Genomic DNA, 56,487 nt, shown 5'->3' with positions numbered 1-56,487 from the left:
AAAAATGGTCTCTGCGGCGGCGGAAGCCAGCGATGAACTGATGGACAAATACCTGGAAACCGGCGACCTGACAGAAGCGGAAATCATCAAAGGGCTGCGTATTCGCACCATCTCGGGTGAAATTCAGCCGATGCTGTGCGGCAGCGCGTTCAAGAATAAAGGCGTGCAGCGCATGCTCGATGCGGTCATTGAGCTTATGCCGTCGCCGCTGGACGTGCCGGCCATTGATGGCGTGGATGAAAAAGGGCAGCACGCGGAGCGTCATCCAAGCGATGATGAACCGTTCTCGGCCCTGGCGTTCAAGCTGATGAGCGATCCGTACGTCGGGCAACTGACCTTTATCCGCGTGTACTCTGGCGTGCTGCGCAAAGGCGACGCGGTGTACAACCCGGTGAAAGGGAAGAAAGAGCGCATCGGGCGTATCGTGCTGATGCATGCCAACGATCGCCACGAGGTGGACGAACTGCGTGCCGGGGACATCGCGGCCTGCGTCGGGCTGAAGGATGTGACCACCGGCGACACGCTCACCGATCCGAACGCCGTCATTACGCTTGAACGCATGGAGTTCCCGGACCCGGTTATCTCGCTGGCGATCGAGCCGAAAACTAAGGCCGATCAGGAGAAAATGGGGATCGCGCTGCAGCGTCTGGCGGCGGAAGATCCGTCGTTTCGCCTGCATACTGACGAAGAGTCCGGCCAGACCATTATCTCCGGGATGGGTGAGCTACACCTTGAGATCATCGTCGACCGCATGAAGCGTGAGTTTGGCGTCGAGGCGAACATTGGCCGCCCACAGGTAACCTACCGTGAAACCCTGCGTAAAACGGTGAAGGATATCGAAGGCAAATTTGTCCGTCAGTCCGGTGGTAAAGGCCAGTACGGCCATGTGGTGCTGAGCCTGGAGCCGCTGGAGCCCGGAAGTGGCTTTAAATTTGAAGATGCCACCAAGGGCGGCGTGGTGCCGCGCGAGTATATTCCGTCCGTTGAGAAAGGGCTGCGGGAAGCGATGAACAGCGGCGTGCTGGCGGGCTATCCGGTTGTCGATGTCAAAGCGACGCTGACGTTTGGCTCATATCACGACGTCGACTCCTCGGAGATGGCGTTCCGCATGGCGGCGATCCTCGGCTTTAAAGAGGGGGCCCGCAGGGCGGATCCGGCGATCCTTGAGCCGATCATGCACGTGGAGGTGGAAACGCCGGAAGAGTACGCCGGTAACATCATGGGCGATCTCTCTTCCCGCCGCGGCATGGTGCAGGGGATGGCGGAGCAGTACGGAAGCCAGATTATTCGCGCTGACGTGCCGCTGGCAGAGATGTTTGGTTATGCCACGACATTGCGCTCGATGTCCCAGGGACGCGCGACGTATACGATGGAGTTCCATCATTTTGCGGAAGCCCCGCGGAATGTTGCGGATGAGATTATTTCACGACGTGCGAAGTAATACGGTTACCCTCTCCCTGTAGGGGGAGGGTTTTCTCAATCCAGCGCCTTCACCATTTTTCCGCTCGCCACAAACGTCCCGGCGCCAAGATGATGCAGCGTATTCAGCTTATCCCCGTCAAACTGCCAGCGCCCGTCGATAAACGCGCGTTCATCGGCTGCCGCTGAAACCACTTCCCCAAACAGCGTATCGTATTTTTCTGCCGCGGCTGTCACCGGAAGTAACCGGCACTCCATCCACGCCAGGCATTTTTCCTCAATCACCGGCAGGCCAAGCTCAGGACCGTTCACGACCGGGATCCCGTAGCAGTTAAATTTGTCTTCATCGCGTCCGCTGACGCTACCGACCGCGTATGTCCAGTTGGCCGCCGCCACGCCGGGGATGACGATGCCAAACTTCCCGCTGCGCTCAATCAGTTCACGCGACCAGGTGCTTTTATCCACGACTATCGCGATGCGCGGCGGTTCAAACTCAACGGGCATTGACCATGCGGCGGCCATCACGTTGCGTCTGTCCAGGCTTTCATCCCGACTGGTGATAAGCACAGTAGGGCCGTGGTTCAGCAGACGGCTGGCATGACGTAATTCAACAGGGCGAAAGTGGCTCATAGGATCTCCTCATCTACACCGATGAGTATGACGAAAAAGCACGGAAATCAAAGTGAGTGCGTAAAATTAGTTTATAAACAGAACATCACAATCAAAGGAAACTGATGCATGTCCCCATTCCTGACCGCCTATTTCGCCCGCATCGGCTGGACGCAGCCGACGCGGGTGGATATCGATACCCTGCGCGCGCTGCATTTACATCACAACTGTGCGATCCCTTTTGAGAATATTGATGTCGTTCTGCCGCGCGAAATCCAGCTTGACGATCGATGCCTGGTCGACAAGCTGGTCACCGCACGTCGCGGAGGGTACTGCTTTGAGCAAAACGGCCTGTTCGAGCGCGTATTGCGCGAGGTCGGGTTTACGGTGCGTAGCGTGCTGGGACGGGTGGTATTAGCGAATCCGCCGCAAATGCCGCCGCGCACGCACCGTCTGCTGCTGGTTGAGCTTAACGGTGAGCGCTGGATAGCCGATGTGGGGTTTGGCGGCCAGACGCTGACGGCGCCGATTCGACTGCTCGCTAATGAAGAACAGGAGACGCCGCACGGGCTGTATCGTCTGCTGAGCGAGGGGAACGACTGGGTGCTGCAGTTCCGGCACCACGAGCACTGGCAGTCGATGTACCAGTTTGACCTGACGACGCAGTATTTTAGCGATTACGTAATGGGGAATTTCTGGTCGGCGCACTGGCCGCAGTCGCATTTCCGTCATCATCTGTTGATGTGTCGCCATCTGCCGGACGGCGGCAAGCTTACGCTAACCAACTTCAACTTTACCCACTGGCGGAACGGCCATGTGGAGGAGCAGATCCATTTACCGGATGCGGAGGCGCTTTACCAGCTGATGCAGGAACGCTTTGGGCTGGGCGTTGAGGATGCAAAACACGGATTTTCGCTGGCGGAGCTGACGGCGGTAATGGCGGGCTTTGAAACACATCCTCAGGCCGGGAAATAATACGCAAAGGGGCACAGGCCCCTTTACCGTTCCAGAATTTATAGCTGAGTAAACTTGCCGATCCAGGGGCTGCTGTTTTCGCCTGACCACAGATGTAAAATCAGCTCCCGGAATTTTTCCGCCGCCGGACTCAGGGTCGTTTCGCGCCGCTGCACGAGGCCCAGCGTACGCCTTATCACGGGTTCAATCAGTGGACGGCTGACAAGGACATGATGTTCGTCGGTCGGCATCGCCAGGCTGGGAACGACAGACACGCCAAGACCCGCTTCCACCATCCCCAGCGACGTTGACAGGTGACGTACTTCATAAAACCAGTTCGGTTTCCATGCCATCTTCTCGAACGCCTGATCGATAAGCGATCGGTTCCCGCTGGAGCGCCTTACCCCAATCAGCTTCATCCCTGCCAGATCGTCCCATGTCACCAGCGGTTTTTTCGCCAGCTCGTTGTCCCGTCGGCATGCCAGAACAAAGGGTTCGTTAACCAGCGGCGCAAAATCGATATTAGGATGTGTGACGTTTATCATATTTATGCCGAAATCTGCGTCGCCATTTAACACCGCTTCGAGACAATCGCTGGCACTGTGCTCAAGTATGCGGATACGGATGTTTGGGTAGTCATTGTTATAATCTCGTATCACTGAAGGCAGAAAATAGAAAGCAGCAGTGGGGATACAGGAAACGGTAATAACCCCTGCCTGATGCGTCGCCATCTCTTTAATACTCAGGACCGCGCTTTCATAAAAATCGATTAAATTCTTTGCCTTAGGTAAAAATTCTCTTCCCACGGTTGTGAGCTTGACGCTGCGCGTGGACCGTTCAAACAGCGTGGTCCCCAGGCTCTCTTCGAGCTTCTGAATTCTGCGTGTTAAAGCCGGTTGTGAAATGTGAAGAAATTGCGATGTTTTTGTAAAGCATCCGATTTCTGCAATTTTTACAAACGCTTGTATTCCCTGTAATTCATGCTGCATATCCGCACCTGATTATGGCTTGCCTATACCCACGGTAACGCAAGGGCTATTAATACGCAAAGCGTATTAATCCTGCTTTTTTTGACATTAGAGTTATCAACGGGAGTGTGAAAACCTTATTGCGTTCCTGATAAACGCGAAATGAGAAAAAAGACATGTTAAAGATCCCTTGCGTATTAATGCGTGGCGGTACCTCAAAAGGTCCGGTCATTCTGGCCAGCGATCTGCCAGAGGAAACCGAAGCGCGTGATGCAGTTTTACTCAGCCTGATGGGCGCGGGGCATGAACTCGAAATTGACGGTATTGGCGGGGGAAGTCCGCAAACCAGTAAGGTGGCGATCGTCAGTCTGTCCGACAGTCCGGACGCGGATGTGGATTATCTGTTCGCACAAGTGATGGTGAACGAACGTCGCGTTGATACCACGCCTAACTGCGGCAATATGCTCTGTGCCGTGGGGCCCTTTGCCATTGAAAAGGGGCTGGTCAAGGCGCAAAGCCCGGTGACGACGGTGCGTATTCGCAATCTGAACACCGGAACACTGGTCGACGCGGAAGTGCAAACACCTGACTATCGGGTCGAATATGAAGGCGATACCCAGATCGATGGTGTGCCGGGTACAGCGGCACCGATTGGCTTAACCTTCCTGAATTCTGCGGGGTCGAAAACCGGAAAACTGCTGCCAACGGACAGCGTAACAAACGTGTTCGACGGGATTGAAGTTACCTGTATAGATATGGCGATGCCGATGGTCCTGATTGACGCCTCGGCGTTGGGCAAAACAGGCGGGGAGTCACCGGCAGAATTAGATGGCGACAGGGCGTTTAAAGAAAGGCTTGAGAACCTGCGTCGTCAGGCTGGCGCGGCGATGGGCTTAGGGGACGTGTCCAACAAAGTGATCCCTAAACCGGTTCTTCTTAGCCGGGCGCGTAACGGCGGCACGCTTCAGGTGCGCTATTTCATGCCGCATACTTGCCATAAATCGCTGGCGATTACCGGCTCGATTGGTATCTCAACCGCGACGATTATTGAAGGCTCCGTCGCCGCTAAAATTGTTGCCGATCGTCCAAAGGAACGCTTTACCAACATTATTGATATTGAACACCCCAGTGGAAAAATATCCGTATCGTTGCTGAGGAACGGAAATAATATCGAAAATACCCGGGCTGCGGTTATTCGTACGTCGCGCAAATTATTTGAAGGCGTTGTTTGCGTGCCAGAAAAACTGCTCTCTGAAGTTGATTAAGTAAAGTCGTAACTAAAAAGCTAACCATCTTACAAAAATACACCCTGTACCTTAACTATAATACTGAGGTTATTATGGCGTTAACGCATGCTAACAATACCCTGAAAGCTCCCGACCCGGTAAAAGCCAGCGCGCATATTCGCGTCATTCTGGCGCTGGCCTTATCCGGGCTTGCGGAACTTGCTTCGTTGTTTTTTATTCAGCCACTGCTCCCGACACTTGCTGTGGAATATAATGTTCCGGTCAGCCAGGTGAGTATTATCTTATCCGCAGAAACAGCGTTGCTGGCAATTGGGCTGCTGTTTACCGGAACGTTATCCGATCGCTATGGCAGGAAGCGGTTAATTATCGTCTCTCTCCTGCTGGGCGGCATTCTGACGCTGCTCTGCCCGCTGGTAGAATCCTGGGCAATGCTGGTGGCGCTACGTGCGGTGATTGGTCTGGCGCTGAGCGGCATCGCGGCGGCGGCAACCGCCTACATCAGTGAAGAGGTCGCCCCGGTGGCGGCAGGTATTGTGACGGGATATTTCGTCTTCGGTAATTCGATGGGCGGAATGTCCGGGCGTATTGTTGCCAGCCAGCTGATCGATCACGTTTCCATCAATGTCATCTTTTACGGGTTTGCGGTCAGCCTGATTGCGGTTGCCATTCTGGTGAAGTTCCTGCTGCCAGAATCGAAGAACTTCACGCCTACGCAGAATCTTAATGTAATGCGCATGGTGAAAGGGGCGGCATCGCATTTCAAAAACAAAAATCTGGCGCTGGCGTTTGTTATCAGCTTCATTATTTTTGGCGCATTTACCTCACTTTATAACTATCTGGCCTTCTTCCTGAAAGGCGAGCCGTTCCATATTTCACCGGCAAACGCGGGTCTGCTCTCCTTTAGCTTCGCCCTGAGTTTCTTTACCGCTCCACAGGCAGGTCGCTTATCGGCGAAATATGGCGCCATGAAAGTCCTGCGCGTGCTGTTCCTGATAATGGCCTTAGGGATGCTGCTGACGCTGACGTCAAATGTCGTCACCTTTATTGTTGGCGCTGTGATTTTTACCGGCTGTTTCTTCGGCTGCCACTCTATCGGTTTAAGCTGGGTCAGTAAAAATGCAACGCATGCAAGAGGCCAGGCCGTCGCGCTCTATTTATTCTTCTACTACATGGGCGGTTCGGTTATTGGTTTTATCAACGGTTTTGTCTTCCACTCAATGGGCTGGCAGGGGATGACCGGATTTATTCTGGCATTACTGGGCGTGGGCGTTGTGGTGGCAACGTATCTGGCATCCGGTAATAAACAGGTACTGGTTCCAGCGCAGTCAGCTGAATAAATAGCATGGCAATGTGTTCACGCCTCCGGGCGTGAACACAGAATGAGCACGTATATCAAGCAGGTATTATTATGAAATTAGCAAGCTATATTCATCAGGGCCGTAAAAGTTACGGAATTTATACACAGTCCGGCATTATCGATCTGGGTAATAAAATCGGCCATCACTATGCGACATTAAAAGACCTTCTGCAATGGGATGCGGTTGACGTCGCCAGGCAATATCACGATTGCCCTGTGGATATGATGCCTGAAGACATTACCTTCCTGCCCGTGATAGAAGAACCGGGAAAGATATTCTGCGTTGGGATGAATTACGCTGAAAAAAGAAAAGAATTTGCCGAGACGAATAATGCTCCCACGCTGTTTATTCGCTTTCCTGATTCCCAAACCGGACATGCGCGGCCGGTTTTAAAACCGGTTCTCTCCAGCGAGTTTGATTACGAAGGCGAGCTGGCCGTAATCATCGGTAAACCCGGCTCCCGAATTGACGTCAATACCGCGCTCAGCCACGTGGCAGGCTACAGCTGCTACATGGATGGTTCCGTCCGCGACTGGCAGCACGCCTGGTTCACCGCTGGTAAAAACTGGAAGCAAACCGGTGCCTTTGGCCCGTATATGACCACGGCGGATGAGATCCCCGATCCTCACGCGTTGACCATTCACACCTGGCTGAACGGCATGCTGGTTCAGAATGACTCCACCGGCAGCATGATCCACAAAGTGGCGGATCTTATTGCCTACATCAGCACGTTCACCTCCCTCAGCGCCGGGGACGTCATCATTACCGGCTCGCCCGGCGGCGTCGGGAAAAAACGTAATCCGCCTCTGTTTATGCGCGATGGCGATCGCGTCGAAGTCGAAATTGAAAACATTGGCCGCCTGATGAACACCATCGTGGAAGCGCAACCCCAGCAGCAAGAATTAACCGTCTAGACGCTCAGGAGAGAGACGATGTACACCGCCATCACGCCAGAATTTGAGGTGATTAAAGCCGGTAACGCTCTGGCCAGAGAGGAGGTAGCCCGCTTCCTGGCCCGCAACGGTTTAGGCATTGATAACGATATTGAGCAATTTATCGCTGCGCGCTATCAGCGCCAGCTTGTCGCCTGCACCGGCATTGCGGGTAACACGCTGAAATGCATCGCCGTGGATGCCGGGTGGCGGGGCACGTCGTTAAGCCTGACGTTAATTCATGAAGCCGAGCTGCTGGCGGCACAAAACGGCGAACATCAGCTCTTTCTTTTTACCCGCCCGGATAACGTAAAGTCATTTCGCGGATGCGGGTTTTATCCCCTGGTGACGATCGAGAACTGTGCGGCGTTAATGGAGAATACGCCGGTTGGTATTCATCGTTACTGCAGCCAGCTGCGTCGTCATCATTTCGTGCCGGGGCAAAACACTGGCGCGATTGTGATGAACGCGAATCCGTTCACCCTGGGCCATCAATATCTTATCGAGCATGCGGCCAGCCGGTGCGACTGGCTGCATGTTTTCGTAGTGCAGGAAGATGTCTCCGCTTTTTCTTTTAAGGAACGGTTTGCGATGGTCAAAGACGGATCGCGGCATCTGCAAAATGTCACTGTGCATCCGGGATCGGCATATATTATTTCTCGCGGCACATTCCCGGGCTATTTCCTTAAGGAAAAGCAGGTCATCGATAAAGCCTATGCCGCCATTGACCTCATGCTGTTCAGAAGTTTTATCGCCCCCGCGCTGAATATTAATCATCGTTTTGTCGGTACCGAGCCGTTCTGCCCGTTAACCGCGGAATATAACCGGGCGATGCACCGCTGGCTGGAAGACGAAGCGTGTTCAGCGGCGCGAATCAGCGTACACGAAATAGAAAGAAGAACGGATGGCAATAATGTGCCGGTCTCAGCTTCAGCCGTTCGTCGTTTATTAGATGAAAACAAACTCACTGCTGCCAGCCGCATGGTGCCAGCCACCACGCGCGCGTTTTTGAATAAAGAGGTACAGCATCAGCCTTGTTTTTCTGAACCGATGTCGGCAGCGGTTTAACCGCGTTATCACAGGAAAAATGATATGAAAATTGTGCAAGCCGCAATGGCGGGAACGCTGGAGTCCAGCGACCTGATGGTCAAGGTCAGTCCCGTCGAGAGCGGGCTGGATGTGGTCATCCAGAGCGAAGTGTATAAGCAATTTGGCGACCGAATTACTGAGGTTGTCAATGAAACCCTGGCCACGTTCAACATTGAGCAAGGGCTTGTCGTTATTGATGATAAAGGTGCGCTGGACTGCGTGATCCGCGCCCGCGTGCAGGCTGCTCTGCTCAGAGGAATGGCCCGGGAAGACATTGCATGGGAAACGTTATAATGAAAAAGTTACGCCGCAGTATGTTATTTATTCCCGGTTCGAGTGCCGCCATGCTATCAACGGCATTTATCTACAAGCCTGATTCCATAATGTTTGATCTGGAAGATGCCGTTGCGCTAAAAGAAAAAGACAGCGCCCGCCTTCTGGTATTTCACGCCCTGCAACACCCGATGTACAACGATATTGAAACCGTTGTCAGAATTAATCCGCTGAATACGCCTTTTGGATTAAAAGATCTGGAAGCTGCCGTCAGGGCGGGCGTCGATGTCATTCGTTTACCCAAAACCGATTCCCCGGAAGATATTCATCAGCTCGAACGTGAAATCGTCCGCATTGAAGAAACCTGCGGACGTCCCGTTGGCTCAACGAAATTAATGGCGGCGATAGAATCTGCGGTTGGCGTGATTAACGCTGTCGCCATTGCGAAATCCTCCGACCGCCTGATGGGTATTGCGCTGGCCGCCTTTGACTACGTGATGGATATGCAAACCGAGCGGGGCGACGGGACAGAGCTGTTCTATGCCCGCTGCGCCGTATTACATGCCGCGCGCGGAGCCGGTATTGACGCCTTCGACGTGGTGTACGCCGATGTGAACGACGAGGCCGGTTTCCTGAAAGAAGTGGATCTCATCCGCCGGATGGGCTTCAACGGAAAATCGCTGATTAACCCACGACAAATTGAAATTCTTCATAACGCCTACGCGCCAACGCAGGAAGAGGTGGATTATGCAGAGCGCGTGCTTGCCGCCGCAGAGGAGGGTGAACGCAACGGACTGGGGGTGATTTCGCTGAACGGAAAAATGATCGATGCGCCAATCATCAACCATGCCCGCGTCGTGATCGAACGTAAAAATGCCTCCGGCATTCGTCAGTAATCCCCTTTATCGCAAGCGACAGGATGAAAAATGAAAAACCAAACTGAAACCCTGCACCACATTCCTGGCTCTCGCCGTGAGTACGTCGCCTTCAGCGGCGCTAACGCGACGACGCCTTATCTTGCTGACAGCCAGCAAAAGTATCAGCGCAAACTCTTTGCCAGCGTGGACGATGTGCTGGCCCGCTGCGATTTGCATGACGGCATGACCGTCTCTTTTCATCACGCCTTTCGTGAAGGGGATAAGGTCATCAATTACGTGATGGATAAGCTGGCCCAGCGCGGCTTAAAGGGGATCACGCTCGCGTCCAGCTCGCTGATGTCGTGCAATTCGCCACTTATCGCGCACATTCGCAACGGCGTGATCGGCAAAATCTACACCTCCGGGATGCGCGGCGAACTGGCGGATGCGATTTCGCACGGGCTGATGGACGAGCCGGTGCAGATCCACTCCCACGGCGGGCGGGTGAATTTGATTCAGCAGGGCGAAATTGCCATTGATGTCGCGTTTCTGGCGGTCTCATGCAGCGACGAATACGGCAATGCCAGCGGCAACGGCGGCACTTCGCAGTGCGGCTCTCTCGGCTATGCGATGGTTGACGCGAAATATGCCAGAAAGGTGGTCTTGCTCGCCGAAACCCTGAAGCCGTTCCCCAACCTGCCAGCCAGTATCGTTCAGGATCAGGTTGACTATGTTGTGCAGATTGAGAGCGTCGGCGACCCGGCAAAAATCAGCGTCGGCGCCGCCAGGGTGACCAGTAATCCGCGCGAGCTGATGATTGCCCGCTCTGCGGCCGACGTTATCGAACACTCCGGCTACTTCCGCCACGGCTTTTCCATTCAGACCGGTTCAGGGGCGGCGTCAACCGCCTGCACGCGGTTTATGGAAACCCGCATGCGCAAGCACAATATTGTCGCCCGCTTCGCGCTCGGCGGGATCACCGGCAGCATTGTCGATCTGCATCAGAAAGGGTTAATTGAAAAGATTCTCGATACGCAAAGCTTTGACGGCGCGGCAGCAGCCTCCATGGCCATCAATCCCGACCACGTGGAGATCTCCACCAACGTGTATGCGAACCCGGCCGCAAAAGCCGCCTGCTGCGACAGGGTGGACGTGGTCATCCTCAGCGCGCTGGAGGTGGACACCCACTTCAACGTTAACGTCCTGACCGGCTCCGACGGCGTGATGCGCGGCGCGTCGGGCGGACACTGCGACGTCGCCGCGGCGGCAAATCTCACCATCGTGGTTGCGCCGCTGATCCGCAGCCGCATTCCTACCGTCGTCAGGCAGGTCACCACCCTGGTGACGCCGGGCGAAAGTATCGACGTTTTGGTTACCGATCACGGTATTGCCGTTAACCCGGCGCGCCCGGAAATTCGCGAACGCCTGATTAACGCCGGGCTGGCCGTTGTCGACATCGACGCGTTGTATCAAAAGGCGCTGCTCATCTCGGGTGAACCTAAGTCTGTTGAGTTCACTGACCGCATCGTCGGCGTGGTGCGCTACCGCGACGGCAGCGTGATTGACGTGGTTCGTCAGGTGAAGGAGTAATCGTCATGACGGATAAAGCCTCGAACGCGAAAGTCTCTCTGGAACAGGTGTTAAGCGCCAGAGAGCAGCGAGCCCGTCGCCAGCAGGCGTGGCTGTTTCAGTCGGAACATACGGTTGTATCCGTCACGCTGGTCTGGCCGGGGGAGGTGAAGGATACCGACCTGGCCAGACGGGTGATGGCCGCCGCGGATCAGGCGCTCGGCGAAGTATTCCGCACCCATCAGTGGACGGTGTGCCGGCATCAGATCCTGCAGCCGGTCTCCGGCCCCGAAGCGCTCTGGTCGGTGTCGGCACCCGCGTGGATGATAAAACACGTCACGGCGCATCTGGAAGATAACCATCCTCTGGGGCGCCTGTGGGACATCGACGTGCTTTGTCCGAAAAAGGGGCTGCTGAAAAGAAACGCCATCCAGCAGCCGATGCGCAGTTGCTTTATCTGTCATGAACCGGCCCACGTTTGCTCTCGTGCGCGGCGTCATTCGCAGGCCGAACTCGCGCGCATAATCGAGGAGTTAACCGATGACTACTTCGCTTGCCAGATGTAAAGCGCCAGACGTTCAGCGCACCTTCGCTGAGCTGGCTGCCGAGGCAATGTATCGGGAAATTCGCTTAACCCCGAAGCCGGGTCTGGTGGATTGCGTAAACAGCGGGGCGCATAGCGACATGGATTTTGCGCTGTTCATGACCAGCATTGCGGCGATTGCGCCCTGGTTCTCAACGTTCTTTAACGTTGGCAGAGAGACGGCTCGTCTTGCTGGCCCGCAAACGCTGCGAGCCATAAGACCGACCGGCCTGGCCTGCGAGCAGGCGATGTTTAACGCGACCGGCGGGGTGAATACCCATAAAGGCGGGATCTTCTCGCTGGGGCTGCTGTGCGCCGCGGCGGGACGTCTGACGCAAAGGGATGAAACGCTCACGCAGCGCAGTTTATGCCGCGAGACCCGCATTATCTGTACCGGCATCGTTGAGCAGGAGCTGAAAACCACTGGCATCGCCAGAACGAAGGGCGAGCAGCAGTTCCAGACATACGGATTTACCGGGGCGAGAGGGGAAGCGGCAAGCGGTTTTATGACCGTTCGCCAGGCGGGTCTCCCGCACCTGCACACCGCGTTAGGTCAGGGCGAATTCGAAGACGTGGCGCTCTTAAGAATGCTGCTGGGTTTGATGGCGGCGAATCCGGATACCAATCTGGTTTCCCGTGGGGGAATAAAAGGTCTGAGCTACGCCAGACGCTATTCGAGGCGGTTATTAAAAATAAAACGTCTCCCGGCGGATAAATTGGTTAACGCGCTGCTCAGAATGGACGCGGAATTTATTAAACGCAATTTAAGCCCCGGCGGTAGCGCCGATCTTATTTCCGTTGGCTGGCTATTGTCGCAGTTGCCACCCGAATAATCGCGAATAGCGTAACAGGAAAACCTCATGATCGAACAACGTCTGCAGCAGCTCAGTAAGGTGTACACCCTTGTTCTGGTCCCGGGTCTCAGAGACAGCGATGAACATCACTGGCAAAGCTGCTGGGGGCGGCGTTTTCCCTTCTGGAAACGGATCCAGCAGAAAAACTGGTTAGAGCCCGATATCGAAAATTGGGTTTCGGCCATTACCCGCGAGCTGGCAATGTGCCCGCTGCCCGCCATTCTCGTCGGCCACAGCTTTGGCGCGCTGGCGTCCTGTCGGCTGCTGCAAACGCGGCGGATAAACGTAGCCGGGGTGGTGATGGTCGCACCGGCAGAGCCTGCTTTTTTCGGACTTGAAGAGGCCATTCAGCCTACGCCATTACCCGTCCCCTGCATGGTATTTGCCAGCCGAAACGATCCTCTGATGCCTTTTGCGCGCGCTCACTTTTGGGCTACGCGCTGGCGCGGCCATCTCATCGATATCGGTGAGGCCGGGCACATTAATTCTGAGTCCGGTTTTGGCGAATGGCCATACGGACTCGAACGATTAACAGAATTTTGCGAACAACTTTAGCTTTAACAGGAGAACCTATGTTAGATGATTATCATCAGCACCAGAAAGCGCGCGCTGAGTCAGGCATTCCGGCGAAACCGTTAACGGCGGAACAAACCGATGCACTTATTCATTGTTTAATAAATGATGCGTCCGCATATCATCCGCAATTATTGGATTTATTAACCCACAGCGTTCCGCCGGGCGTTGATCTCGCTGCAAAGCTAAAAGCCGATTTTTTATTTAAGGTGGCATTGCAGGAATACCGTGTAAACGGGCTTTCTCCCGACGCGGCCACAACGCTGCTGGGGTCTATGCAGGGTGGCTATAACGTCCAGCCGCTGATTGAGCTTCTTGATCATCCGAACCTCGCGCCGCTGGCCGCCGAGCAGCTCTCTTCTACCATCCTGATCTTTGAAAAATTCAGCCTGGTGGAAGCCAAAGCGAAGAGCGGCAACGTCCGGGCAAAAGAGGTGCTTCACTCCTGGGCAAATGCCGATTGGTTCACGCTCCGTCCGGCCATGCCTGAAAAAATTACCCTGAAGGTGTTTAAGGTTCCCGGCGAGACCAATACCGACGATTTGTCTCCGGCACCGGAGGCGTGGTCACGTCCGGATATTCCGCTGCACGCGCTCTCCATGCTCAGTAACGTCAGGGAAGGGGTTACGCCTGATGAGCCCGGCGTGCGTGGCCCTTTGCGCCAGCTGGCAGAACTGAAAGCGTCGGGCCGGCCGCTGGCGTACGTCGGTGACGTCGTGGGGACCGGCTCCTCACGTAAATCCGCCACCAACTCCATTCTGTGGCACATCGGGAACGACATTCAGTACGTGCCGAATAAACGTAACGGCGGGTTTGTGTTTGGCGGCAAAATCGCGCCTATTTTCTTCAACACCCTGGAAGATTCCGGCGCGCTGCCGGTAGAGATGGATGTCTCCGCGCTGACGACCGGGATGCTGATCGATCTTTACCCGTACAAGGGCGAAATTCGTGAGACAGAAAGCCAGCGGCTGGTGACGACTTTTACCCTGAAAACCGAGGTGCTGCTGGACGAAGTGCGCGCCGGCGGGCGGATCCCGTTAATTATCGGACGCAGCCTGACGGCGAAAGCGCGGGAATCACTGAAGCTTGAGCCTTCAGCGGTATTCCGCACGCCCGCTTCACCTGCGCCATCCGCAACCGGCTTTACGCTGGCGCAGAAAATGGTGGGTAAAGCCTGCGGCGTGGCGGGGATCCGCCCGGGACAGTATTGCGAGCCAAAAATCACTACCGTCGGTTCTCAGGACACCACCGGCGGAATGACGCGCGACGAGCTGACCGACCTTGCCTGCCTCACGTTTTCAGCCGATCTGGTGATGCAGTCTTTCTGCCATACCTCTGCGTACCCTAAGCCGGTAGATGTCCAGCTGCATGAAACCCTGCCGCAGTTTATCACCCGACGGAATGGGGTGGCGCTTAGGCCGGGCGACGGCATCATCCACTCCTGGCTTAACCGCATGCTGCTGCCGGATACGGTAGGCACGGGTGCCGACTCCCATACCCGCTTCCCGCTGGGGATCTCCTTCCCGGGCGGCTCCGGGCTGGTTGCGTTCGCCGCCGCAACCGGCATTATGCCGTTGGATATGCCTGAATCTGTGCTGGTGCGCTTTAAGGGCGAGATGCAGAAAGGGATCACCCTGCGCGACCTGGTGCATGCCATTCCGCTCTACGCCAGAAAGCAGGGACTGTTGACGGTCGAGAAAAAGAATAAGCGCAACGTTTTCTCGGGCCGGATCCTCGAAATTGAAGGCCTGGAAACATTAAGCGCAGAGCAGGCGTTTGAACTGGCTGACGCCTCCGCCGAACGGTCCGCCGCCGCGTGCGTTATGCGCCTGGCGGAAGAGAATGTCGCGCAATATCTTCGCTCCAATGCGGCTCTTCTGCGCCTGGATGGTTAAGCAGGGATACGAGAACGCCGCCACGCTTGAACGACGCATTGCTGAAATCGAGGCGTGGCTGGCTAACCCGTCGCTGCTCCGCGCCGATCCTGACGCGGAATATGCGGCAGTCATTGAGATCGATCTCAATGAAATCACCGAGCCGGTGGTCTGCGCCCCGAACGATCCGGACGATGCCCGGTTACTTTCGGAAGTTGCCTGCACTCCTGTCGAAGAGGTCTTCATTGGCTCCTGCATGACAAATATCGGTCACTTCCGCGCTGCGGGTGAAATCATGGCCGGTGCCAGCGAAAACCAGGCGCGTTTGTGGCTCGCACCGCCGACAAAAATGGATGCCCAACAGCTCTCCCGCGAGGGCTATTTTAATCAGTTTATTAAAGCGGGGGCGAGAATCGAGCCTGCGGGCTGTTCCCTGTGCATGGGGAACCAGGCGAGGGTGCGTGAAGGGAGTAGCGTGGTATCAACGTCCACCCGAAATTTCCCGCATCGTCTGGGAACGAATGCGAAAGTATTCCTTGCCTCAGCTGAATTAAGCACCGTCGCGGCCATGCTGGGAAAAATGCCAACCGTGGAAGAATATTTTGACTATACGAATAAACTTCATGATGCGCATGAAAAAATCTATCGCTATCTCAGTTTTGATACTCTTGCCGAATATCAGCTCAATGAAAGTGTTAATATCAATACTGTTAGTGTGTAATTGTCATTTTTATATTTGATAAACGATATTTTATCGGTGGGGGCTTCTCTCAGGAGCGGCCTCCGCTATTCAGGGACCCTTTTCTCATGGGTGAGATATGCTTAACTCCAATGTTTTAAAAACAATCTTACTTGCCGTAATAATATTTTTATCAATATTTATTCCTCCACCTGATGGGTTAACCAAAGAGGCGTGGATACTGGCAGGTATATATCTTTCCGCCATCGTTGGGCTGGTCATTAAACCCTATCCTGAACCCGTCATCATGCTGGTCGCGGTCGCATTGACCTGTTTTACCGTGACCAAATTCCCCGATTCTCCGGTGAAATCCATGGACGTTCTTAGCGGATACGCCTCAGGCACAACCTGGCTGGTGTTTAGCGCCTTTACGCTTAGCGCGGCGTTTGTCACCACCGGTCTGGGGAAACGGATTGCTTACTGGTTTATCCTGAAATTTGGCAGCACGACGCTGAGGCTGGGTTATGTAACCGCCTTGCTGGATTTGGTGCTGGCACCCGCCACGCCCTCAAATACCGCGCGGGCAGGTGGGGTGGTTTTCCCTATTATTAACAGTATCGCGACGGTATTAGGCTCAACGCCACAAGAGTCACCGCGCAAGGCCGGACGTTATTTAATGGTCAATGTCTATATGGTGACTAAAACGACCAGCTATATGTTTTTAACCGGTTTTGCCGGGAACGCGTTAGCGCTACAGCTTATTTCCGACATTTTCCATATTCATATTAGCTGGATCGGCTGGATGCTGGCGGGTGCACCGTTGGGGTTATTGATGCTGTGTATTATCCCCTATATTTGTTACCGCGTTGCCTCGCCGGAAATTAAAAAGATTGATAATGTCGCGATTGCTACCAACGGTCTGCAAAGCCTCGGTGCAATGAGCCTCAAAGAGAAGGGGCTGGTGGTGATTTTTATCGCCGCGTTATTAGGCTGGATCTTCTCGCGTCACCTTGGGCTAAATGAATCCGCCGTCGCCATTATCGCGATGGGGGCAGCGCTGCTGTTTAATATTATCGGCTGGAGCGATGTACAGAAAAACAAAGGCGGCTGGAATACCCTCATGTGGTACGGGGGCATCATCGGTCTGAGCGCTACGCTGAGCAAGGAGGGATTTTTCCGCTGGCTGGCTGATTTCCTGTCAACGCACCTCGATTTTCTCAGCGCGGGGAATATGACCATCGTTATTATCGTGTTTCTCAGCGTGCTGGTTCGCTATTTCTTTGCCTCCGGCGGGGCGTACGTCGCGGCGATGGTGCCGGTCTTTGCCACCGTGGGGCTGGTCACCGGAACGGCACCCGTTCTGCTTGCCCTCGCCATTCTGTTTTCCAACTCTTATGGGGGTTGCATCACGCACTATGGCGGCGCAGCGGGGCCGATTATCTTCGCCGCCGGGTATAACGACATCAGGTCATGGTGGACAATAGGCACGCTCGTGGCGCTGTGCACGTTTTTAATCCACATGTTCCTCGGCATTCCCTGGTGGGGTTTCCTGATGCAGCACGGCATGCTGCAGTCTTAACGGGCCAGGAGACGGTAAAACGCAGGCCGGGTAGGGCGTCGCCGCCACCCGGCAACATCACTGATGAGACGGGCCAGAAAACAGCTCGAGCGTGATTAATGTATCAAGATGGTTGTTAAAGGCGGCTTCGTCCATTTCAGGCATGTTTAAGATATACATTCCGTCAAGGCCGCACACCAGCCCAATCAAGCGCCAGGCAATATTTTCTGCCCGATCGCCAGGACGCAATGCCCCAGCCTCCGTTCCTGCTTTGATAAGCGCCACCGTTTCCTGGTGCCACATCTCCATGGTCATCACATACGCGCCCTTGATGTCGGCATCGCGGCTGGCCAGGATCTGCGCTTCACGCCACAGGCGAATATAGGGCTCAAACCTCCCGTCATCGCTGCCGAGCATGGCATGGAGCTGTTCCCGCCAGCCGGCCTGTTTACCCGCAACATCGGCATCCAGCAGCTCGCGAATCAACCGTACGAAGGCCAGGGATTTTAACTCCCCGCCGGAGGTAAAATGATGGTGAACCTGTCCGGTCGCGACTCCGGCTTCAGCCGCAACGCGGCGTACCGTCATTGCAGCCAGTCCCTCGGTCAGCGCCACGCGCATGGCGGCCTGTAAGATGGCTTCCCGCCGTTCATCCTTGCTCAGATATCGCATCTTTACTCACTCTCAATGGGAATGAAACGAGTGTAACAAAAAGCTGGACACGCGTTCAACTTTACGTAGGATCGCAATCTGGACATGTGTCCAGGTTTAAAATGAAAAGGAAATTTATGTTTCGTCAGTGGTTAGCGTTAGTGATTATCGTGCTGGTGTATATCCCGGTGGCGATTGACGCGACGGTGCTGCACGTGGCGGCGCCAACATTGAGCATGACGCTGGGTGCCAGCGGTAACGAATTATTGTGGATCATCGATATCTACTCGCTGGTAATGGCGGGTATGGTGCTGCCGATGGGCGCCCTGGGTGATCGCATCGGTTTTAAACGACTGCTTATGATTGGCAGCACGCTGTTTGGCCTGTCGTCGCTCGCGGCAGCGTTTGCCCCTTCAGCAGGGTGGCTGATTGCGGCGCGCGCCTCGCTGGCAATCGGCGCGGCGATGATTATTCCGGCTACGCTTGCCGGGATCCGCACGCTGTTTATCGACGCGCGGGATCGGAATATTGCGCTCGGCGTCTGGGCGGCGGTGGGCTCCGGTGGGGCGGCGTTTGGTCCGCTGATTGGCGGTATGCTGCTCGAGCATTTTTACTGGGGATCGGTGTTTTTAATCAACGTGCCGATTGTGCTGGTGGTGGTTTCGCTGGCCGCGCGTTTTGTGCCACCTCAGCAGGGGCGCCCGGAGCAGCCGCTGAATATCAGCCATGCCGTTATGCTGATTGTGGCGATTTTGCTGCTGGTCTACAGCGCCAAAACCGCGTTAAAAGGCGCGCTGTCACCGTGGCTGGTCGCCTCCGCGCTGGTGACCGGCTCGGTGCTGCTGTTTATCTTCGTGCGTATTCAGCTCCGCGCTCGCGTACCGATGATCGACATGCGTCTGTTCTGCCATCGCATCATTTTGAGCGGCGTGGTGATGGCGATGACCGCCATGATTGCCCTGGTCGGGTTTGAGCTGCTGATGGCCCAGGAGCTGCAGTTTGTTCATGGCTTTACGCCGTTTGAAGCGGGGATGTTCATGCTGCCGCTGATGGTGGCGAGCGGGTTTAGCGGCCCGATCGCGGGTGTGCTGGTGGGGCGTTTAGGGCTACGCATCGTCGCGGCTGGCGGAATGGGGCTCAGCGCCGTTAGCTTTATCGGCCTGTCGATGCTTGATTTCAGCACGCAGCAGCTGCTGGCTTCTGCCCTGATGGTTCTGCTCGGCTTTAGCGCCGCCAGCGCGCTGCTGGCCTCGACCTCGGCGATTATGGCCGCTGCGCCGAAAGAGAAAGCCGCCGCTGCGGGGGCGATTGAAACCATGTCCTATGAGCTGGGCGCCGGGCTGGGGATCGCGATCTTTGGTCTGCTGTTGACCCGCAGCTTCTCGGCGTCAATTGACCTGCCCCAGGGGCTGAACGCCTCGCTCGTCGATAAGGCCTCGTCATCCATTGGTGAGGCGATGAAGGTGGCGCAGGATCTGACCCCGACGCTGGCGGAGCCGGTGATTGAGGCCGCGAAAAGCGCGTTTATCACCTCGCACAGCGTGGCGCTGGGCAGCGCGGGCGGCATGCTGCTGTTGCTGGCGGTAGGGATCTGGTTCAGCCTGGCGAAGGTCAAGCCGCAGTAATACAGGGCGCGCGGGTGGGGCAGATGGGCTATGTTTTTTATAGGATTATCTGACTCTTGCTGGAAAATATGCCGCCTTCGCCATGCGAATTGATAATCATGGCGAGGGGGGCATCATGACCCTGATGTCGCTTCTGGTGGAGAAAGGCAAAGGCGGGCGCTGTTTCTTCTTCAGCCTTTTGGCACTGCGCGAATAGGTAAAATATTTGGCCCGCTCATGGCGCTGTGGTTTTTGGCGATTGCTGCGCTGGGCGTGCGAGGGATCGTTCAACACCCGTCGTTATTGCTGGCCCTCAACCCTGCGTACGGCATCTCAGCCGACGCGTTGCCGTGTAGATTCTGGCGAAAGCAGAGCTCCTCTGCTTTCGCTCCGTTTTATCTCTCCAGGGCCGCGGACAGGACGCTATGCAATAGCACATTCGCCCCTTTCTCCGACCACTCTGGCAGGATCCTTTCCGCTTCGTTATGGCTGATGCCTTTCACGCAGGGGATAAAGATCATGCTGGCGGGCGCAATTTTGCTGACATAGCAGGCGTCGTGTCCCGCACCGGAGACCATCGGTTTCGACGAATAGCCCAGTTCCGCCACGGCCTTTTCCGAACGCGCCAGGCATTCGACATCAAACGCAATGGGCGCGTAGTCAAAAATGCGCTCAACGGCAGCAGCGACGCCGCGCAGGCTGAGGCTTTCAGCCACTTTATGCAGCGCCGCTTCCATGGCTTCCAGCGCCTGCTGCAGAGGGTGGCGAAACTCAACGCTGCATTCCACGCGGGACGGCACAACGTTGCGCGAGTTTGGCGTTACCTTCGCCATACCGATCGTCGCGCGTCCGTCCGGGGCATGCCGATAGCCAATCTCTTCCACCTTCAGCGCCAGCTCTGCGAAGGCGGTCAGCGCGTCGCGGCGGCTGTGCATCGGCGTCGTGCCCGCGTGGGCGGCGAATCCGTCCAGCGTCAGGGTAAACCAGCGCTGGCCCATTGCCGCGCGGACTAACCCGATATCGATGGCCTCATCTTCAAGGATCGGGCCCTGTTCGATGTGCAGTTCGTAGCAGGCGTGAACGGGAAAGGCGCGGGCAGGGGTTTCACCCCGGTAGCCAATGCTCTCCAGCGCTTCGCCCACGGTGATGCCATCGTTATCCGCGCGGGCATGGGCGTACGCTTCGCTAAACTGTCCCGTCCAGACCCCTGAAGAGAGCATGGCTGGCGCAAAGCGCGCGCCTTCTTCGTTAGTCCAGTTCACCAGCACAACATCACGTTCAGTCTCAACGTTATGGTCGTTAAGGGTTCGCAGCAGCTCCAGCCCGGCCAGCACGCCGTAAACCCCGTCGTAGTTACCGCCCAGCGGCTGGGTATCCGCATGTGAACCGGTCATGACCGGGGCAAGCTGCGGGTTTTTCCCGGCGCGACGGATAAACATATTGCCCATGCTGTCGACGTCGCAGGCGAAACCCGCGTCCAGCGCCCAGTCGCGCAGCAGGTTACGCGCAATACGATCCTCCTCGCTCAGCGCCAGACGGGTCACGCCACCGGCGGGCGTGCCGCCGATCTGCGCCATCATCTCAAGCGTTGACCACAGCCGTTCGGCGTTGACGCGGATCATGGCTTGTCCTTACTGCTGCGGTAGCGAAAATCACAGCACGCGCCGCCCTGCATGATGGTGGTCGTGCGGGTCAGCTTCACGTCCGGCGCATAGCCAACGATGAATTTTTCATCGCGCGCGCAGGAGAGCAGATGACCAATCTCGCCCAGCCCCATTTCGTGATACATCTCCGCGTAGCGGCAGCGGGTCACGTTGTAGTTGTACTGCTGGTCGTCGGCGTCGATCACCTTCACGTCCAGCGCGTTATCTTTCTCCCACAGATACTGCAGGGCGATGAAACTCTTTACGTCCGTGCCGTTGGGTTCTTTGCTGGCAAACGCTTTGCCTGCGTCAATCGCGGCCTGCTCAATGGCCTCGCCAATGACCGCCTGGGCGCGGGTTTTCCCTATCTCGCGCACCAGGATTTCATAAATTGGCTTGATAATTTCTGCTTCAATTTTGCGGCGGGCGAGAATGCCCAGCTCGTTATTATCACTCATCACATTGCCCTCGCTGCGTTACTTCGCTTTTGCGCCACCCAGCACGGTCTGCGGCTGCCATTTGCCGTCGACAACTTTGTAAACGGTGAAGGACGGCGATTTCAGGTTACCTTCTTTATCAAACGCGATCTGGCCGGTGACGCCGGAGTAGCTAATGGCGCGCAGGGCGGGCAGATAGTCGGACGGCTCAACGGAGTCTGCTTTTTCCATCGCCGCAACCAGCACGCGGGTGGCGTCATAGGCGAACGGGGCGTGCAGTTCGATATGGGTGTGGTAGCGAGACTGATAAGCCTGTTCGAATGACTTTCCTCCCGGCATCTGGTCAACGGGCAGACCCGGCTCCAGCGCCACCACGCCTTCGCCTTCTTTCTGCGCCAGCTGCAGGAACGTCTGGCTGACAAATCCGCCTGCGCCCATCAGCGTGGCGTTCATGCCCAGCTGTTTGATACGACGCGCCAGCGGTGCGGCCTGGCTGTCGACGCCGCCGAAGAAGATCAGATCGGCGTTTTTACTCCGGATGGCGGTCAGCACGGCGCTGAAGTCCACCGTTTTGTCATCAACGTACTGACGATCGACAACCTTCACGCCCTGCGCTTCAAGGGATTTAATGAACTGGTCCGCCAGTCCCTGACCAAAGGCGGTACGGTCGTCGATCACCGCAATGCGTTTGGCTTTCAGCGTATTGACCGCGTACTGGCCGGCTAGCTGACCGCCGTCGTCGTCGTGGCCCATCACGCGGAAGCTGGTATCAAAACCCTGTTTGGTATAGGCGTGACCGGTCGCGACCGGTGCCACCTGTGCGATGCCCGCATCGTGATAGACGCGTGCCGCAGGAATGCTGGTACCGGTGTTCCAGTGACCGACAACGCCCGCCACGCCGCTATCCACCAGACGCTGCGCCACGGCCACGGCGGTGCGCGGGTCGGACTGATCGTCTTCGGACTGCAGTTTGAAGGTCACCGCTTTGCCGCCGATGGTCGGGTGCTGCTTGTTAATGTCGGCAATGGCCAGCTGCGCGCCATTCTCCAGATCCTTACCGATACGGGCAGACGGGCCGGTGAGCGGGCCTGCCAGACCGATAACCACGGTTTCACTGTCGGCTGCCCACGCGGCCGTCGAGGCAAAACTGCCGAGGAGGATAGCGGCGCTGAGCGCACTGATTTTTACTGTTTTCATTGTATTTCCCTGATGTTGGCTGGTGTTGTTAAACGGGCATCTCGCCCAAATAAATCTGTGCAATCTGGTCGTCATTGAGCAGCGCTTTCGATTCGCCGTGATGAACAATGCTGCCGCTGTCCATCACCCACGCGCTGTCGGTGACTTCCAGCGCGAGACGTGCGTTTTGTTCGATGAGCAGCAGGGCAACGCCGCGCTCGCGCAGGCCGGCAATGACGGCAAAAATGTTCTCGACCATCTTCGGGGCAAGGCCCATCGAGGGTTCGTCGAGGATCAGCAGGCGCGGGCGGCTGAGCAGGGCGCGGTTAAGGGCCAGCAGCTGTTGCTCACCGCCGGACAGCAGGCCGGCGAGCTGATGCTGGCGTTCGCCCAGGCGCGGGAAGCGCTCGAAGATCTCGTTCATCTCGCGCTTAACGGTGACAGTGTCACGCCTGAGCCAGGCGCCCATCTGCAGGTTTTCCAGCACCGTCATTCGGGAGAAGATCCCCCGGCCTTCCGGGACCATCACCAGACCGTCACGGAGCAGGGTTTCGGGCCTGTGCTTACGCACCGCTTTACCGTTGAATTCAATACGGCCGCTAAAGCTTTCCAGCCCGGTAATGGCGCGCACGGTGGAGCTTTTCCCCGCGCCGTTAGCACCGATCAGCGTAGCCTGTTCGCCCTCGTGCAGGGTAAAAGAGACATCGCGTACGGCCTGAATGCCGCCGTAATGCACGTCCACACGTTCAACCTTCAGTAATTCAGACATGGGCGTTGCCTCCAAGCCAGGCGGCGATCACTGCCGGGTCGCGACGCACGCTCTCCGGCGTGCCGCTGGCGAGCGTTTTGCCGTAATCAAGCACCGTCAGGCGATCGCAGATGCCCATCACCAGCTTGACGTCATGTTCAATCATCAGCAGGGTTTTGCCGTCATCGCGCAGTCGGATAAGCAGCTCGCCGAGCGCCACTTTTTCCGCTGCGTTCATCCCGGCGGCGGGTTCGTCCAGCGCCAGCAGCAGCGGATCCGTTGCCAGCGCGCGGGCAATCTCCAGACGGCGCTGATGGCCATACGCCAGATCGCAGGCGCGGTAGTGGGCGAACTTCGCAATGCCGGTGTACTCCAGCCAGTGCCAGGCCAGCTCCCGGGTCTGTTTCTCTTCTTTACGAGCGCGTTTGTGACGGCTCAGCGCGGCCCACAGGCCGTTGCGGGTGCGCACGTGGCGTCCCACCATCACGTTTTCCAGCACCGACATGTCGTTAAAGAGACGCACGTTCTGGAAGGTGCGCGCGATCCCGGCGGCGGTGACTTTCTCAATGTGCTTTGGAAAATAGGGCTTATCGGCAATGGAAAATTCACCGCTGTCCGCCGGATAAAGCCCGGTGATCAGGTTAAAACAGGTGGTTTTTCCCGCCCCGTTAGGACCAATCAGGCCGTAGATCTCGCCCTTGTTCACGGCGAGCGAAACGTCATCCACGGCGGTAAGCCCGCCGAAGCGTTTTGACATGTTGCGTACGGTTAACAGACTCATGTATTCACCTCCTTGTGGCGTACCGGCCAGATCCCGGCAGGACGCACCAGCATGACCAGCACCAGCGCCAGGCCGTAGAACAGCTGACGCAGCACTTCCGGGTCAATCAGTACCGTACCGAACAGCGCCTGCTGAACCGGGGCTGCCTGACTGCGCAGCAGTTCTGGCAGGGCGGTAAGCAGTATCGCGCCGAGGATCACGCCCGGAATGTGTCCCATCCCGCCCAGCACCACCATCGCCAGCACGGCAATGGATTCCTGTAACGTGAAGGATTCCGGGGAGACAAAGCCCTGAAACGCGCCGAACAGGGCACCCGCCACGCCGCCAAAAGAGGCACCCATCGCAAAGGCCAGCAGCTTATAGTTACGCACGTTGATGCCCATCGCGCGGGCCACATCCTCATCTTCACGGATGGCGTGCCAGGCGCGGCCAATACGGGAATGCTGCAGGCGCAGGCAGACAAAAATAATCGCCACAATCACCAGTATCAGCAGGTAGTACCACAGCCACAGGGCGGGCACTTTGAAACCAAACCAGTGGTATACGCCGCTGAACTTCAGGTCGAACAGATTCAGCGTATCCACCCCCGTAATGCCCTTTGCACCGTTGGTGATGTTCACCGGACGGTCGAGGTTGCGCATCAGGATGCGGATGATTTCGCCAAAGCCGAGGGTCACTATCGCCAGGTAGTCCCCGCGCAGCTTCAGCGTGGGAGCGCCCAGTAAAATGCCGCAGACCGCAGCGACGAGCGCCGCCAGCGGAATAATCAGCAGATATGCGGTGTGCAGCCCGTCCGGGAACCAGACGTTGAGGATCGGGAAAACCTCCAGCAGGTGTGGCGAGGCCATCAGCGCGGCGAGATAGGCGCCGACCGCGTAAAAGGCGATAAACCCCATATCCAGCAGGCCGGTATAGCCCACCACAATGTTAAGCCCCAGCGCCAGCATGATGTAGAGCAGGGCGAAGTCGATAACGCGTACCCAGTAGTTGCCGCCAAGCTGCGTGGCTACCACGGGGGCAACCAACAGCGCGAGGCAGAACAGAACCATGCCTGACCAGAATTTGCCCGTCGCCGCCGGGGTTTGTAGTTGAAGCGTTGTCATTGTTTCCCTCACGCCCTGTGCGCTACGCGCTCGCCCAGCAGGCCTGCCGGACGGAAGACAAGCACCAGGATCAGCACCATAAAGGCAAAGACGTCCTGATAGTTGCTGCCGAAGACGCCGTGGGTCAGTTCACCCAGGTAGCCTGCGCCCAGCGCTTCGATGATGCCGAGCAGGATCCCGCCAATCATTGCGCCACGAATGTTACCAATGCCTCCCAGCACGGCGGCGGTAAAGGCTTTGATCCCGGGCAAAAAGCCCATCGAGAAGCTGGCGTTGCCGTAGTTGCTGGCCATCATGACGCCTGCCAGCGCGGCAAATACGCCGCCAATGGCGAACGTCAGGGTAATAATGGCATTGGGATTAACCCCCATCAGCGTGGCCACGCGCGGGTTTTCCGCCACGGCGCGCATGCCGCGGCCCAGGCGGGTGTATTCCACCAGCAGCCATAGCCCCGTCATCACCGCAAGCGCCAGCGCCACGGTAACAATGCCGGTGACGGTCACAATGGCGGGGGGATGTTGTTCACTTCCTGACGTCACGGCGATCGGTTCCATGGGCAGGATCTGCGGGAACATCAGCGGATTGCGCGTCCAGATAATCATCGCCACGGTTTGCAGCAGGACCGAGACGCCGATACCCGAAATAAGCGGTGCCAGGCGCGGGGCGTTGCGCAGTCGACGATAGGCAAAGCGCTCCACGGCCATTGCCAGCAGGGCGCAAACGGCCATGGCAATCACCAGGGCAACGCCAAGCTGCAACAGCAGCGGCATGTGAGGAAAGGTAGTGTTCAGGGCGTTAATGGCGGAAAGGGTGGTGAGCGCACCGACCATCAGAATATCGCCGTGAGCAAAGTTAATAATGCGCAAGATGCCATACACCATGGTATAGCCCAGCGCGATCAGCGCATAAATGCTTCCCAGCATCACACCGTTGATCAGTTGTTGTATGAGTGTATCCAACGTCTGTTCCCGAAAAGTCTTCTTTCTGCGGCTACCATCCAATAAATGAATTTAATTGTAAAATACACATATATTATTTCTTATGATAATCCGATATTGTTTTATCTTAATGATTTATATAAAGATAATGTAATCGCATTTTCAGGTGAAAAGCCTAAAGAAATCAACATATGAATAAAACAGAACAATCGGCGGGATTGCCTGCGTATGCAGACAGCCGTCTGGCAAACGATCCGCCGCTTCGGGCCGTCCGTGCCTTTGAGGCCATCGCCCGGCTGGGCAGCGTCACGCTTGCCGCGCAGGAGCTGGATATCTCACCGTCGGCGGTCAGCCATCAGCTCAAGGTGCTCGAAGGGTATCTGCAAATGCCGCTGACGGAGCGTCAGGGGCGCAGGCTGGTGCTGAGCCAGCACGGACGGGAATATTACCGCTCGATCCGTGCGGCGTTTAACGTGCTGCGCCAGGCAACGGAGCATCTGGCAGAGCAGGCGCAAACGCGTCAGGTCACCATCAGCCTGATCCCGCTTTTTGGCATGGGGTGGTTTATCCCGCGTCTGCCTGATTTTATGCGTGCCAATCCGCAGACCGAGATCAACGTAGTGTATGCCAACCACCGTAACTATCTGAGCGATGCGTCGGATATGTCGATTCGTTTTGGTAACGGCCAGTGGGCGGGCTATCAGAGCGAAAAGCTGATTTCCGGACAGATGGTGCCGGTGTGCAGCCGCGCGTTTTTGCGCATTCATGGCCATATCGACACGCCTGAGCAACTGCTGCAAATGCCGCTGCTGCATGATGAGGAGCGCACCACGTGGCCGCAGTGGTTTCTGCTGCAGGGGGTAAAACGAGCTCTGCGGCGCAGCGGCCCTCTGTTTGAAGACGGGCTGTTGTCGCTGGCGGGCGTACAGGCCGGGCTGGGCTGCGCGCTGATGCGCGAGCCGCTGATCGCGCCTTATCTTGAGAGCGGCGAGCTGGTGAAGATATTTGACTTACCCATTGATGACGGGCGCGACTATCACCTCTGCGTGCGTTCGGATTCAGAGATGACCGAGGACGGTAAGCTGCTGCAAAACTGGCTGCGTCGGGCGGCGAGCGGGGAGCCGTCATCCGGGTAAAAGCGACGGATAATAAAAAGCCAGCTTATTCAGCTGGCTTTTGTACAGACAAGATTTAGAACTGGTAGGTCAGACCCAGCGCAACGATGTTGTCGGTACCGATGCCTGCCTGGCGAGTGAACTGGTTGTCGTCGAGCAGGTTGATTTTGTAATCCACGTAGGTGGACATGTTTTTGTTAAAATAGTAGGTCGTGCCAACATCGATGTATTTAACCAGATCCTGGTCGCCGAAGTTTTCGATGTCTTTACCTTTGGACTGCAGGTAAGCAATGGATGGACGCAGGCCAAAGTCGAACTGATACTGAGCCACAACTTCGAAGTTTTGCGCCTTGTTTGCAAAGCCGTAAATGTCGGTACGCTTGTTGTTAGAGGTACCGAAGCGGGTTGCGTTATAGGTCTGAGAGTACTGCGCAGCAAGGTAAATGTTGTTCGCGTCGTATTTCACGCCACCGCTGTACACTTCCGCGCGGTCGCCTTCACCGTATACGCCAGCCGCATTCTGGTCAGCGGTACGACGTGAAGAGGACATTGCGCCACCCACGCTGAAGCCTTCACCCAGATCGTAAGTCAGGGACGCGCCGTAACCGTCGCCGTTCTGGTTCAGCAGGCTGCGGCCGCTGGTGTTTTCACCGCTTACGCTGCCGTTTTTGCCCTGATACTGCAGAGCAAAGTTCAGGCCGTCAACCAGACCAAAGAAGTCCTGGTTACGGTAGGTCGCAACGCCGTTTGCACGAGACTGCAGGAAGTTGTCGGCACCGTAGGTGTCGCCGCCGAATTCTGGCAGAACGTCGGTCCAGGAGGTCACGTCGTAAATCACGCCGTAGTTACGACCGTAATCAAAGGAGCCTGCTTCAGCAAACTTCAGACCTGCAAACGCCACACGGGTCCAGGACTGGTTGTCGCCTTCGTCTTTGTTACCCTGAATCTGGTATTCCCACTGGCCGTAGCCGGACAGCTGGTCGTTAACCTGGGTTTCGCCCTTGAAGCCGATACGCATGTAGGTTTTATCGCCATCTGCGCCAGCGTCATCAGAGAAATAGTGCAGACCTGTTACTTTACCGTACAGATCCAGTTTGTTACCGTCTTTGTTGTAAATTTCGGCAGCGTTAACAACGCCTGCTGCCAGCATGGAAGTGACTGCCACTGCAACTAATTTAAGTTTCATCTTAAATGTTCCTTATAATTTTTTTGAGTATTTCCTGAACCACTGTGAACGATTTCTAAACGAGGCTGCTCGTCAATGGCATGCTATTTTTAAAAATCTCGTAGTCTTATTTCAATAATAAGTTTCAAAATATTAGAGATAATTTCAATTAGTGTGATCTCGATCGTGCAAAAAGGCGATTATTCAAACAATGCGATCGAATTTCATACGATTAATTATTATGTATTCTGCGGGACTATTGCTATCGCTATAATTTCTGCGTGTTTTAATCTATTGCGTTAGATTTCGGTATTGTCGATGCTTTGAGAGGGGTGTTATTACTGTTTTGACTTAATAACAGTAGGTTAGGGGTAAATTACGACGTATATTGCGAATATTACCATGAACACGTCACAAATGAATTATTGCACTCATTGCTATCCATGGCGTTAATATTCGCGGTTGATTAATTTCACAGCGTTGTCAGTTTGTGTCAATTATCTTATCGGCCGTTTACAGAAGACGCCAAATATAAACCGAATTTAAACGGAAATACGATAATTATGATAAATATTCTGAGGAGCGATCACACTTTAAATTTATGTTAATTATGTTGCCGGGCTGAAATTCGCCCGGCCGTTGGAGAAGCATTATTTTCTTGTTGCGTACCAGCAGAGCAACGACCCGGCGCAGACCATCAGCGCGCCTTGCCAGAACGAGAATGAGAGGGGCGAACTCAGCACTGCGGCGGCAAGCGCGGCGGAGAGGACAGGGGTAAAATAGGATACGGCAGCGAGTACCGTGACGTTACCGTGAAGGATGCCAATATTCCATGCGGCGTAACCAAACCCAAGCGCGATACCGCACATGACGAGCTTCACGACCACCGGAAGCGTGAACACCATCTCGGGCGGATCGCTCAGGAAATATTTCACCCACAGGCTCAGCGCGGTCAGCAAAACAAACAGCGTAATGCCGTTTTGTCCTTTCGCAAATTTGCTGGTGACCGTGCAGTAGGCGGCCCAGATAAATGCCCCGGCAAACGCCAGCGCGTAGCTCAGCGGGCTGGAAACGATATTGCGGGTTATTTCATCAAGATGTAAACCCTGTTCACCGCCCAATACCCAGCAGACGCCCAGCAGCGAAATGACCAGGCCGGGGATCACCCACAGGGTCGATTTCTGCCCGTTGAACAAGATGGCAAACACAATGGTCAGGCTTGGCCAAAGGTAATTGACCATGCCCACTTCAATCGCCTGCGATCGCGTTGCGGCATAGCCCAGCGACAGCGCCAGGCATATTTCGTAGCTGACAAATAAAACGCTGCCGGCAATAAGATAGCGAGGTGAAAACCGCCTGATATCAGGAAATCCTACCGTCACCAGACACAGTAATCCGCTCAGCGTGTAGATCATCGCCGCGCCGCCTACCGGGCCCAGTCCCTCACTAACGCTGCGAATAAGGCCGACCATGGTGCTCCATAGCAGTATTGCTGCCAGCCCAATAAGCGTTGCTCTCTTTCTGTCCATTACTTCGCCATTGCCATAAAAATCAGAGCAAAAATGTATCGCATTCATCCTGACGCTGTCGCCAATTATTCTCTTAAACCGTTAATCAAAAAGGAGTATTTAAAGGTTCCGGGGGTGACTATTAAGGGGGGGAAAGCAGATGACCTTGATTTGACGCAAAAAAAACAGGGGCTTTGCTGTTAGTTTGCGGCGCGAAGTCTTATATGAAAACGAGGACAACAATGGACGTCAGCCGCAGACAATTTTTTAAAATCTGCGCGGGCGGTATGGCCGGAACAACGGCAGCCATGCTGGGATTTGCTCCCAAAATGGCGCTGGCTCAGGCACGCAACTATAAGCTACTGCGTGCAAAAGAGATCCGTAACACCTGCACATACTGCTCCGTAGGTTGTGGGCTTTTAATGTATAGCCTGGGCGATGGCGCGAAGAACGCCAGAGAAGCGATTTACCATATTGAAGGGGACCCGGATCATCCGGTGAGCCGCGGGGCGCTTTGCCCGAAAGGGGCGGGGCTGCTGGACTATGTTCACAGCGAAAACCGCCTGCGCTACCCGGAATACCGCGCGCCGGGTTCAGATAAATGGCAGCGTATCTCCTGGGACGAGGCCTTCTCCCGTATTGCAAAATTAATGAAAGCCGACCGCGACGCCAACTTTATTGAAAAGAACTCCCAGGGCGTAACGGTCAACCGCTGGCTCTCCACCGGGATGCTGTGCGCGTCCGCGGCAAGTAATGAAACCGGCATGCTGACGCAAAAATTTGTGCGCTCTCTCGGCATGCTGGCGGTAGACAACCAGGCGCGCGTCTGACACGGACCAACGGTAGCAAGTCTTGCTCCAACATTTGGTCGCGGTGCGATGACCAACCACTGGGTTGATATCAAAAACGCTAACGTCGTGGTGGTGATGGGCGGTAACGCCGCGGAGGCCCATCCGGTGGGATTCCGCTGGGCGATGGAAGCGAAAAACAACAACGATGCGACGCTTATCGTCGTCGATCCGCGCTTTACGCGTACGGCATCGGTGGCGGATATCTATGCGCCAATCCGCTCCGGCACGGACATTACGTTCCTGTCCGGCGTGCTGCTGTACCTGATCGAAAACAACAAAATTAACGCGGAATACGTTAAGCACTACACCAACGCAAACCTGCTGGTGCGGGATGATTTTGCCTTCGATGACGGGCTGTTTAGCGGCTTTGACGCCGAAAAACGCCAGTACGATAAAACGTCCTGGAACTATCAGTTCGATGAAAACGGCTATGCGCTGCGTGATGAAACCCTGACGCACCCGCGCTGCGTGTGGAACCTGCTGAAGCAGCACGTCTCCCGCTATACGCCGGACGTGGTTGAAAACATCTGCGGCACGCCGAAAGCGGACTTCCTTAAGGTGTGTGAGGTACTGGCCTCCACCAGCGCCGCCGACAGAACCACCACGTTCCTGTATGCGCTTGGCTGGACGCAGCACACCGTCGGCGCGCAGAACATCCGCACCATGGCGATGATCCAGCTGCTGCTCGGCAACATGGGCATGGCCGGTGGCGGCGTAAACGCGCTGCGCGGTCACTCCAACATTCAGGGGCTTACTGACCTTGGCCTGCTTTCCACCAGCCTGCCGGGCTACCTGACGCTGCCGTCGGAAAAGCAGGCCGATCTGCAAACGTATCTTGAGGCCAATACGCCGAAAGCGACGCTGCCGGATCAGGTGAACTACTGGAGCAACTATCCCAAGTTCTACGTCAGCCTGATGAAATCCTTCTACGGCGATGCGGCACAGAAGGAGAACGACTGGGGCTTTGAGTGGCTGCCGAAGTGGGACCAGGCGTACGACGTCATCAAGTATTTCAACATGATGGATAAGGGCGACGTCACGGGGTATATCTGCCAGGGCTTTAACCCTGTGGCCTCCTTCCCGGACAAAAACAAAGTCGTTCGCAGCCTGAGCAAGCTGAAGTACATGGTGGTTATCGATCCGCTTGTGACCGAAACGTCCACCTTCTGGCAGAACCACGGGGAATCAAACGATGTCGATCCAGCATCGATTCAGACCGAAGTGTTCCGCCTGCCGTCTACCTGCTTTGCGGAAGAGGACGGTTCGATTGCAAACTCCGGCCGCTGGCTGCAGTGGCACTGGAAAGGCCAGGACGCGCCGGGCGAAGCGCGTAACGACGGCGAAATCCTGGCCGGGATTTACCATCGCCTGCGCGAAATGTACCGCACCGAAGGCGGCAAGGGCGCTGAGCCGCTGCTGAAGATGGGCTGGCACTACAAGCAGCCGGATCGTCCTGAGTCAGAGGAAGTCGCGAAGGAGAATAACGGCGTGGCGCTGGCGGATCTCTATGACGCGAGCGGCAACCTGGTGGCGAAGAAAGGCCAGCTGCTGAACAGCTTCGCGCTGCTGCGCGATGACGGTACGACGGCATCGTCCTGCTGGATTTACACCGGCAGCTGGACGGAGCAGGGCAACCAGATGGCCAACCGCGACAACGCCGACCCGTCCGGGCTGGGCAACACGCTGGGCTGGGCATGGGCGTGGCCGCTGAACCGTCGCGTGCTTTACAACCGCGCGTCTGCAGACGTAAACGGCAGGCCGTGGGATCCGAAACGTATGCTGATCCAGTGGAACGGGGCGAAGTGGACGGGGAACGATATCCCTGACTACAGCACCGCCGCGCCGGGCAGCAACACCGGGCCGTTCATCATGCAGCCGGAAGGGCTGGGACGCCTGTTTGCCCTCAACAAGCTGGCGGAAGGGCCTTTCCCGGAACACTACGAGCCGATGGAAACGCCGCTCGGCACCAACCCGCTGCATCCGAACGTGGTCTCCAGCCCGGTGGTGCGTATCTACGAAGACGACGTCCTGCGCTTAGGTAAAAAGGACAAGTTCCCGTACGTAGGGACGACCTACCGTCTGACCGAGCATTTCCACACCTGGACCAAGCACGCGCGGCTTAACGCTATCGCGCAGCCGGAACAGTTTGTGGAGATCAGCGAAACGCTGGCGAAGGCGAAAGGCATCGCCAACGGCGACCGCGTGAAGGTGAGCAGCAAGCGTGGCTTTATTCGTGCGGTGGCTGTGGTCACCCGCCGCCTGCAGTCGCTGAACGTGCACGGCCAGCAGGTGGAAACCGTCGGGATCCCGCTGCACTGGGGCTTTGAGGGCGTGGCGCAGAAAGGCTACATCGCCAACACCCTGACGCCAAACGTCGGCGATTCCAACTCGCAAACGCCGGAGTACAAGGCGTTTCTGGTCAACATCGAGAAAGCGTAAGGAGCGATTCAATGGCGATGGAAACACAAGACGTTATCAAACGCTCCGCGACCAACCCTATAACGCCCGCGCCCCGCGCGCGGGACTACAAGGCAGAGGTCGCTAAGCTTATCGACGTCTCCTCCTGCGTGGGCTGTAAGGCCTGCCAGGTGGCGTGCTCGGAGTGGAACGATATCCGCGACGAGGTGGGGCACTGCGTGGGGGTCTACGATAATCCGGCTGACCTGAGCGCCAAATCCTGGACGGTGATGCGCTTTAGCGAAACCGACCAGAACGGCAGGCTGGAGTGGCTCATCCGCAAAGACGGCTGCATGCACTGTGAAGATCCGGGATGCCTGAAGGCGTGCCCGTCTGCCGGCGCAATTATTCAGTACGCCAACGGTATCGTCGACTTCCAGCAGGACAACTGCATCGGCTGCGGGTACTGTATCGCGGGCTGTCCGTTTAATATCCCCCGCCTCAATAAAGAGGATAACCGGGTATACAAATGCACCCTGTGCGTGGACCGCGTCAGCGTCGGGCAGGAGCCCGCGTGTGTGAAAACCTGTCCGACCGGGGCTATCCACTTCGGCACTAAAAAAGAGATGCTCGACGTGGCGCAACAGCGAGTGGACAAGCTGAAAGCGCGCGGCTACGAGAATGCGGGCATTTATAACCCGCAGGGCGTGGGCGGTACGCACGTGATGTATGTGCTGCACCATAACGACCAGCCGGAGCTATACCACAACCTGCCGAAGGATCCGGCGATCGATACCTCCATCAACCTCTGGAAAGGAGCGCTTAAGCCGCTCTCGGCGGCGGGCTTTATCGCCACCTTTGCCGGGCTGATTTATCACTACATCGGTATCGGGCCAAACAAAGAGGTGGATGAGGACGAGGAGGAGCACCATGAGTAAGTCGAAAACGATCGTGCGCACGAAGTTCGTTGACCGCGCCTGTCACTGGACGGTTGTGATCTGCTTCTTCCTGGTGGCGGTGTCGGGGATTTCGTTCTTCTTCCCGACGCTGCAGTGGCTGACCGAGACCTTCGGTACGCCGCAGATGGGGCGCATTTTGCATCCGTTCTTCGGCGTGCTTATTTTCGTGGTGCTGATGTTTATGTTCGTGCGCTTTGTCCACCACAACATCCCGGACAAGCAGGATATCCCGTGGGTGAAAGGGATCGTCGAAGTCCTGAAGGGCAACGAGCATAAGGTCGCGAAGGTGGGGAAATACAACGCCGGGCAGAAGATGATGTTCTGGACCATCATGAGCATGATTTTTGTGCTGCTGGTGACCGGTGTGATTATCTGGCGTCCGTATTTTGCGCACTACTTTCCGATTCAGGTGATTCGCTACGCGCTGCTGATCCACGCCACGTCTGCCATCATTCTGATCCACGCCATCCTGATCCACATGTATATGGCGTTCTGGGTCAAAGGATCGATCAAAGGGATGATTGAAGGGAATGTGAGCCGCCGCTGGGCGCAGAAACACCACCCGCGCTGGTATCGTGATGTGGAACGACTGGAAGCGAAACGGGAAAGTACGGAAGGATTGAAGTAAACCCTGCGCCGTCGGCTTTGCGCCGGCGGCGCTGCGCTTGTGCAGACAGGGCAAATGCCTGACCGACTGGCGTCATGTGTTAGTCAATAAACGATCAACTGCCGCTATAACGTCATGACGTGCGTTGCGTAGGTTACAAACAAAGTCTTTAGGATTTATTTTGTTATTGTTAAGGTTGGTTATCATTGGCGAATAAATCAGAAATGTTTCAAAATCGATATTTACGCCTGGAGCCAGATGGCTCTGCCATAACGGTAATTTATTATTTCTCGCGAGCGGCACAATGACGCGCGTGGCAAGATCATCATAACAATCATCCTGAATGAGCATATAATAGGGAAGCTTATCCCGGGTGGCCGCAGATGTATTTCGGTAAACATTAAATTGTCTCAGCATTATAGCACCCTGAAAAACTCATCATCGGTAATGGTTCCATGTTTTTCGACAAACTTATTCATTGAGCGAATAAATGAACGATCCGCTTCTGATTGCTGACGCGGGTCAGCGGAGTCTGGTGCGGTGTTGCTCGACGGTTTTGCCGATTTTACGCGTTGGGAGGGGGTGTGCTCTGCTGGGTATGTCATCAGCATCTCCTTTGTTGGTGCGGTCATTATTAACCGAAGCCAACAAAAAACAATACCGTATCCCCTGGTAATCTACATTCTGCGAAGCGTATTCCAGTAATTTCAGAACCGCTCCTCCACATAGCGGAACGGATATTTTGTGGGTTTGACTTTGCCGATTTTGCGTTTCGGTAAATCCACCTTCTCAACGTGTATTTCTTTATAAGGGATCTGCGAAAGCAGATGCGAAATAATGTTCAGGCGCACGCGTTTTTTATCTTCTGAACGTGCCACAAACCACGGCGCCCAGGCGGTGTCGGTAGCTTCAAACATGGCGTCGCGGGCGCGGGTGTACTCGTCCCACAGGTTAAAGGACTTAATATCCATCGGCGATAGCTTCCAGATCTTACGCCCATCGTTAATACGGTCGCGCAGGCGCCGCTCCTGCTCTTTCGGCGTCACCTCCAGCCAGTACTTCAGCAGGATAATTCCGGCATCCACCATCGCTTTTTCCATCACCGGCGCACCATCTAAAAATTTCTCGGCCTGTTCCTCCGTGCAGAACCCCATCACCCGCTCAACGCCCGCGCGGTTATACCAGCTGCGATCGAAGATCACGATTTCACCAGCCGATGGCAGGTGGGGCACATAGCGCTGGAAGTAAAGCTGGCTTTTTTCCTTTTCAGTCGGAGCAGGGAGCGCAACAACGCGAAACACGCGAGGACTGACGCGCTCGGTGATCGCTTTAATGGTGCCGCCTTTGCCAGCCCCGTCGCGTCCTTCAAAAACAATACACACTTTCAGCCCTTTGGCGACGACCCACTGCTGGAGCTTAACCAGTTCAACGTGGAGGCGACGTAGCTCTTGTTCATACTCTTTGGTCTTTAACGGAGCGTTCTTTACGACATCAACAGCGACACTGGTTTTCTTTTTGCTTCCCATGATGGTCATCCTCAGGTTGTCCGATGCGGAAAAAAGCGAGGCCGCACAATGAAGTGTAATCCACCTGAATTAATGGATTAACCTGTCAGCCAGCTGATTTGAACTGGCTCACCATACAAGATTATTCAATAATGTCCGTCGCGTGTGATTAACCCGTGGTTGAAGTATGAAAAAGACAATTTTTTCGTTGGCGCTTGGCACATTTGGCCTCGGAATGGCCGAATTTGGCATTATGGGCGTGTTAACCGAGCTGGCACATGACACCGGTATTTCGATTCCCTCCGCCGGGAATATGATCTCGTTTTATGCGTTCGGCGTAGTGATTGGCGCCCCGGTTGTGGCGCTGTTCTCAGGCAAGTTTTCGTTAAAGACCACGCTGCTGTTTCTGGTGGCGATGTCCGCTGTCGGTAATGCCCTGTTCACGTTTTCCACGTCCTATTTCTGGCTGGCGGTGGGGCGGCTGATTTCCGGCTTTCCGCACGGGGCTATTTTTGGCGTCGGGGCGATTATCCTGTCTAAAATTGCGCCTCCGGGTAAGGTGACGGTCGCGGTGGCTGGGATGATCGCCGGTATGACCGTGGCGAACCTGATGGGCGTTCCGCTGGGGACCTGGCTCGGGCACCAGTTCAGCTGGCGTTATACCTTTTTTCTGATTGCCGTGTTCGATGCGCTGGTGATCCTCTCGGTTCTGCTCTGGGTGCCGGACATCCGCGACACATCAGAAATCAAATTGACCGAGCAGTTCCACTTTCTGAAAAAACCAGAACCCTGGCTGATTTTTGCCGCCACCATGTTTGGCAACGCCGGGGTGTTCGCGTGGTTCAGCTTCGTTAAGCCGTTTATGGTCACCGTCTCCGGTTATTCAGAAGGGATGATGACGGCCATCATGATGCTGATGGGGCTTGGCATGGTGTTGGGCAATCTGCTGAGCGGTAAGCTCTCGGGGCGTTTTAGCCCGCTGCGCATTGCGGCCACCACCGACATGGTGATTGTCGCCTCGCTGCTGCTGCTTTTCGCCTTTGGTGAACTGAAAACGGCCTCGCTGGTCATGGGCTTTATCTGCTGTGCCGGGCTGTTCGCGCTCTCTGCGCCGCTACAAATTTTGCTGCTGCAAAATGCGAAGGGCGGTGAAATGCTGGGGGCGGCAGGGGGGCAGATGGCGTTTAATCTCGGCAGTGCGATCGGGGCGTACTTTGGTGGGATGATGATTACCTTCGGCTTTAGCTGGCGCTACGTCACGCTGCCTGCAGCGATACTCTCGTTCTCGGCCATGAGTGCACTGCTGATCTATGGTTACCTGCGGGCCAGACGGGCTCAGGCTAACGCTCGCGCGCTAGCCTGACAGGCTTCAGTCAAGCCAGGGCTCACCCAGCGTAAGCATCAGGCGGTTGGCCCAGGCGAAGAATGCGGTGGACTGCACCAGATCAAGCTGGGCTAAGGTATCCAGCCCCTCTTTTTCCAGCGCGGCAAGGTGCAGCGGCGTGGCGGCGGGTGGCGTGACCGACAGCGCCGCCGCAAAATCGATTTCCGCCTGCCAGCGTGCAGATTGCCCCTCGCTGAGAGATTGCCCAGGACGCACCGCCAGCAGGGCCTCTACCGCCGCGTCATTCTTTGACAGCTGGCTGGCTTTGCGCGCATGGACAGATGCGCAGTAAATGCAGCCGTTGATTTTACTGGCGACCGTTGCGGCCAGCTCGCGCTCGGCGCGCGGCAATCCCCCCGATGTATAAAAAATTCCTTTATCCGTTAACGTGCGCTGTTCAAGCACCGGCAGGTTGCGCGCCAGCAGGCGGAAGTAGTCGGAATCGGTATGGCCAAATTTCGCCAGGATGGCAACCTCATCGTCACGGAAATCCGCCAGCGGTTTGGCCGCTATCCACGGCTCCCATCCCAGCTCCTGCCGGGTGAACGCGACGGGGGCCGCCTTTCCGGTGACCGTTGTTGCGGTCGTGTGCCAGATGCCCGCCGCCACCGGCGCATCGCTTCTGGCGACGGGCCTGTCGTTCAGCAGCCGCAGCCCGGTGATGAGTCGGCTCTGGAAGCTCACAAACGCAATAAGCTGCGCCAGGGTAACAATGCCTTCCTTGCTCCATCCCGCCTGGGCCAGCGCCCTTAACGCTGCGGGCGTCGCTTCGACGGGGGAGAACGTCAGCAGGCGCGCGAAGTTCAGCGCCGGGGTCAGGCGTTCTGAGGTCGGGTCGGCCAGGCCAAATCCCGCATAGTGCGCGGCCAGCGCCTCCGCGCTGTGCCACCTGGCGACTTTTGCCGCCACGGCGAAGCGCTCGTCGAGTGCAAAATCAGCATCCTGCTGGCTAAAGAGAATTTCGTAGCTGCCCTGCGCGTGGCGCGTGGCGGCATCACGCGTGGCGCGCGCCTCTGCCAGAGGGGAACCGGGTTTAATTTCCGCCAGCTCGGCGAGAATGTCCTGACTTAACGACATAGGTGTCTCCTCAAAGGATGTGTGGGGCAATACGTTCGGCGATCAGTTCGATGGACCGCAGCGTGTCGCGATGCGTGGGTTCGACCGAATGGACCTGGAATGAGATATCCGTGGCGCGCCTGAGAATGGAATCAGCATTCAGCGAATGCAGCACCGTATCGGGCGAACCAATATGCGCATCAAACTGACGGCGATAATCGGTGACGCTGTCACCTTTTACAGTGTGACCGCCAGCGCGATGCTGCTGTGCCTGTTTCGTGAGCCCCGGTGTCGCGACCCTGAGCGCATAGTCGTCGCTGTCGGCAACGAACGCCGTACGGGAGGCCAGAATGCGCGGTGCGATGCCCGCAGGCAGCGCCTCAAGGTAGGCATCCACAATCGGGTTCTGGATCTCGTCGAGCGTGAGATCCGGCCGATCTGCCGGGCGCGGCTGCGTGCGCGAGAGCATTAACCCGTGTCCGGCCCGCGCGGCGCGAACGGCTCCGTCCACGGAGAAGGTGGCAATCCAGATACGGTCGGCAAGCTGCGGCGCAGGCGGGTAAAGGTGGTTATCCGGATGGGTGAGCGAATCCCCGCGCCAGGCGCTCTGGATCACATGCAGATGGTCAGCAAAGGCCGCGCCGCGCTCCTCAAAGGTCAGGCCGAACGGCAGAAATGAGGTTGGTGTGCCGCCCGAACCAAAACCGACCTCAAGACGACCATCGGCGAGTAAATCGAGCACGGCGGCATCTTCCGCGACGCGCAGCGGGTTTTCCATCGGCAGGGTAATGATGGCCGTGCCCAGCCGGATGGTTTCGGTATGCGCGGCTACGTGCGCCAGAAACAGCAGCGGCGACGGCAGGCCGCCTTCACTTTCGTGGAAGTGGTGCTGGGCAATCCAGGCGCTGTCAAAACCGTGGCGTTCGGCGTGGCGGATCTGTTCCGTTGCCAGACGATAGCGCTCCTTCGGCGAAGCGTCGTCAAGCAGGCGGGTGAAAAATCCCAGGCGTTTTCGCGTCATGCGAACTCCTCCGTAGCGGGTGAAAAATGGGGAATGGCGTCAATCAGCTCGCGGGTATAGTCGTTCTGCGGCGACGCGAATAAGGTTCCGACGTCGCCCTGTTCGACCACCTGACCGCTGCGCAGCACCGTGACGCTGTGGGCGATCCGGCGAACCGTGGAGAGATCGTGCGTGATAAAGAGGTAGGTCAATCCCAGCTGCTGCTGCAGCTGCTGAAGCAGCGCCAGGATCTGCGCCTGCACGGTGACGTCCAGCGCGGAGGTGGCTTCGTCCAGCACCAGAATGGTCGGCTCCAGGATCAGCGCCCGGGCGATGGCAACGCGCTGGCGCTGTCCGCCTGAAAGCTCCCGGGCGGTGCGGGTCAGGAATTCGACGGGCAGGGCAACCCGCTGCGCCACCGTCTCCACCCGGAGTTTTCGCTGCGCCTTACCGAGGCGAGAAAAGTTCTTCAGGGGCTCTTCGATGATCTCGAAGAGCGTCTGACGCGGGTCGAGAGAGGCAAACGGGTTCTGGTAGACAAACTGGATCTTCTGGCGCAGCTGACGGCGGGCCTCGCGGCTGAGCGTGGTGGCATCAATATCATCAATAATGACCTGTCCGCTGTCGGCCTGTTCAAAACCCAGCAAAATACGGGCGAGGGTGGTTTTCCCGGAGCCGGATTCACCGACCAGCGCATGCGTGCTGCCGCGCCTGACGTCAAACGTTACCCGATCCAGCGCCTGAAGCTGATGACCTTTGCCCAGGGAGAACTGCTTGCTGATGGCGCGGGCGCGAATGGCCGGGGACGCGAGCGGCCGACCGGCCACCGGGGCGATGGTCAGGCGCTGGCCCTGGAGATCGCTCAACAGCTGGCGGGTGTAGGCGTGCTGCGGCGTGCGGACGATATCGGCGGTGTTGCCCTGTTCCTGAACCTCGCCATCGCGAAACACCAGCAGCCTGTCCGCGCGCTGTGCGGCCAGCGCCAGATCGTGGGTGACAAACAGAACGGCGGTACCCGATTCCCGGCGCAGGATATCCAGCAGATCGAGAATGCGTTTTTGCACCGTCACGTCCAGCGCGCTGGTGGGCTCATCGGCAACGATCACGTCCGGACGCAGCGCTATCGCGATGGCAATCAGCACGCGCTGTTTCATCCCGCCGGAGAGCTGATGGGGATACTGCGTCATGCGCTGTTCGGGGTGGCTCAGGCCGACCTTTGTCAGCAGGGCGAGCACCTGCTCGTCGCGCTCGGCGCGGGTCACTTTGTTGTGGAGCTGAATGATTTCTCCGACCTGCGCACCGATGGTTTTCACCGGGTTGAGCGAATTACCCGGATCCTGCGGCACCAGGCTAATTCGCGCTCCGCGAAGGGTATCGAGACGCTTAGCGGACCATCCGCTAATCTCTTCGCCGTTGAGCGATATTTTTCCCGCATCGCGCCGGGCGTTATCGGCCAGCAGGCCAATGATCGCCTGCGCCGTGGTCGTTTTGCCGGATCCGGATTCGCCGACAAACGCCAGCATTTCCCCTCGTTCAAGCGTGAAGCTGACGTTATGCACCACCTCTCGCCACTGGCGAGCGGTACGGTAGCTAATCGTCAAATTTTCCACTGAGAGCACGGTCATTAGCGACCTCCGCTGAACTGTTGGCTGATACGGTTGGTGGCCAGCACCACGGCGATGACGACCACGCCGGGGAAGGTGGTGAGCCACCATGCGGTAGAGAGATAGTTACGGCCTTCGGCAATCAGTAAGCCCCATTCCGGCACCGGCGGCGGGGTGCCGTAGCCGAGAAAGCTCAGCGTGGAGAGCGCCAGGATGGCCTGACCAAACTGCAGCGTGGCAAAGGCCAGGACGGCGTTTAATGCGTTGGGCAGGATGTGTCGCCACAGCACGGCGAAAAACGTCCCGCCGCTGCCAAACGCCGCTTCGACATAATCCGTATGGCGGATACGCACGACTTCACCGCGCGCGAGGCGGGCGAAGCTGGCAATGGAGGCAACGCCGACGGCAATCGCGGCGTTAACGGTGCCAAACCCGAGCAGAATAATCACCGTCAGCGAGAGCAGCAGAGACGGGATGGAGAGCAACACGTCGACGAAGCGCATCAGCAGAGACTCGACGCGTCCGGCGAACGCCCCGGCAATTACCCCTAAGCCGGTGCCGACCACCAGGCCCATCGTCACGGCGGCCAGCGCCGCGCTCAGGGAGTGGGAGGCGCCATAAACGATACGCGTGTAAACATCGCGGCCAAGCTGATCGGTTCCGAGCCAGTGACCCGCCTGCGGCGCCAGGCGCTGTGCCCCGGCGATGCCCTCAATCGGGCTGTAGTGGGTTAACAGGCCGGGCGCTACGGCGGCAAAAGCGGCGAGAATAATCACCGCCCATGCCAGCCACAGCCCCGGCTGCCATTCCACTCCCTGCCAGGCAGGAACGCGTTTTCGCGCGGCGGCCGCGTAATCGACCAGACTCATGATGCACCTCCGGTAACGGTTTGCAGACGGGGATCCAGCAGCGGCATCAGCAGATCCACCAGCAGATTGATCAGGACAAAACCGAGGGCAGAAATCATCACGACCGCCTGAAGCACGGCGATGTCCTGATTATTCACCGCCTGCTGGGTCAGCTGCCCGAGCCCGCTGCGGCCAAAAACGGTTTCGGTGATCAGCGCCCCGGCAATCAGCTCGCCCAGCAGCAGTCCGGCAATGTTCAGGACCGGCAGCAGGGCGTTGCCGGTCACGTGACGCCACAGGACGGCGGTTTCACTCAGCCCTTTGGCGCGGGCGACGGCGACAAACGGCTGCGTCGCCACCTGGTCCAGGCTGCGCATCAGGATTTGCGCCAGCGGGGCGGAGATCGGGATCGCTACGGTCACGATCGGCAGGATCAGCCCCTGCAGCGGCGTCGGGTTAATCACCGGGATCAGCCGCAGCTGAAAAGAAAAGAGCTGGATGAGGGCAATCCCCAGCCAGAACGTGGGTAAGGAGATAAACAGGACCGGAAGAGACTGAAGGGTATTGCTCAGCCAGCGCAGCCCCGGCAGACGCGACGCAAAGGCCAGCGCAAACGCCAGCAGGACCGCCAGTACAAACGCGGGCAGGGCAAGACTCAGGGTATCCGGCAGATTGCTGGCAATCAGCTCGCTGACCGACACCCCGGCCTGTAGCGAATAGCCGAAATCGCCGCGCAGCATCGCCAGCAGCGTGTGGCCGTATTGCTGCCACAGCGGGATGTCCGCGCCGTAGGCCACGCGCATCTCCTCGATTTGCGCCGGGCTTAAGCCCAGGTCCGGGTTTTGAAATTTAATCAGCACCGCGTCGCCCGGCAGCACCTGGAGCAACACGAACGAGAGGGTAAAGGCGGCCCACAGTACCAGCAGCCCGTGCCCAAAGCGTTGAAGAAGTGCGTGGCGCATCGTCAGCTCCTCAGTGTTTCTCAATCCACGCGCCGTAGAACGACGGGCGGCCAACCGCTTCAAAATTGACGCCTTTCAGCCACGGCGCACCGGCAAAGACCTGCGGCTCCTCGAAAATCGGAATGACGTAGGCGTTATCCAGCAGGTAGCGCTGGGCGTCTCCCGTCAGCTGCAGGCGTTTTTGCGGATCGACCTCAGCCGAAATGTTCACCAGCAGCGCATTCAGCCTGTCGTCACGGAAGTTTTTGACCTTGTCGCTGGATCCGCCTTTTTGCAGCAGCGCGTCGCGGTTAGCCGGGTAGAACATGCTTTTCACCACGTCCGGATCGGCGCGGCCCACTTCGGAAACGGTTAACGGGGTTTTCAGCGGGTCAAGGTTATCAAGCGTGCGGCTGCCTGCGTCACCGGCTTTGACGTTCAGCGCCACGCCCACCTGTCGCCACTGCTGGGCAACCAGCTGCAGCACCTCTTTGTTTTGCGGCTGCGGCAGAGATTCGTATACCGTCAGCGCCAGCCGCTGGCCGTCTTTGGCGCGGATCCCGTCGCTGCCTGCTTTCCAGCCCGCGTCGTCCAGCAGCTGGTTGGCTTTTGCCGGGTCAAAGGTCAATTTGTCGCTGAGATCGACAAAGCCTGCGGCGGAACCGGCAATCACGGACTTCGCCTGCGGATAGTTGGCCGAGAAGAGGGTCTCGACCACCTGTTTTGCATTGGTGGCATGCAGCAGCGCCTGGCGAACGCGAATATCGGAGACCAGCGGGTTATCCGGGCGGAAGCTGATGCTGTCGTTCACCCCGCGCGTCGGGGCGGCGTAGATCTTATAGCCCTGGTCTGTCGCCTGCTTTTCGTCATACGCCTGCACCTGGCGAATAAAGTCGGCCTGACCGGCCAGCAGGGCGCCGACGCGCACGCTGTCTTCCTGGGTCACGATAAACTTGATGCCATCGAGATTGGCGGGCCCCTGTTGCGTCAGGTTTTTCGGTCCCCACTGGTAGTCTTTGCGGGCTTCGAGCGTCACTTCACGACCCAGCTTCTCGTCCTTCACCACAAACGGGCCGGAACCGATGATGTGGCGGGCATCTCCCAGCTCTTCGAAGTTGCGCTTCAGCGTGCTGAGCGAGACCAGACCCGAGCCAATGGTGGCGGTGCCCTGCAGGAACCCCGGCGACGGTTTTTTGAAGTAGAACTTCACGGTCAGCGGGTCGATGACTTCGCTGCGATCGTAGTTATTGATCACTTCTGACACTGGCAGGCGCTGCGCCTTATTGCCTAAACCGTAGGTATCAAAATTTTTCGCCACGGCGTTGGCGTCCAGCGGCGTGCCGTCGGAGAAGGTGATGCCGGGACGAAGCTTAAAGGTATATTCGGTTTTATCGGCGTTGGTGGTCCAGCTTTCTGCCACCCAGGGTTCCACCTGCAGCGTTTTCGGGTTCTGCCACGTCAGCTTGTCGGTGATTTGATTCAGAATGCCGCCGTTCGGGTAAAAGCCACCGGCAGGCGGATAGAGATTGGTGTGCGCCTGTTGCTCCAGATAAATCAGCGTGCCGCCTTTGACGGGCGCATCTGCTGCCCAGGCTGCGGTTGTCGCCAGGATCAGCGCCGTCAGCAGCGGCAGACGAAATGGGGTTTGCATGGTGAATTCCTTTGTTATCTTCTTGTTAGCGTCGGATTCATCATCGGGCGCGGAGGAAAACAAGGGAACAAAGGAATTAAGATAAGGATTGCCAGAAAATGGCTATAAAAAAACCGCTCCTGTCAGGAGCGGTAATTGAACGGTGGGTGATTATGAACGCAGGTCAATCACCATACGGCCGCGGATCTGGCCCTGTTCCATCTCTTTAAAGATGGCGTTGATGTCCTCGATTGGACGCATCGTGACTTTCGGCACGACCTTACCTTCGGCGGCAAACTGGAACGCTTCCTGCAGATCCTGACGGGTGCCGACCAGGGAACCTACCACCTGAATGCCGTCCAGTACCAGACGCGGAATGTCGAGGCTCATCGCTTCCGGCGGCAGGCCAACTGCGACCACGCGGCCACCGGCACGCACGGCGTCAACGGCTGAGTTAAAGGCCGCTTTTGCGACGGCAGTAACGACTGCGGCGTGCGCGCCGCCGGTTTTCTCCTGCACAATTTTTGCGGCGTCTTCGCTGCGGGAGTTGATGGTTAAATCCGCACCCATGCTGGCCGCCAGCTTCAGCTGTTCGTCGTTAACGTCGAGAGCGATGACTTTGGCGTTAAAGACGTTTTTGGCGTACTGCAGCGCAAGGTTGCCCAGACCGCCCAGACCATAGATTGCGATCCACTGGCCCGGTTTAATACCGGAAATTTTTACCGCTTTGTAGGTCGTGACCCCGGCGCAGGTGATGCTGCTGGCCGCAGCGGATTCAAGACCGTCCGGCACTTTTACGGCGTAGTCAGCGGTGACGATGCACTCTTCCGCCATACCGCCGTCAACGGAGTAACCGGCATTTTTCACATCGCGGCAGAGGGTTTCGTTGCCGGTATTACAGTATTCACAGTGGCCGCAGCCTTCAAAAAACCAGGCCACGCTTGCGCGGTCGCCGACTTTCAGCGATTTCACGCCGGGGCCAACTTCTTTTACGATACCAATCCCTTCGTGGCCCAGGATAACCCCGGTTTTATCGCCAAAATCACCGTTCTTCACGTGGAGATCGGTATGGCATACGCCACAGCACTCCATCTTCAGCAGGGCTTCCCCGTGCTTTAGCGGGCGTAAGGTTTTTTCGGTGACATTAACCTGATGATCCTGAGTGACAACAGCAGCCTTCATGTGTATCTCCTTGTTCATGATGAGTATCTGCATAGCAGGTGTAATACTCCTCAAGGATTAGTGCTTTGGGACTGTAATGCAAGGCAACGGCAACATAATGTCATCATTTAATCCGATTTCAGAATAAGAATACGGCGTTCCTCTAATAATTTAGGGGGAAAAAACTGGCCCGCCGAGAGAGACCCGGCGGGCGCAGACTTACAGCAGTGCTTCTATTTCCTCAATCTCTTTACGCCATTGCGCCTGCAGCTGCGGCTTTTGATGCTTCGGCTTACGCGCCAGATCGTCTTCCAGTAGCGTTTCCAGCGCGACCAGCCGTTCGAGCAGATCGTCATACGGCGAGGATGGAACCGTCGCCGCGTCGATGACGGGTGCGGCGGGTGTCGTCAGCCCCGCGCTTTCACGCAGGCGTTCAAACACCGCCTCAGCATCGTGCCACTCGCTCAGCTTTCCCTCTTCAATCAGCCAGAAACGGTTGCAGCTTTGGCTAATTAACTGGCGATCGTGGCTGACCAGCAGGACGCCGCCTTCAAACTGCTGAAGGGTTTGCGCCAGCGTCTCTTTGCCTTCCATGTCGAGGTGGTTGGTCGGCTCATCCAGCATCAGCAGGCTGTAGCGAGCAAGCGTCAGGCCAACGAACAGCAGGCGCGAGCGTTCGCCACCGCTGAGCGTGCTGACCGTTTGCCCGTGACGCGACCACGGGAAACCCGCGCTTATCAGCGCCATTTTGCGGTTCTGCGGATCCGGTGCGAAAGGCTCCAGCGCGTCGAGCAGCGTGGCGTTGTCAGCAAGCTGGTGAAGCGTCTGGTCGTAATAGCCTGGCGACACGCGCGGATGGATTTTCAACCCGCTGTCTGCGGACTCATCGGCAAACTGTTGCCAGATAAGCCTCATCAGCGACGATTTTCCGCAGCCGTTACGACCGACAATCGCCACGCGATCGCCGCTTTTCAGCCGCGCCATTTCGATGCTGAACAACGCCGGCAGGCCAGGTGCAGGAGGCACGTCGAGGTTCTCCATTTCCAGCAAACGGTCGGCCCGCAGCGCGTCGCCGCGCAGGGTTAACGTCCACTGGCTGCCCGCCGTGAGCGCCGTCTGGCTCTCCTTCAGCCGTTCGACCTGTTTTTCCATCTGTTTGGCTTTGCGGGCCAGGTCTTCGTTGTCGTAAACCTTGCCCCAGGTCGCCAGCCGCTTCGCGCTGGCGGTCACGCGGTCGATCTCCTTTTGCTCCGCCTTGTGGCGCTGCGCGTCGCTTTCATCCTTTGCTTCAAGCGCCTTGCGGGCTGCCGTGCAGGGAAGGGCGAAGTAGTGCAGCGTTTTATCGCGCAGGATCCAGCTGCCGTTGGTGACGGCATCCAGCAGCTGTCTGTCATGCGAGACCAGCACAAAGCTGCCCGACCAGTTCTGCAGAAAGTGTTCCAGCCAGAGCATGGTCGGCAAATCAAGGTGGTTGCTGGGTTCATCGAGCAGGAGCAGGTCCGGCTCGTGAATCAACGCCCGCGCCAGCAGCAGGCGGGTGTGCTGCCCGCCGCTCAGCGTGGCGGATTGCAGCGCCATATCCTGCGGCGTGAAGCCCATGCTCGCCAGCAGCGATTCGGCTTTCCAGCGCAGGCTATCGCGCTCAGCCAGAGGCAGCTGTGCGAGTACGGCATCCAGCATGGTCAGCGGGAAAATGGCGTCCGGAAGATGTTGCTCCACGCGCGCCATCAGGCAGTGCCCGGCCTGCGCTACCGTTCCGGCGGCGGGGGAGCCAGTACCGTCCAGCACCTTGAGCAGCGTGCTTTTACCGCAGCCGTTGTCGCCCAGCAGGCCAATGCGGTCGCCTTTTTTCAGCGTAAAGGAGAGTGAGTCGAAGAGCGTGCCAAACGCCGTATCAACGCGTAAAGATTGTGCAGTGAGTAAAGTGCTCATTGTTGCTTACCCAAGAGTTACAGGCATGTTTATGCCTCGTCAAACATCGCTGACGATAACTCAGTAAGCCCGAGAGAAGGGATTTCAGGGGTTGGTGTCTTCGCTCAAGCAGAAGTTATCGCAGCACGATACCGATAACGCTTGAGCTGGTGCGATCACCAAATGTATGTGAAACATTGAAAATTTCACGATACAGCATAATTGGCCTCCTTATATATTCAGTAGGTTGATGGATGAAGGGAGTGTAGCGGGGGAAAAGGGGTTTGGCTAGTGGGGGTACAAATGTAATTCCCTCTCCCAAAGGGAGAGGGAACGGTCGGAAGGCAGAATTAAATCGAGGTACGGCGATAGCTGCGGTATTCAGGTTTCCAGAAGTTGTCGTCGATGGCCTGCTGCAGCGCGTCGGCAGAGGTTTTCACCGCCACGCCCTGCTGCTGCGCCATTTTACCTACCGCAAACGCGATAGCGCGCGACACCTTGTGAATGTCTTTCAGCTCCGGCAGCACCAGCCCTTCACCGTTGTTGACCAGCGGCGAGTAGCCCGCAAGGGTTTCGCTCGCCGACATCAGCATCTCATCGGTAATGCGGGACGCGCCGGAAGCGATCACGCCCAGCCCAATGCCCGGGAAGATGTAAGAGTTGTTGCACTGGGCAATCGGATAGGTTTTATCCTTCCACACCACCGGGTCGAACGGGCTGCCGGTCGCGACCAGCGCGTTACCTTCGGTCCAGGCGATGATGTCCTGCGGCGTCGCTTCCACGCGGGAGGTCGGGTTAGAAAGCGGCATCACGATAGGGCGCTCGCAGTGCTTGTGCATCTCGCGAATGATCTCTTCGGTGAAGAGGCCGGTTTGCCCGGAAACGCCGATCAGAATATCCGGCTTCACGTTGCGCACCACGTCCAGCAGGGACAGGACTTCGTTGTCGGTATCCCAGTTTTTCAGGTTCTCGCGCTTCTGCACCAGCTTGTTCTGGAACGGCAGCAGGTTCGGCATAGCGTCGGTCAGCAGGCCGAAACGGTCAACCATAAAGACGCGGGAGCGGGCCAGCTCTTCGCTTAAGCCTTCGCGCTGCGTCTGGGCGATGATCTGCTCGGCGATACCACAGCCCGCAGAGCCTGCGCCCAGGAAGACGATTTTCTGGTAGCTCAGCTGGCTGCCGGCTGCGCGGCTGGCGGCGATAAGCGTACCCACGGTCACGGCCGCGGTGCCCTGGATGTCGTCGTTAAAGGAGCAGATCTCATCGCGATAGCGGTTCAGCAGCGGCATCGCGTTTTTCTGCGCGAAGTCTTCAAACTGCAGCAGAACGTCCGGCCAGCGGTGCTTCACGGCCTGGATGAAATCGTCGACAAACTGGTAGTACTCGTCGTCGGTGATGCGCGGATGGCGCCAGCCCATATAGAGCGGATCGTTGAGCAACTGCTGGTTGTTGGTGCCGACGTCCAGCACTACCGGCAGGGTATACGCCGGGCTGATGCCGCCGCAGGCGGTGTAGAGTGAGAGCTTACCGATGGGGATCCCCATCCCGCCAATGCCCTGGTCGCCTAGGCCGAGAATACGTTCGCCGTCGGTTACCACAATCACTTTGATATTGTGGTTCGGCACGTTCTGCAGAATATCGTCCATGTTGTGACGGTTCTGATAGGAGATGAATACCCCGCGTGAACGACGGTAGATCTCTGAGAAACGCTCGCAGGCCGCACCCACCGTTGGGGTGTAGATCACCGGCATCATCTCTTCGAGATGGTTCTGCACCAGGCGATAGAAGAGGGTTTCATTGGTGTCCTGAATGTTGCGCAGGTAGATGTGCTTGTCGATTTCAGTTTTGAAACCCTGATACTGGATCCACGCGCGCTCCGCCTGTTCTTCAATAGTTTCAACCACTTCGGGCAGTAAACCCAGCAGGTTAAAGCTGCTGCGCTCTTCCATGCTGAAGGCGCTGCCTTTGTTGAGCAGGGGGAATTCGAGTAAAACCGGTCCGGCGTATGGGATGTATAAGGAACGATGTTTTTTCAGTTTGTTGTCCATGTCACTCACTCTTTTTATGAAGATCCGTCCCTGACACTGCTGTTTGTCATCTTTCTGGCCTGTGCGATGGGGTGCGGTCCGACGGTATTATAAAGGAGCTAAATATTAATTACCGCAACACATAAACAAAAACACCACCGGGATTACCGATGGTGTTCTGGATCTCAGTCTGGAACTTACTTGCCCGCGTGGCGTTTTCTGCCCGTGGCGTGAGTGACCTGCGTTTCGTGGTCGCCTTCAATCACCACTTTACGCTGATTGGAAAGCTTGTAGTTCAGTCCCAGAATATGGCGTGCCTGACGGTTCGATTTCATGTTAACTCCTCAATCCTGTTGATAGTTTTAAGGACCAGTTTGCTCACGCAAACGAAATGTAACCCCTTAGGTTGCAGATCCAGCTTAGCAGGTTTTTACAAGGGTGCGTTTTGCCCGCTGACGACGTAGTTAATGGTCTGCTGGTAGATGTCACTGAGGATGTCATTATCCGTGGATTCCACCCATTTGGTCAGTTCCATCAAAATGTCATCTTCAGTCACAGCACCGTGCTCGGCGTGAAGACCCTGCGCAATCGCGTTAACGAGTTCAGGTTGTGCTGCTGCAGTATTAGCCGGGTAATAAGTAAACATGCTGCCTCCGTGTCGTTGTCTGTTTAATGGTACGGCTCGCAAAAAATTTAATTCATAAACAGAATGGCAAATATTTTCCCGGTTGTGGTTCAGATTCATCTTAGAAATAAAAATGACATAAGTGCATGCTTTTATGCGCTTTTAAAAGGTGTGGCTATATCGACGGGTAACGGCGGGGATATTTTGGCGGGGCTCCTGCTATCGCGGAAATATAGCAGGAGCCGTTTTTAAATTACCACTTCATTTCGCCGGTATTCACTTTGGCGCTTAATTCCAGCGAGCTCTCATCAGCCAGGCCTGGATACTGTTTTTTCAGGGTGCTGATGACGCCTGCGGAATCTTTATGCGCGGCTAAAGCCTTTTCAAAGCGCTGCAGATAGTCGCGGGTAAAATCAATCGCGCCAGTGCCCGGTGGTGGAGTGCCCAGGTAGTGGCCCGGTATCACGCGTTCAGGTTTGTGCGCGGCCATATTCTCCAGCGTTTCCTGCCACTGCTTGCGGCTTTCCGGCGTCTGGGTGTCTGCCGTCCAGACGTGAATACCCCAGGCTACCCCGGTGCCGCCGAGGATCGTTTTTGCCGACGGGATCCACACATACGCCGCATAGCTGTCTGGCTGTTCGATGTCGATCTTTTCCCCGTCAACCATGAACGTGGTGGAGGCAAGCACCTGCGGGACGACCAGCTCCGTTGGCGCGCCGTCCTTCATCTGCGGCCCCCAGAAGGCGAGCTTGGCGTCTTTGGTGGCTTTAATATGGTCAACCACATGCTGCGTGGCCACCACTTTGGCATTCGGGAAGGCTTTGACCAGCGGCTGCAGGCCAAAATAGAAATCCGGATCGCCGGAGGTGATCACAATCTTATTCAGGGTTTTACCGCTGCGGCGGATTTTTTCTACCAGCGCTTCGCCATCCTTCACGCTGAACTGCGCGTCAAACAGCACCGCCTCTTTCGGGCCGGAAACCAGCGTGGAGGAGACCGGGAAAATGCCTTTTTCCTGCGGGTTCCAGGTATCAATGGTTAACGGCGCGGCAAACGCGACCGGCGTGAAAAGGGTGGAAAGCAGGGCAAGGTGAGTGAATTTCATGCTGTTGTCTCTGTTGTTCAGGAATGTCTCTATTGTACGGATATTCGCATTTGCCAGAATTCCTGAAACAAGACATGCTTAGTTTCATAAATCGAGCAAATGGAGCTTATATGGATCGCGTTATCGCCGCTCAGGTCTACAACCGGATATGCGAGCTGGGCAGTTTGAGCGCGGCGGCCCGCGCGTTGGGCATTTCCCGACCGATGGTGAGCCGCTACCTTGAACAAATGGAGAAGTGGGCGGGAACGCGGCTGGTAAACCGCTCCACGCGCAAGCTGACGCTGACCGCGGCAGGGGAAAAGGTGCTGCAAAAAACCCGGACGCTCTCGCAGATTTCGCAGGAAATCGAGGGCCAGTCGGAGAAGGATCTGCCGTCCGGCACGCTGCGGGTGGCCTGCGCCCATTTTACCGCCATGCACCTGATTGCGCCGGTCCTGCCTGAGCTGCTCTCGCGCTACCCGCAGCTGCGCATCGAGCTGGACGTGAACAACCACCCGGTGAGCCTGGTGGGAGAGCGCATTGATGTCGCCGTGCGCATTACCGACAACCCCGAACCCGGCATGATTGCCCGCCGGCTGGGGGAATGTCGCTCGGTGCTCTGCGCCTCGCCGGCGTATCTGGCACAGCACGGTACCCCCGTCAGCCCCGAAGAGTTAGCGCAGCACAACTGCCTGCACTACAGCTTTTTTGCCGGGCAGTCCTGGCACTTCCTGACGCCGGAAGGGGAAAGCCTGAGCGTGGCCGTCAGCGGCAACCTGAGCGCCAGCATCTCTTCGCTGCTGATGGACGCGGCGATCAAGCACTGCGGTATCGCCATGCTGCCGGAGCGCGAAGCGTCTGCCGCGCTGGAACAGGGATTGCTGGTGCCGGTACTGGAGGCGCTTGAGCCGAAAGCGCTTGCCATCCATGGCATTTATCAGTCCCGGGAATACCAGCCTGCCGCGCTGCGCGTGTTCCTTGACGAACTGTCGCGCTACCTGGCATAAGAAGGGATTACTTCGCCTTTAGCCAGGGAGACGTCGTGCTCCAGAAAATAATATCGGCACCGAGATAACTTTCGCCGAAGCGGACAAATTCCGCTTTGGTGAACGGTTTTCCGGTCTGAGGATCCTTATAGGTCAGGGTCGGCTCCTGAACCGCCATGGCGATGAGCGGCAGCGTCTGTTTATTTTTATGGAAGAAGGGATAGGCATTCTTCATGTGCGCCTTGCGGTTGGGAACAATGTCCGGCCCGCCCAGGCCGATATTGTTAGCGCTGGCGTACGCAAACAGACGCCCCATGTAGTTGTGGTCGTTATCCCATTCGCACGGCCAGAAGTTCACGTACTGCACCACGTGTGATTTCTGAAAAGCCTTTCGCGCAAAGGCCAGGTTTTCCATTTCACCCGCGAAATAGCTGTCGCAGGTAAATCCGGCGGGCGGATTTTTTTCGTCGAGATCGATGGCGGTTTCGGGCAGGTTTACCCCATACACCTCGCCGTCAAAGCGTTTCGCGAGGGCGGCCAGCAGCGCCTGGTAGCGCTGGCGCACGGCGGGATCCCACTGACGCGCCACCCATCCTGACCCGACCGGCTTACCTTCGCCGGGGTTATCGAACTGCGGCGCAATCCCGCCACCGTACTGCGTGTCGCGCATCAGATAGTCCGGAACGTAGCGGGCGTCCGGCTCAAAGAAACGATCCTGGATTTGAATAAAGAGCTTTTTTCCGGCGGCCTTAACGCGCGCCAGATCCTGTTCAATCCGCGAAAAGTCATAGCTGTCCTTCTCGGGTTCCAGCAGGCGCCAGTTGTAAACGATCTGCACGCCGCCGATATCGCTTCGCGCAACGAGCGGAAACGCCGCGTCGAGATCGCCCGAGCTGGTATAGATAAAGTTCTCTGGCGTTTTCGCCAGTGAAGAGAGCGACAGAGCCAGCGTGGTGACGGCAACGGCCATCCTGATTTTTAGCGCCATATCATTATCCTTTTTGTCGGTACAGCAGGTGAAAGTCCCGGAATTGTCTGTGTTCCAGGGTGGGGCAGATGCGTAGTCTATACTTAACCCTTTGTAAGCCAAAAGGAGAGCAAGAATGACTATTCATAAGCACGGTTCGGCACACTGGTCTGGCGACATTAAGCGCGGAAAAGGAACGGTTTCCACCGAGAGCGGCGTTCTCAATCAGCAGCCTTATGGTTTCAATACCCGCTTTGAGGGCGAAAAGGGGACCAACCCCGAAGAGCTGATCGGCGCAGCACACGCGGCATGTTTCTCGATGGCGCTGTCGCTGATGCTCGGGGAAGCGGGCTATACCGCCGATTCCATTGATACCACCGCGGACGTCTCTCTGGATAAAACCGACGGCGGCTTTGCCATCACTAAGGTTGCCCTGAATAGCAAGGTGACCGTTCCAGGCATTGCCCCGCAGCAGTTCGACGGCATTATTCAGAAAGCAAAAGCGGGCTGTCCGGTCTCGCAGCTCCTGAAAGCCGAGATTACCCTGGACTATAAGCTCAATTAAGCCAAAGCCGGGTTTGCGCCCGGCTATCCCTTCAGCGCGGCGGGGAACACCTCCGCCAGCCAGGCGATAAATACCTTCAGGCGGTGCGTCAAATGCCGGTTTTGCGGGTAAACCACATGAAACGGATACGCGGCAGGGCGCCAGTCGCCCAGGATAGCCGCCAGCGTTCCCGCCTGCAGATACGACTTTGCCGAATACTCAAAGGTTTGAACGATCCCCAGCCCCGCCGCGGCAGCCGCCAGATGGGCATTACTTTCATTGACGCCGAGATAGTGCGGAATGTTGATTTCCAGCGCCTCGCCGTTCTGCCGGAAGCGAAACGGAAACGGCCGTCCGGTGACGGGCGAGAGATAGCTAATCAGCTTGTGGCCGTTGCGCAGCTCCTGCGGATAGGCCGGAACGCCATGATTTCTCAGGTAACCCGGCGTCGCGCAGGTGACCATTTCGGCGTTACCGAGATGACGGGCGATGAGGGTTGAATCGTCCAGCGGACCGCCGCGGATCACGCAGTCTACGTTACCGCTGATGAGATCGACCGGCCGGTCGGCCACGCCAAGATCGATGCGGATCTCCGGATAGCGCTGCATAAAATCCGGCAGCAGGGGAATGAGCACGTCCCGGGCGGTGGATCCGCCCACGTCAACCCGCAAATGCCCTTTTGGCGTCGCGCGGGAAACGCGAAACGAGGTGTCGATATCTTCGATATCAATCAGCACCCTGAGCGCTTTTTCATAGTATCCCATCCCTTCAGGCGTTGCGACCACCCGGCGAGTGGTGCGGTGCAGAAGGCGTATCTCCAGGTGCGCCTCAAGCGATTTAACCAGCTTGCTCAGCGTGGCGATCGGCATATTCAGCGAGTCCGCCGCGCGGGTAAAGCTGCCGGACTCTACGACCCGCGTAAAGGCGCGCATCGCCATGAGCTGGTCCATGATGACCTCTGATTATTTCTGTATGTGAATAGTCATTTTCATTTTTGCCTGTTTTTCACTAATGCCGCAAGGGCTAAAGTTTGTTCAACGCAAACCCAACAAAAGGTAAATGACATGAACACGACTCTCTCAGGAAAAATCGCACTGGTCACCGGCGGCAGCACCGGTATCGGTCTTGCCACGGCGCAGGAGCTGGCGGCACAGGGCGCGAAGGTGTATATCACCGGTCGTCGTCAGGCCGAACTTGACGCGGCGGTCGCAGAAATTGCTTCAACGGCAGTGGGCATTCGCGCGGACGTCTCTAAGCTTGCCGATCTGGATGAGGTTTATGCCCGGATAGCCAAAGAAGAAGGCCGCCTCGATATTCTGTTCGCCAATGCCGGTGGCGGCGATATGCTGCCGCTGGGCGCGATCACCGAAGAACAGTTTGACAGGATTTTTGGCACCAACGTTCGCGGAGTGCTGTTTACGGTGCAGAAGGCGCTGCCGCTGCTCTCCGCCGGATCGTCGATTATTCTGACCGGCTCGACGGTGTCCATTAAGGGGACGGCCAACTTCAGCGTCTACAGCGCCAGCAAGGCCGCCGTGCGCAACTTTGCCCGCTCCTGGGCGCTGGATTTGCAGGGCCGCGGGATCCGCGTCAACGTGGTGAGCCCGGGCCCGATCAAAACGCCAGGACTTGGCGATCTGGTGCCGGAAGAACATCGTCAGGGGCTGTACGACGCGCTGGCCGCGCAGGTACCGCTGGGGCGCTTAGGCGCGCCGGGCGAGGTGGGGAAAGCGGTGGCGTTTCTGGCCTCCGACGCGGCCAGCTTTATTAACGCCACCGAGCTGTTTGTGGACGGCGGAATGGCGCAAATCTAACCCAGACTGCGCCAGCAGCGCACGTTACGGCCCTCGCGAGAGGGCTGTAACGGCTGGGGACGCTCACACCCCTGCGCTGCCATCGGACAACGGTCGCGGAAAAAACAGCCCTCGGGCAGGTGACGGTTGCCGGGAAGCTCCGTTTTGCGCAAGGCCAGATTTTCATCCAGCGGTTCACCGGTGCGGGGAACCGAGTCGAGCAGCAGGCGGGTGTAAGGATGCTGCGGCTCGCCAAGCACCTGCGCGGCGCTGCCCAGCTCCACAATCTGCCCGAGGTACATCACCGCCACGCGGTCGCTCATGTGCCTGACCACCGAGACG

At 57.0% G+C, this 56,487-nt stretch carries 52 protein-coding genes and 2 pseudogenes (1 of these 54 only partly in view); 24 read left to right on the top strand and 30 right to left on the bottom strand.

Annotation, left to right across the window (positions count from 1 at the left end):
- Positions 1-1,441, top strand: the 3' portion of a protein-coding gene (gene fusA / locus LA04_RS07350) for an elongation factor G (RefSeq protein WP_047651032.1). 659 nt of this gene lie to the left of the window's left edge; the window shows 1,441 of its 2,100 coding nt (coding positions 660-2,100); the start codon falls outside the window, past its left edge; it ends in the stop codon at positions 1,439-1,441.
- 35 nt (positions 1,442-1,476) lie between these two features.
- On the opposite strand, the gene LA04_RS07345 is transcribed toward fusA, so the two are convergent.
- Entirely contained in the window at positions 1,477-2,049 is a 573-nt protein-coding gene (locus LA04_RS07345) for a flavin reductase family protein (RefSeq protein ID WP_047651031.1), read from the bottom strand.
- Between the two features lie 108 nt (positions 2,050-2,157).
- Between LA04_RS07345 and nhoA the strand changes: the two genes are divergently transcribed.
- On the top strand, positions 2,158-3,003 hold the full coding sequence (gene nhoA / locus LA04_RS07340; RefSeq protein WP_047651030.1) for an N-hydroxyarylamine O-acetyltransferase: 846 nt from the start codon (positions 2,158-2,160) through the stop codon (positions 3,001-3,003).
- A gap of 38 nt (positions 3,004-3,041) precedes the next feature.
- Here the strand turns inward: nhoA and LA04_RS07335 are convergent, their stop codons facing one another.
- Positions 3,042-3,971 carry a LysR family transcriptional regulator gene (locus LA04_RS07335; protein ID WP_052119532.1) on the bottom strand — a complete coding sequence of 310 codons (930 nt, stop codon included), beginning with the start codon at positions 3,969-3,971 and terminating at the stop codon, positions 3,042-3,044.
- Positions 3,972-4,126: 155 nt separating this feature from the next.
- On the opposite strand from LA04_RS07335, the gene LA04_RS07330 reads away from it, so the two are divergent.
- The 12 genes and pseudogenes from LA04_RS07330 (at position 4,127) to LA04_RS07275 (ending at position 17,417) form a co-directional block, all read left to right on the top strand.
- A complete protein-coding gene (locus tag LA04_RS07330; protein WP_047651028.1) occupies positions 4,127-5,215 on the top strand; it encodes a 4-oxalomesaconate tautomerase in 1,089 nt (362 codons plus the stop codon).
- 74 nt (positions 5,216-5,289) lie between these two features.
- Positions 5,290-6,534, top strand: coding sequence for an MFS transporter (locus LA04_RS07325; protein ID WP_047651027.1), 1,245 nt, complete (start codon positions 5,290-5,292; stop codon positions 6,532-6,534).
- Positions 6,535-6,605: 71 nt separating this feature from the next.
- Complete coding sequence (locus tag LA04_RS07320; protein WP_047651025.1) at positions 6,606-7,469, top strand: fumarylacetoacetate hydrolase family protein; 864 nt, start codon at positions 6,606-6,608, stop codon at positions 7,467-7,469.
- Positions 7,470-7,487: 18 nt separating this feature from the next.
- Complete coding sequence (citC, locus tag LA04_RS07315) at positions 7,488-8,555, top strand: [citrate (pro-3S)-lyase] ligase (protein ID WP_047651024.1); 1,068 nt, start codon at positions 7,488-7,490, stop codon at positions 8,553-8,555.
- A gap of 24 nt (positions 8,556-8,579) precedes the next feature.
- Complete coding sequence (citD, locus tag LA04_RS07310; protein WP_047651023.1) at positions 8,580-8,870, top strand: citrate lyase acyl carrier protein; 291 nt, start codon at positions 8,580-8,582, stop codon at positions 8,868-8,870.
- Positions 8,870-9,745, top strand: a complete 876-nt coding sequence (gene citE / locus LA04_RS07305; RefSeq protein ID WP_042713724.1) for a citrate (pro-3S)-lyase subunit beta — start codon at positions 8,870-8,872, stop codon at positions 9,743-9,745. Before citD ends, citE begins: the two co-directional genes overlap by 1 nt.
- Before the next feature lie 30 nt (positions 9,746-9,775).
- The gene (citF, locus tag LA04_RS07300; protein WP_047651018.1) at positions 9,776-11,296 is read left to right on the top strand and encodes a citrate lyase subunit alpha; all 1,521 of its coding nucleotides are present in this window, start codon (positions 9,776-9,778) and stop codon (positions 11,294-11,296) included.
- Between the two features lie 5 nt (positions 11,297-11,301).
- Positions 11,302-11,841 carry a citrate lyase holo-[acyl-carrier protein] synthase gene (citX, locus tag LA04_RS07295; protein WP_047651017.1) on the top strand — a complete coding sequence of 180 codons (540 nt, stop codon included), beginning with the start codon at positions 11,302-11,304 and terminating at the stop codon, positions 11,839-11,841.
- The gene (citG, locus tag LA04_RS07290) at positions 11,816-12,691 is read left to right on the top strand and encodes a triphosphoribosyl-dephospho-CoA synthase CitG (protein ID WP_047651016.1); all 876 of its coding nucleotides are present in this window, start codon (positions 11,816-11,818) and stop codon (positions 12,689-12,691) included. Before citX ends, citG begins: the two co-directional genes overlap by 26 nt.
- A gap of 27 nt (positions 12,692-12,718) precedes the next feature.
- Entirely contained in the window at positions 12,719-13,267 is a 549-nt protein-coding gene (locus LA04_RS07285) for an RBBP9/YdeN family alpha/beta hydrolase (RefSeq protein ID WP_047651015.1), read from the top strand.
- A 17-nt stretch (positions 13,268-13,284) separates the two neighbouring features.
- Positions 13,285-15,880: pseudogene (gene acnB, locus LA04_RS07280) on the top strand (bifunctional aconitate hydratase 2/2-methylisocitrate dehydratase).
- A gap of 97 nt (positions 15,881-15,977) precedes the next feature.
- Positions 15,978-17,417: an anion permease gene (locus tag LA04_RS07275; protein ID WP_047651014.1), complete on the top strand. Its 1,440-nt coding sequence runs from the start codon at positions 15,978-15,980 to the stop codon at positions 17,415-17,417.
- 57 nt (positions 17,418-17,474) lie between these two features.
- Here the strand turns inward: LA04_RS07275 and LA04_RS07270 are convergent, their stop codons facing one another.
- Entirely contained in the window at positions 17,475-18,068 is a 594-nt protein-coding gene (locus tag LA04_RS07270) for a TetR family transcriptional regulator (RefSeq protein WP_047651012.1), read from the bottom strand.
- Between the two features lie 116 nt (positions 18,069-18,184).
- Between LA04_RS07270 and LA04_RS07265 the strand changes: the two genes are divergently transcribed.
- Positions 18,185-19,672: an MFS transporter gene (locus LA04_RS07265; protein WP_047651011.1), complete on the top strand. Its 1,488-nt coding sequence runs from the start codon at positions 18,185-18,187 to the stop codon at positions 19,670-19,672.
- Between the two features lie 64 nt (positions 19,673-19,736).
- Positions 19,737-19,984 (top strand): annotated as a pseudogene (locus LA04_RS24090) (KUP/HAK/KT family potassium transporter); the annotation flags it as partial.
- A 62-nt stretch (positions 19,985-20,046) separates the two neighbouring features.
- Here LA04_RS24090 and LA04_RS07260 read toward each other — a convergent pair.
- The 7 genes from LA04_RS07260 to LA04_RS07230 are packed head-to-tail and all read right to left on the bottom strand — an operon-like array spanning position 20,047 to position 26,498.
- Positions 20,047-21,273 (bottom strand): Zn-dependent hydrolase, encoded by a 1,227-nt coding sequence (locus tag LA04_RS07260; protein ID WP_047651010.1) that lies wholly within the window; start codon positions 21,271-21,273, stop codon positions 20,047-20,049.
- Positions 21,270-21,752: an L-2-amino-thiazoline-4-carboxylic acid hydrolase gene (locus tag LA04_RS07255; protein ID WP_047651009.1), complete on the bottom strand. Its 483-nt coding sequence runs from the start codon at positions 21,750-21,752 to the stop codon at positions 21,270-21,272. Before LA04_RS07255 ends, LA04_RS07260 begins: the two co-directional genes overlap by 4 nt.
- A gap of 18 nt (positions 21,753-21,770) precedes the next feature.
- Positions 21,771-22,928 carry a branched-chain amino acid ABC transporter substrate-binding protein gene (locus LA04_RS07250; protein WP_047651008.1) on the bottom strand — a complete coding sequence of 386 codons (1,158 nt, stop codon included), beginning with the start codon at positions 22,926-22,928 and terminating at the stop codon, positions 21,771-21,773.
- Positions 22,929-22,956: 28 nt separating this feature from the next.
- Positions 22,957-23,676 carry an ABC transporter ATP-binding protein gene (locus LA04_RS07245; protein ID WP_047651006.1) on the bottom strand — a complete coding sequence of 240 codons (720 nt, stop codon included), beginning with the start codon at positions 23,674-23,676 and terminating at the stop codon, positions 22,957-22,959.
- A complete protein-coding gene (locus LA04_RS07240) occupies positions 23,669-24,436 on the bottom strand; it encodes an ABC transporter ATP-binding protein (protein WP_047651005.1) in 768 nt (255 codons plus the stop codon). The genes LA04_RS07245 and LA04_RS07240 overlap by 8 nt, the downstream gene beginning before the upstream one ends.
- Positions 24,433-25,539: a branched-chain amino acid ABC transporter permease gene (locus LA04_RS07235; protein WP_047651003.1), complete on the bottom strand. Its 1,107-nt coding sequence runs from the start codon at positions 25,537-25,539 to the stop codon at positions 24,433-24,435. The genes LA04_RS07240 and LA04_RS07235 overlap by 4 nt, the downstream gene beginning before the upstream one ends.
- 8 nt (positions 25,540-25,547) lie before the next feature.
- Entirely contained in the window at positions 25,548-26,498 is a 951-nt protein-coding gene (locus tag LA04_RS07230; protein ID WP_047651002.1) for a branched-chain amino acid ABC transporter permease, read from the bottom strand.
- Between the two features lie 170 nt (positions 26,499-26,668).
- On the opposite strand from LA04_RS07230, the gene LA04_RS07225 reads away from it, so the two are divergent.
- On the top strand, positions 26,669-27,613 hold the full coding sequence (locus LA04_RS07225; RefSeq protein WP_047651001.1) for a LysR substrate-binding domain-containing protein: 945 nt from the start codon (positions 26,669-26,671) through the stop codon (positions 27,611-27,613).
- A 55-nt stretch (positions 27,614-27,668) separates the two neighbouring features.
- Here the strand turns inward: LA04_RS07225 and LA04_RS07220 are convergent, their stop codons facing one another.
- Positions 27,669-28,778, bottom strand: coding sequence for a porin OmpC (locus LA04_RS07220; RefSeq protein WP_047651000.1), 1,110 nt, complete (start codon positions 28,776-28,778; stop codon positions 27,669-27,671).
- A 629-nt stretch (positions 28,779-29,407) separates the two neighbouring features.
- Positions 29,408-30,286: an aromatic amino acid DMT transporter YddG gene (gene yddG / locus LA04_RS07215; RefSeq protein ID WP_047650999.1), complete on the bottom strand. Its 879-nt coding sequence runs from the start codon at positions 30,284-30,286 to the stop codon at positions 29,408-29,410.
- 221 nt (positions 30,287-30,507) lie between these two features.
- Between yddG and fdnG the strand changes: the two genes are divergently transcribed.
- From fdnG to fdnI, 3 genes are read left to right on the top strand one after another with little or no spacing between them, the layout of a single operon-like run.
- Complete coding sequence (gene fdnG, locus LA04_RS07205) at positions 30,508-33,555, top strand: formate dehydrogenase-N subunit alpha (RefSeq protein ID WP_152594359.1); 3,048 nt, start codon at positions 30,508-30,510, stop codon at positions 33,553-33,555.
- Between the two features lie 11 nt (positions 33,556-33,566).
- Entirely contained in the window at positions 33,567-34,451 is an 885-nt protein-coding gene (gene fdxH / locus LA04_RS07200; RefSeq protein ID WP_045888248.1) for a formate dehydrogenase subunit beta, read from the top strand.
- The gene (fdnI, locus tag LA04_RS07195; protein ID WP_047650996.1) at positions 34,444-35,100 is read left to right on the top strand and encodes a formate dehydrogenase-N subunit gamma; all 657 of its coding nucleotides are present in this window, start codon (positions 34,444-34,446) and stop codon (positions 35,098-35,100) included. The genes fdxH and fdnI overlap by 8 nt, the downstream gene beginning before the upstream one ends.
- A gap of 72 nt (positions 35,101-35,172) precedes the next feature.
- On the opposite strand, the gene LA04_RS07190 is transcribed toward fdnI, so the two are convergent.
- The 3 genes from LA04_RS07190 to ppk2 form a co-directional block, all read right to left on the bottom strand.
- A complete protein-coding gene (locus LA04_RS07190; RefSeq protein WP_047650995.1) occupies positions 35,173-35,496 on the bottom strand; it encodes a CcdB family protein in 324 nt (107 codons plus the stop codon).
- Positions 35,496-35,684 (bottom strand): hypothetical protein, encoded by a 189-nt coding sequence (locus tag LA04_RS07185; protein ID WP_047650994.1) that lies wholly within the window; start codon positions 35,682-35,684, stop codon positions 35,496-35,498. Before LA04_RS07185 ends, LA04_RS07190 begins: the two co-directional genes overlap by 1 nt.
- A 102-nt stretch (positions 35,685-35,786) precedes the next feature.
- Positions 35,787-36,605, bottom strand: a complete 819-nt coding sequence (gene ppk2, locus LA04_RS07180; RefSeq protein WP_047650993.1) for a polyphosphate kinase 2 — start codon at positions 36,603-36,605, stop codon at positions 35,787-35,789.
- 166 nt (positions 36,606-36,771) lie between these two features.
- Here ppk2 and araJ point away from each other — a divergent pair, with 166 nt between their 5' ends.
- Positions 36,772-37,947: an MFS transporter AraJ gene (araJ, locus tag LA04_RS07175; RefSeq protein ID WP_047650992.1), complete on the top strand. Its 1,176-nt coding sequence runs from the start codon at positions 36,772-36,774 to the stop codon at positions 37,945-37,947.
- A gap of 6 nt (positions 37,948-37,953) precedes the next feature.
- Here the strand turns inward: araJ and LA04_RS07170 are convergent, their stop codons facing one another.
- The 12 genes from LA04_RS07170 to LA04_RS07115 form a co-directional block, all read right to left on the bottom strand.
- Positions 37,954-39,045 (bottom strand): alkylhydroperoxidase domain protein, encoded by a 1,092-nt coding sequence (locus LA04_RS07170; RefSeq protein ID WP_047650991.1) that lies wholly within the window; start codon positions 39,043-39,045, stop codon positions 37,954-37,956.
- Positions 39,046-39,055: 10 nt separating this feature from the next.
- Positions 39,056-40,045, bottom strand: a complete 990-nt coding sequence (locus LA04_RS07165) for a putative FMN-dependent luciferase-like monooxygenase (protein ID WP_047650990.1) — start codon at positions 40,043-40,045, stop codon at positions 39,056-39,058.
- Positions 40,042-41,649: a dipeptide ABC transporter ATP-binding protein gene (locus LA04_RS07160; RefSeq protein ID WP_047650988.1), complete on the bottom strand. Its 1,608-nt coding sequence runs from the start codon at positions 41,647-41,649 to the stop codon at positions 40,042-40,044. The genes LA04_RS07165 and LA04_RS07160 overlap by 4 nt, the downstream gene beginning before the upstream one ends.
- Positions 41,649-42,497, bottom strand: a complete 849-nt coding sequence (locus tag LA04_RS07155) for an ABC transporter permease (RefSeq protein ID WP_047650986.1) — start codon at positions 42,495-42,497, stop codon at positions 41,649-41,651. The genes LA04_RS07160 and LA04_RS07155 overlap by 1 nt, the downstream gene beginning before the upstream one ends.
- Entirely contained in the window at positions 42,494-43,438 is a 945-nt protein-coding gene (locus tag LA04_RS07150; RefSeq protein WP_047650985.1) for an ABC transporter permease, read from the bottom strand. Before LA04_RS07150 ends, LA04_RS07155 begins: the two co-directional genes overlap by 4 nt.
- A 10-nt stretch (positions 43,439-43,448) precedes the next feature.
- Positions 43,449-45,068: a TIGR04028 family ABC transporter substrate-binding protein gene (locus LA04_RS07145; RefSeq protein WP_047650984.1), complete on the bottom strand. Its 1,620-nt coding sequence runs from the start codon at positions 45,066-45,068 to the stop codon at positions 43,449-43,451.
- Positions 45,069-45,218: 150 nt separating this feature from the next.
- Positions 45,219-46,229, bottom strand: coding sequence for an alcohol dehydrogenase AdhP (adhP, locus tag LA04_RS07140; protein WP_047348428.1), 1,011 nt, complete (start codon positions 46,227-46,229; stop codon positions 45,219-45,221).
- Between the two features lie 198 nt (positions 46,230-46,427).
- Complete coding sequence (locus LA04_RS07135) at positions 46,428-48,140, bottom strand: ABC-F family ATP-binding cassette domain-containing protein (RefSeq protein WP_047650983.1); 1,713 nt, start codon at positions 48,138-48,140, stop codon at positions 46,428-46,430.
- Positions 48,141-48,469: 329 nt separating this feature from the next.
- On the bottom strand, positions 48,470-50,167 hold the full coding sequence (locus LA04_RS07130) for an NAD-dependent malic enzyme (RefSeq protein ID WP_023311897.1): 1,698 nt from the start codon (positions 50,165-50,167) through the stop codon (positions 48,470-48,472).
- Between the two features lie 176 nt (positions 50,168-50,343).
- The gene (gene sra / locus LA04_RS07125) at positions 50,344-50,481 is read right to left on the bottom strand and encodes a stationary-phase-induced ribosome-associated protein (protein WP_008501714.1); all 138 of its coding nucleotides are present in this window, start codon (positions 50,479-50,481) and stop codon (positions 50,344-50,346) included.
- 95 nt (positions 50,482-50,576) lie between these two features.
- Positions 50,577-50,792 carry a biofilm-dependent modulation protein gene (gene bdm, locus LA04_RS07120; protein WP_013096534.1) on the bottom strand — a complete coding sequence of 72 codons (216 nt, stop codon included), beginning with the start codon at positions 50,790-50,792 and terminating at the stop codon, positions 50,577-50,579.
- 232 nt (positions 50,793-51,024) lie between these two features.
- Positions 51,025-51,876, bottom strand: a complete 852-nt coding sequence (locus LA04_RS07115) for a Vmh family MBL fold metallo-hydrolase (RefSeq protein ID WP_047650982.1) — start codon at positions 51,874-51,876, stop codon at positions 51,025-51,027.
- A 110-nt stretch (positions 51,877-51,986) separates the two neighbouring features.
- Between LA04_RS07115 and LA04_RS07110 the strand changes: the two genes are divergently transcribed.
- A complete protein-coding gene (locus tag LA04_RS07110; RefSeq protein WP_047650981.1) occupies positions 51,987-52,862 on the top strand; it encodes a LysR family transcriptional regulator in 876 nt (291 codons plus the stop codon).
- A gap of 7 nt (positions 52,863-52,869) precedes the next feature.
- Here LA04_RS07110 and LA04_RS07105 read toward each other — a convergent pair whose 3' ends face one another.
- The gene (locus LA04_RS07105) at positions 52,870-53,829 is read right to left on the bottom strand and encodes a hypothetical protein (protein ID WP_047650980.1); all 960 of its coding nucleotides are present in this window, start codon (positions 53,827-53,829) and stop codon (positions 52,870-52,872) included.
- Positions 53,830-53,944: 115 nt separating this feature from the next.
- On the opposite strand from LA04_RS07105, the gene LA04_RS07100 reads away from it, so the two are divergent.
- Complete coding sequence (locus LA04_RS07100; protein ID WP_045326427.1) at positions 53,945-54,373, top strand: OsmC family protein; 429 nt, start codon at positions 53,945-53,947, stop codon at positions 54,371-54,373.
- Between the two features lie 23 nt (positions 54,374-54,396).
- Here LA04_RS07100 and LA04_RS07095 read toward each other — a convergent pair whose 3' ends face one another.
- A complete protein-coding gene (locus tag LA04_RS07095) occupies positions 54,397-55,302 on the bottom strand; it encodes a LysR family transcriptional regulator (protein ID WP_047650976.1) in 906 nt (301 codons plus the stop codon).
- A gap of 114 nt (positions 55,303-55,416) precedes the next feature.
- Here LA04_RS07095 and LA04_RS07090 point away from each other — a divergent pair, with 114 nt between their 5' ends.
- Positions 55,417-56,166, top strand: a complete 750-nt coding sequence (locus LA04_RS07090; protein WP_008501706.1) for an SDR family NAD(P)-dependent oxidoreductase — start codon at positions 55,417-55,419, stop codon at positions 56,164-56,166.
- Here LA04_RS07090 and LA04_RS07085 read toward each other — a convergent pair.
- A partial coding sequence (locus LA04_RS07085) for an oligopeptide/dipeptide ABC transporter ATP-binding protein (RefSeq protein WP_047650975.1) occupies positions 56,163-56,487 on the bottom strand: 325 nt, incomplete at its 5' end. The genes LA04_RS07090 and LA04_RS07085 overlap by 4 nt on opposite strands.

Source organism: Enterobacter sp. UCD-UG_FMILLET, from assembly GCF_000762975.1.
In the GTDB taxonomy this organism is placed as follows: Bacteria; Pseudomonadota; Gammaproteobacteria; order Enterobacterales; family Enterobacteriaceae; genus Enterobacter; species Enterobacter dykesii.
The sequence above is the reverse complement of the archived record's forward strand: the minus strand, read 5'-3'. Positions and strand labels throughout refer to the sequence as shown.

What these genes read in the sequence shown, in the direction of transcription:
- LA04_RS07345 (WP_047651031.1), bottom strand. Translation starts at nt 2,049, where the DNA reads ATGAGCCACTTTCGCCCTGTTGAATTACGTCATGCCAGCCGTCTGCTG.
- nhoA (WP_047651030.1), top strand. Translation starts at nt 2,158, where the DNA reads ATGTCCCCATTCCTGACCGCCTATTTCGCCCGCATCGGCTGGACGCAG.
- LA04_RS07335 (WP_052119532.1), bottom strand. Translation starts at nt 3,971, where the DNA reads ATGCAGCATGAATTACAGGGAATACAAGCGTTTGTAAAAATTGCAGAA.
- LA04_RS07330 (WP_047651028.1), top strand. Translation starts at nt 4,127, where the DNA reads ATGTTAAAGATCCCTTGCGTATTAATGCGTGGCGGTACCTCAAAAGGT.
- LA04_RS07325 (WP_047651027.1), top strand. Translation starts at nt 5,290, where the DNA reads ATGGCGTTAACGCATGCTAACAATACCCTGAAAGCTCCCGACCCGGTA.
- LA04_RS07320 (WP_047651025.1), top strand. Translation starts at nt 6,606, where the DNA reads ATGAAATTAGCAAGCTATATTCATCAGGGCCGTAAAAGTTACGGAATT.
- citC (WP_047651024.1), top strand. Translation starts at nt 7,488, where the DNA reads ATGTACACCGCCATCACGCCAGAATTTGAGGTGATTAAAGCCGGTAAC.
- citD (WP_047651023.1), top strand. Translation starts at nt 8,580, where the DNA reads ATGAAAATTGTGCAAGCCGCAATGGCGGGAACGCTGGAGTCCAGCGAC.
- citE (WP_042713724.1), top strand. Translation starts at nt 8,870, where the DNA reads ATGAAAAAGTTACGCCGCAGTATGTTATTTATTCCCGGTTCGAGTGCC.
- citF (WP_047651018.1), top strand. Translation starts at nt 9,776, where the DNA reads ATGAAAAACCAAACTGAAACCCTGCACCACATTCCTGGCTCTCGCCGT.
- citX (WP_047651017.1), top strand. Translation starts at nt 11,302, where the DNA reads ATGACGGATAAAGCCTCGAACGCGAAAGTCTCTCTGGAACAGGTGTTA.
- citG (WP_047651016.1), top strand. Translation starts at nt 11,816, where the DNA reads ATGACTACTTCGCTTGCCAGATGTAAAGCGCCAGACGTTCAGCGCACC.
- LA04_RS07285 (WP_047651015.1), top strand. Translation starts at nt 12,719, where the DNA reads ATGATCGAACAACGTCTGCAGCAGCTCAGTAAGGTGTACACCCTTGTT.
- LA04_RS07275 (WP_047651014.1), top strand. Translation starts at nt 15,978, where the DNA reads ATGCTTAACTCCAATGTTTTAAAAACAATCTTACTTGCCGTAATAATA.
- LA04_RS07270 (WP_047651012.1), bottom strand. Translation starts at nt 18,068, where the DNA reads ATGCGATATCTGAGCAAGGATGAACGGCGGGAAGCCATCTTACAGGCC.
- LA04_RS07265 (WP_047651011.1), top strand. Translation starts at nt 18,185, where the DNA reads ATGTTTCGTCAGTGGTTAGCGTTAGTGATTATCGTGCTGGTGTATATC.
- LA04_RS07260 (WP_047651010.1), bottom strand. Translation starts at nt 21,273, where the DNA reads ATGATCCGCGTCAACGCCGAACGGCTGTGGTCAACGCTTGAGATGATG.
- LA04_RS07255 (WP_047651009.1), bottom strand. Translation starts at nt 21,752, where the DNA reads ATGAGTGATAATAACGAGCTGGGCATTCTCGCCCGCCGCAAAATTGAA.
- LA04_RS07250 (WP_047651008.1), bottom strand. Translation starts at nt 22,928, where the DNA reads ATGAAAACAGTAAAAATCAGTGCGCTCAGCGCCGCTATCCTCCTCGGC.
- LA04_RS07245 (WP_047651006.1), bottom strand. Translation starts at nt 23,676, where the DNA reads ATGTCTGAATTACTGAAGGTTGAACGTGTGGACGTGCATTACGGCGGC.
- LA04_RS07240 (WP_047651005.1), bottom strand. Translation starts at nt 24,436, where the DNA reads ATGAGTCTGTTAACCGTACGCAACATGTCAAAACGCTTCGGCGGGCTT.
- LA04_RS07235 (WP_047651003.1), bottom strand. Translation starts at nt 25,539, where the DNA reads ATGACAACGCTTCAACTACAAACCCCGGCGGCGACGGGCAAATTCTGG.
- LA04_RS07225 (WP_047651001.1), top strand. Translation starts at nt 26,669, where the DNA reads ATGAATAAAACAGAACAATCGGCGGGATTGCCTGCGTATGCAGACAGC.
- LA04_RS07220 (WP_047651000.1), bottom strand. Translation starts at nt 28,778, where the DNA reads ATGAAACTTAAATTAGTTGCAGTGGCAGTCACTTCCATGCTGGCAGCA.
- yddG (WP_047650999.1), bottom strand. Translation starts at nt 30,286, where the DNA reads ATGGACAGAAAGAGAGCAACGCTTATTGGGCTGGCAGCAATACTGCTA.
- fdxH (WP_045888248.1), top strand. Translation starts at nt 33,567, where the DNA reads ATGGCGATGGAAACACAAGACGTTATCAAACGCTCCGCGACCAACCCT.
- fdnI (WP_047650996.1), top strand. Translation starts at nt 34,444, where the DNA reads ATGAGTAAGTCGAAAACGATCGTGCGCACGAAGTTCGTTGACCGCGCC.
- LA04_RS07190 (WP_047650995.1), bottom strand. Translation starts at nt 35,496, where the DNA reads ATGCTGAGACAATTTAATGTTTACCGAAATACATCTGCGGCCACCCGG.
- LA04_RS07185 (WP_047650994.1), bottom strand. Translation starts at nt 35,684, where the DNA reads ATGACATACCCAGCAGAGCACACCCCCTCCCAACGCGTAAAATCGGCA.
- ppk2 (WP_047650993.1), bottom strand. Translation starts at nt 36,605, where the DNA reads ATGGGAAGCAAAAAGAAAACCAGTGTCGCTGTTGATGTCGTAAAGAAC.
- araJ (WP_047650992.1), top strand. Translation starts at nt 36,772, where the DNA reads ATGAAAAAGACAATTTTTTCGTTGGCGCTTGGCACATTTGGCCTCGGA.
- LA04_RS07170 (WP_047650991.1), bottom strand. Translation starts at nt 39,045, where the DNA reads ATGTCGTTAAGTCAGGACATTCTCGCCGAGCTGGCGGAAATTAAACCC.
- LA04_RS07165 (WP_047650990.1), bottom strand. Translation starts at nt 40,045, where the DNA reads ATGACGCGAAAACGCCTGGGATTTTTCACCCGCCTGCTTGACGACGCT.
- LA04_RS07160 (WP_047650988.1), bottom strand. Translation starts at nt 41,649, where the DNA reads ATGACCGTGCTCTCAGTGGAAAATTTGACGATTAGCTACCGTACCGCT.
- LA04_RS07155 (WP_047650986.1), bottom strand. Translation starts at nt 42,497, where the DNA reads ATGAGTCTGGTCGATTACGCGGCCGCCGCGCGAAAACGCGTTCCTGCC.
- LA04_RS07150 (WP_047650985.1), bottom strand. Translation starts at nt 43,438, where the DNA reads ATGCGCCACGCACTTCTTCAACGCTTTGGGCACGGGCTGCTGGTACTG.
- LA04_RS07145 (WP_047650984.1), bottom strand. Translation starts at nt 45,068, where the DNA reads ATGCAAACCCCATTTCGTCTGCCGCTGCTGACGGCGCTGATCCTGGCG.
- adhP (WP_047348428.1), bottom strand. Translation starts at nt 46,229, where the DNA reads ATGAAGGCTGCTGTTGTCACTCAGGATCATCAGGTTAATGTCACCGAA.
- LA04_RS07135 (WP_047650983.1), bottom strand. Translation starts at nt 48,140, where the DNA reads ATGAGCACTTTACTCACTGCACAATCTTTACGCGTTGATACGGCGTTT.
- LA04_RS07130 (WP_023311897.1), bottom strand. Translation starts at nt 50,167, where the DNA reads ATGGACAACAAACTGAAAAAACATCGTTCCTTATACATCCCATACGCC.
- sra (WP_008501714.1), bottom strand. Translation starts at nt 50,481, where the DNA reads ATGAAATCGAACCGTCAGGCACGCCATATTCTGGGACTGAACTACAAG.
- bdm (WP_013096534.1), bottom strand. Translation starts at nt 50,792, where the DNA reads ATGTTTACTTATTACCCGGCTAATACTGCAGCAGCACAACCTGAACTC.
- LA04_RS07115 (WP_047650982.1), bottom strand. Translation starts at nt 51,876, where the DNA reads ATGAAATTCACTCACCTTGCCCTGCTTTCCACCCTTTTCACGCCGGTC.
- LA04_RS07110 (WP_047650981.1), top strand. Translation starts at nt 51,987, where the DNA reads ATGGATCGCGTTATCGCCGCTCAGGTCTACAACCGGATATGCGAGCTG.
- LA04_RS07105 (WP_047650980.1), bottom strand. Translation starts at nt 53,829, where the DNA reads ATGGCGCTAAAAATCAGGATGGCCGTTGCCGTCACCACGCTGGCTCTG.
- LA04_RS07100 (WP_045326427.1), top strand. Translation starts at nt 53,945, where the DNA reads ATGACTATTCATAAGCACGGTTCGGCACACTGGTCTGGCGACATTAAG.
- LA04_RS07095 (WP_047650976.1), bottom strand. Translation starts at nt 55,302, where the DNA reads ATGGACCAGCTCATGGCGATGCGCGCCTTTACGCGGGTCGTAGAGTCC.
- LA04_RS07090 (WP_008501706.1), top strand. Translation starts at nt 55,417, where the DNA reads ATGAACACGACTCTCTCAGGAAAAATCGCACTGGTCACCGGCGGCAGC.